General features: G+C 61.6%; 60 protein-coding genes (2 of these 60 running past the window's edge). 27 read left to right on the top strand and 33 right to left on the bottom strand.

The features are described from left to right. The 3 genes from QEO92_RS26305 to QEO92_RS26295 form a co-directional block, all read left to right on the top strand. Positions 1-175 carry the 3' portion of a spike base protein, RCAP_Rcc01079 family gene (locus QEO92_RS26305; protein WP_037159459.1) on the top strand. 89 nt of this gene lie to the left of the window's left edge, so 175 of the gene's 264 nt are visible here — the last part of the coding sequence; the start codon falls outside the window, past its left edge; it ends in the stop codon at positions 173-175. Between the two features lie 96 nt (positions 176-271). Further along, the gene (locus tag QEO92_RS26300; RefSeq protein ID WP_227704986.1) at positions 272-502 is read left to right on the top strand and encodes a hypothetical protein; all 231 of its coding nucleotides are present in this window, start codon (positions 272-274) and stop codon (positions 500-502) included. Beyond that, positions 499-867, top strand: a complete 369-nt coding sequence (locus QEO92_RS26295; protein ID WP_227704985.1) for a GtrA family protein — start codon at positions 499-501, stop codon at positions 865-867. The genes QEO92_RS26300 and QEO92_RS26295 overlap by 4 nt, the downstream gene beginning before the upstream one ends. A gap of 6 nt (positions 868-873) precedes the next feature. Here the strand turns inward: QEO92_RS26295 and QEO92_RS26290 are convergent, their stop codons facing one another. Next, positions 874-1860 (bottom strand): Gfo/Idh/MocA family protein, encoded by a 987-nt coding sequence (locus tag QEO92_RS26290; protein WP_227704984.1) that lies wholly within the window; start codon positions 1858-1860, stop codon positions 874-876. Positions 1861-2048: 188 nt separating this feature from the next. Between QEO92_RS26290 and QEO92_RS26285 the strand changes: the two genes are divergently transcribed. Together QEO92_RS26285 and QEO92_RS26280 are read left to right on the top strand one after the other, a co-directional pair. After that, positions 2049-2999 carry an aldo/keto reductase gene (locus tag QEO92_RS26285; protein WP_227704983.1) on the top strand — a complete coding sequence of 317 codons (951 nt, stop codon included), beginning with the start codon at positions 2049-2051 and terminating at the stop codon, positions 2997-2999. Positions 3000-3058: 59 nt separating this feature from the next. Then, positions 3059-4054, top strand: a complete 996-nt coding sequence (locus tag QEO92_RS26280) for an aldo/keto reductase (protein WP_227704982.1) — start codon at positions 3059-3061, stop codon at positions 4052-4054. A 252-nt stretch (positions 4055-4306) separates the two neighbouring features. Here QEO92_RS26280 and QEO92_RS26275 read toward each other — a convergent pair whose 3' ends face one another. The 6 genes from QEO92_RS26275 to infC form a co-directional block, all read right to left on the bottom strand. Next, positions 4307-4924 (bottom strand): hypothetical protein, encoded by a 618-nt coding sequence (locus QEO92_RS26275; RefSeq protein ID WP_227704981.1) that lies wholly within the window; start codon positions 4922-4924, stop codon positions 4307-4309. A 74-nt stretch (positions 4925-4998) separates the two neighbouring features. Next, positions 4999-7422 (bottom strand): phenylalanine--tRNA ligase subunit beta, encoded by a 2424-nt coding sequence (gene pheT / locus QEO92_RS26270; protein ID WP_227704980.1) that lies wholly within the window; start codon positions 7420-7422, stop codon positions 4999-5001. A gap of 15 nt (positions 7423-7437) precedes the next feature. Next, positions 7438-8520, bottom strand: a complete 1083-nt coding sequence (pheS, locus tag QEO92_RS26265) for a phenylalanine--tRNA ligase subunit alpha (protein WP_227704979.1) — start codon at positions 8518-8520, stop codon at positions 7438-7440. A gap of 192 nt (positions 8521-8712) precedes the next feature. Further along, positions 8713-9117, bottom strand: coding sequence for a 50S ribosomal protein L20 (gene rplT / locus QEO92_RS26260; RefSeq protein ID WP_037159486.1), 405 nt, complete (start codon positions 9115-9117; stop codon positions 8713-8715). Positions 9118-9154: 37 nt separating this feature from the next. Next, positions 9155-9358: a 50S ribosomal protein L35 gene (gene rpmI, locus QEO92_RS26255; protein WP_037159489.1), complete on the bottom strand. Its 204-nt coding sequence runs from the start codon at positions 9356-9358 to the stop codon at positions 9155-9157. A 195-nt stretch (positions 9359-9553) separates the two neighbouring features. Next, positions 9554-10090 (bottom strand): translation initiation factor IF-3, encoded by a 537-nt coding sequence (gene infC / locus QEO92_RS26250; protein WP_081953048.1) that lies wholly within the window; start codon positions 10088-10090, stop codon positions 9554-9556. A gap of 183 nt (positions 10091-10273) precedes the next feature. Between infC and QEO92_RS26245 the strand changes: the two genes are divergently transcribed. Both QEO92_RS26245 and QEO92_RS26240 read left to right on the top strand, forming a co-directional pair. Then, entirely contained in the window at positions 10274-11077 is an 804-nt protein-coding gene (locus QEO92_RS26245; RefSeq protein WP_037160100.1) for an alpha/beta hydrolase, read from the top strand. Between the two features lie 131 nt (positions 11078-11208). Then, positions 11209-11820: a transglutaminase-like cysteine peptidase gene (locus tag QEO92_RS26240; protein ID WP_037159493.1), complete on the top strand. Its 612-nt coding sequence runs from the start codon at positions 11209-11211 to the stop codon at positions 11818-11820. Between the two features lie 382 nt (positions 11821-12202). Here the strand turns inward: QEO92_RS26240 and mbfA are convergent, their stop codons facing one another. Next, positions 12203-13186, bottom strand: a complete 984-nt coding sequence (gene mbfA / locus QEO92_RS26235) for an iron exporter MbfA (RefSeq protein WP_037159496.1) — start codon at positions 13184-13186, stop codon at positions 12203-12205. Positions 13187-13426: 240 nt separating this feature from the next. On the opposite strand from mbfA, the gene QEO92_RS26230 reads away from it, so the two are divergent. From QEO92_RS26230 to QEO92_RS26205, 6 genes are all read left to right on the top strand, one after another. After that, positions 13427-14545: a TRAP transporter substrate-binding protein gene (locus QEO92_RS26230; RefSeq protein WP_227704978.1), complete on the top strand. Its 1119-nt coding sequence runs from the start codon at positions 13427-13429 to the stop codon at positions 14543-14545. 135 nt (positions 14546-14680) lie between these two features. Next, entirely contained in the window at positions 14681-15799 is a 1119-nt protein-coding gene (locus tag QEO92_RS26225; protein ID WP_227704977.1) for a TRAP transporter substrate-binding protein, read from the top strand. Between the two features lie 353 nt (positions 15800-16152). Beyond that, the gene (locus tag QEO92_RS26220; RefSeq protein WP_037159504.1) at positions 16153-16362 is read left to right on the top strand and encodes a cold-shock protein; all 210 of its coding nucleotides are present in this window, start codon (positions 16153-16155) and stop codon (positions 16360-16362) included. A 128-nt stretch (positions 16363-16490) separates the two neighbouring features. Beyond that, entirely contained in the window at positions 16491-16778 is a 288-nt protein-coding gene (locus QEO92_RS26215; protein WP_037160103.1) for a hypothetical protein, read from the top strand. Between the two features lie 52 nt (positions 16779-16830). After that, positions 16831-17067 (top strand): 30S ribosomal protein S21, encoded by a 237-nt coding sequence (rpsU, locus tag QEO92_RS26210; protein ID WP_037159507.1) that lies wholly within the window; start codon positions 16831-16833, stop codon positions 17065-17067. Positions 17068-17131: 64 nt separating this feature from the next. Continuing rightward, entirely contained in the window at positions 17132-17347 is a 216-nt protein-coding gene (locus QEO92_RS26205) for a hypothetical protein (RefSeq protein WP_037159510.1), read from the top strand. Positions 17348-17408: 61 nt separating this feature from the next. Here the strand turns inward: QEO92_RS26205 and QEO92_RS26200 are convergent, their stop codons facing one another. Then, complete coding sequence (locus tag QEO92_RS26200) at positions 17409-18626, bottom strand: MFS transporter (protein WP_227704976.1); 1218 nt, start codon at positions 18624-18626, stop codon at positions 17409-17411. Between the two features lie 194 nt (positions 18627-18820). After that, positions 18821-18988 (bottom strand): hypothetical protein, encoded by a 168-nt coding sequence (locus tag QEO92_RS26195; protein WP_200884026.1) that lies wholly within the window; start codon positions 18986-18988, stop codon positions 18821-18823. Between the two features lie 147 nt (positions 18989-19135). Here QEO92_RS26195 and QEO92_RS26190 point away from each other — a divergent pair, with 147 nt between their 5' ends. The 3 genes from QEO92_RS26190 to QEO92_RS26180 all read left to right on the top strand — a co-directional run bounded on the left by QEO92_RS26190 (position 19136) and on the right by QEO92_RS26180 (position 22209). Next, positions 19136-19753: a TetR/AcrR family transcriptional regulator gene (locus tag QEO92_RS26190; RefSeq protein ID WP_227704975.1), complete on the top strand. Its 618-nt coding sequence runs from the start codon at positions 19136-19138 to the stop codon at positions 19751-19753. Between the two features lie 57 nt (positions 19754-19810). Continuing rightward, the gene (locus QEO92_RS26185; protein ID WP_227705267.1) at positions 19811-21016 is read left to right on the top strand and encodes an MFS transporter; all 1206 of its coding nucleotides are present in this window, start codon (positions 19811-19813) and stop codon (positions 21014-21016) included. 125 nt (positions 21017-21141) lie between these two features. Next, on the top strand, positions 21142-22209 hold the full coding sequence (locus tag QEO92_RS26180; RefSeq protein WP_227704974.1) for an alpha/beta hydrolase family protein: 1068 nt from the start codon (positions 21142-21144) through the stop codon (positions 22207-22209). Positions 22210-22245: 36 nt separating this feature from the next. Here QEO92_RS26180 and QEO92_RS26175 read toward each other — a convergent pair whose 3' ends face one another. Beyond that, on the bottom strand, positions 22246-22749 hold the full coding sequence (locus tag QEO92_RS26175) for a hypothetical protein (protein WP_227704973.1): 504 nt from the start codon (positions 22747-22749) through the stop codon (positions 22246-22248). Between the two features lie 84 nt (positions 22750-22833). Here QEO92_RS26175 and QEO92_RS26170 point away from each other — a divergent pair, with 84 nt between their 5' ends. Beyond that, complete coding sequence (locus QEO92_RS26170; protein WP_227704972.1) at positions 22834-23448, top strand: HAD family hydrolase; 615 nt, start codon at positions 22834-22836, stop codon at positions 23446-23448. Here QEO92_RS26170 and QEO92_RS26165 read toward each other — a convergent pair. Both QEO92_RS26165 and QEO92_RS26160 read right to left on the bottom strand, forming a co-directional pair. After that, a complete protein-coding gene (locus tag QEO92_RS26165) occupies positions 23430-23951 on the bottom strand; it encodes a GNAT family N-acetyltransferase (protein ID WP_227704971.1) in 522 nt (173 codons plus the stop codon). The genes QEO92_RS26170 and QEO92_RS26165 overlap by 19 nt on opposite strands. Positions 23952-23973: 22 nt before the next feature. Beyond that, the gene (locus QEO92_RS26160; protein ID WP_227704970.1) at positions 23974-24549 is read right to left on the bottom strand and encodes a helix-turn-helix domain-containing protein; all 576 of its coding nucleotides are present in this window, start codon (positions 24547-24549) and stop codon (positions 23974-23976) included. A gap of 179 nt (positions 24550-24728) precedes the next feature. Here QEO92_RS26160 and QEO92_RS26155 point away from each other — a divergent pair, with 179 nt between their 5' ends. Next, positions 24729-25979 carry an MFS transporter gene (locus tag QEO92_RS26155; protein WP_227704969.1) on the top strand — a complete coding sequence of 417 codons (1251 nt, stop codon included), beginning with the start codon at positions 24729-24731 and terminating at the stop codon, positions 25977-25979. A gap of 83 nt (positions 25980-26062) precedes the next feature. Continuing rightward, the gene (gene lepA, locus QEO92_RS26150) at positions 26063-27889 is read left to right on the top strand and encodes a translation elongation factor 4 (RefSeq protein ID WP_227704968.1); all 1827 of its coding nucleotides are present in this window, start codon (positions 26063-26065) and stop codon (positions 27887-27889) included. A 145-nt stretch (positions 27890-28034) separates the two neighbouring features. Here the strand turns inward: lepA and QEO92_RS26145 are convergent, their stop codons facing one another. Continuing rightward, on the bottom strand, positions 28035-29105 hold the full coding sequence (locus QEO92_RS26145; RefSeq protein WP_227704967.1) for a class I SAM-dependent methyltransferase: 1071 nt from the start codon (positions 29103-29105) through the stop codon (positions 28035-28037). A gap of 293 nt (positions 29106-29398) precedes the next feature. On the opposite strand from QEO92_RS26145, the gene QEO92_RS26140 reads away from it, so the two are divergent. Together QEO92_RS26140 and QEO92_RS26135 are read left to right on the top strand one after the other, a co-directional pair. Continuing rightward, complete coding sequence (locus QEO92_RS26140) at positions 29399-29626, top strand: type II toxin-antitoxin system CcdA family antitoxin (protein WP_227704966.1); 228 nt, start codon at positions 29399-29401, stop codon at positions 29624-29626. Further along, positions 29626-29919 carry a CcdB family protein gene (locus QEO92_RS26135; RefSeq protein ID WP_227704965.1) on the top strand — a complete coding sequence of 98 codons (294 nt, stop codon included), beginning with the start codon at positions 29626-29628 and terminating at the stop codon, positions 29917-29919. The genes QEO92_RS26140 and QEO92_RS26135 overlap by 1 nt, the downstream gene beginning before the upstream one ends. A 59-nt stretch (positions 29920-29978) precedes the next feature. On the opposite strand, the gene QEO92_RS26130 is transcribed toward QEO92_RS26135, so the two are convergent. The 10 genes from QEO92_RS26130 to QEO92_RS26085 all read right to left on the bottom strand — a co-directional run bounded on the left by QEO92_RS26130 (position 29979) and on the right by QEO92_RS26085 (position 41337). Further along, a complete protein-coding gene (locus QEO92_RS26130; RefSeq protein ID WP_227704964.1) occupies positions 29979-30377 on the bottom strand; it encodes a RidA family protein in 399 nt (132 codons plus the stop codon). Positions 30378-31344: 967 nt separating this feature from the next. Beyond that, positions 31345-32136 (bottom strand): crotonase/enoyl-CoA hydratase family protein, encoded by a 792-nt coding sequence (locus QEO92_RS26125; protein WP_227704963.1) that lies wholly within the window; start codon positions 32134-32136, stop codon positions 31345-31347. Beyond that, positions 32136-32993 carry a hydroxymethylglutaryl-CoA lyase gene (locus tag QEO92_RS26120; RefSeq protein ID WP_227704962.1) on the bottom strand — a complete coding sequence of 286 codons (858 nt, stop codon included), beginning with the start codon at positions 32991-32993 and terminating at the stop codon, positions 32136-32138. Before QEO92_RS26120 ends, QEO92_RS26125 begins: the two co-directional genes overlap by 1 nt. Next, positions 32986-34980, bottom strand: coding sequence for an acetyl-CoA carboxylase biotin carboxylase subunit (locus tag QEO92_RS26115; RefSeq protein WP_227704961.1), 1995 nt, complete (start codon positions 34978-34980; stop codon positions 32986-32988). The genes QEO92_RS26120 and QEO92_RS26115 overlap by 8 nt, the downstream gene beginning before the upstream one ends. A gap of 327 nt (positions 34981-35307) precedes the next feature. Continuing rightward, positions 35308-36915: a carboxyl transferase domain-containing protein gene (locus tag QEO92_RS26110; RefSeq protein WP_227704960.1), complete on the bottom strand. Its 1608-nt coding sequence runs from the start codon at positions 36913-36915 to the stop codon at positions 35308-35310. After that, positions 36915-38063 (bottom strand): isovaleryl-CoA dehydrogenase, encoded by a 1149-nt coding sequence (locus tag QEO92_RS26105; RefSeq protein WP_227704959.1) that lies wholly within the window; start codon positions 38061-38063, stop codon positions 36915-36917. Before QEO92_RS26105 ends, QEO92_RS26110 begins: the two co-directional genes overlap by 1 nt. Positions 38064-38207: 144 nt before the next feature. Continuing rightward, positions 38208-38576, bottom strand: coding sequence for a hypothetical protein (locus tag QEO92_RS26100; protein ID WP_227704958.1), 369 nt, complete (start codon positions 38574-38576; stop codon positions 38208-38210). Positions 38577-38675: 99 nt separating this feature from the next. Next, on the bottom strand, positions 38676-39527 hold the full coding sequence (locus QEO92_RS26095) for a C40 family peptidase (RefSeq protein ID WP_227704957.1): 852 nt from the start codon (positions 39525-39527) through the stop codon (positions 38676-38678). A gap of 3 nt (positions 39528-39530) precedes the next feature. Continuing rightward, positions 39531-39881 carry a MarR family transcriptional regulator gene (locus tag QEO92_RS26090; RefSeq protein WP_037159557.1) on the bottom strand — a complete coding sequence of 117 codons (351 nt, stop codon included), beginning with the start codon at positions 39879-39881 and terminating at the stop codon, positions 39531-39533. A gap of 61 nt (positions 39882-39942) precedes the next feature. Further along, entirely contained in the window at positions 39943-41337 is a 1395-nt protein-coding gene (locus QEO92_RS26085) for a leucyl aminopeptidase family protein (RefSeq protein WP_227704956.1), read from the bottom strand. 150 nt (positions 41338-41487) lie between these two features. Between QEO92_RS26085 and QEO92_RS26080 the strand changes: the two genes are divergently transcribed. Together QEO92_RS26080 and QEO92_RS26075 are read left to right on the top strand one after the other, a co-directional pair. Further along, positions 41488-42318, top strand: a complete 831-nt coding sequence (locus QEO92_RS26080; protein WP_227705266.1) for a tetratricopeptide repeat protein — start codon at positions 41488-41490, stop codon at positions 42316-42318. A 21-nt stretch (positions 42319-42339) separates the two neighbouring features. Then, complete coding sequence (locus QEO92_RS26075; protein WP_320443045.1) at positions 42340-42942, top strand: dual specificity protein phosphatase family protein; 603 nt, start codon at positions 42340-42342, stop codon at positions 42940-42942. 369 nt (positions 42943-43311) lie between these two features. Here the strand turns inward: QEO92_RS26075 and QEO92_RS26070 are convergent, their stop codons facing one another. The 9 genes from QEO92_RS26070 to QEO92_RS26030 form a co-directional block, all read right to left on the bottom strand. Then, positions 43312-44289, bottom strand: coding sequence for a type II secretion system F family protein (locus tag QEO92_RS26070; RefSeq protein ID WP_227704955.1), 978 nt, complete (start codon positions 44287-44289; stop codon positions 43312-43314). A 9-nt stretch (positions 44290-44298) separates the two neighbouring features. Next, positions 44299-45312 (bottom strand): type II secretion system F family protein, encoded by a 1014-nt coding sequence (locus tag QEO92_RS26065; RefSeq protein WP_227704954.1) that lies wholly within the window; start codon positions 45310-45312, stop codon positions 44299-44301. A 19-nt stretch (positions 45313-45331) separates the two neighbouring features. Continuing rightward, a complete protein-coding gene (locus tag QEO92_RS26060) occupies positions 45332-46831 on the bottom strand; it encodes a TadA family conjugal transfer-associated ATPase (RefSeq protein WP_227704953.1) in 1500 nt (499 codons plus the stop codon). 3 nt (positions 46832-46834) lie between these two features. Further along, positions 46835-48130 (bottom strand): CpaE/TadZ family protein, encoded by a 1296-nt coding sequence (locus QEO92_RS26055; RefSeq protein WP_227704952.1) that lies wholly within the window; start codon positions 48128-48130, stop codon positions 46835-46837. 21 nt (positions 48131-48151) lie between these two features. Beyond that, the gene (locus QEO92_RS26050) at positions 48152-48877 is read right to left on the bottom strand and encodes a CpaD family pilus assembly protein (RefSeq protein WP_081953034.1); all 726 of its coding nucleotides are present in this window, start codon (positions 48875-48877) and stop codon (positions 48152-48154) included. 6 nt (positions 48878-48883) lie between these two features. Further along, positions 48884-50392, bottom strand: coding sequence for a type II and III secretion system protein family protein (locus QEO92_RS26045; protein WP_265105900.1), 1509 nt, complete (start codon positions 50390-50392; stop codon positions 48884-48886). 58 nt (positions 50393-50450) lie between these two features. After that, positions 50451-51266: a Flp pilus assembly protein CpaB gene (gene cpaB / locus QEO92_RS26040; RefSeq protein ID WP_227704951.1), complete on the bottom strand. Its 816-nt coding sequence runs from the start codon at positions 51264-51266 to the stop codon at positions 50451-50453. A gap of 114 nt (positions 51267-51380) precedes the next feature. After that, the gene (locus QEO92_RS26035; RefSeq protein WP_227704950.1) at positions 51381-51905 is read right to left on the bottom strand and encodes an A24 family peptidase; all 525 of its coding nucleotides are present in this window, start codon (positions 51903-51905) and stop codon (positions 51381-51383) included. Positions 51906-52028: 123 nt separating this feature from the next. Then, complete coding sequence (locus QEO92_RS26030; protein ID WP_227704949.1) at positions 52029-52211, bottom strand: Flp family type IVb pilin; 183 nt, start codon at positions 52209-52211, stop codon at positions 52029-52031. A 401-nt stretch (positions 52212-52612) separates the two neighbouring features. On the opposite strand from QEO92_RS26030, the gene QEO92_RS26025 reads away from it, so the two are divergent. The 4 genes from QEO92_RS26025 to QEO92_RS26010 all read left to right on the top strand — a co-directional run. Continuing rightward, complete coding sequence (locus QEO92_RS26025; RefSeq protein ID WP_081953035.1) at positions 52613-53047, top strand: pilus assembly protein N-terminal domain-containing protein; 435 nt, start codon at positions 52613-52615, stop codon at positions 53045-53047. Between the two features lie 99 nt (positions 53048-53146). Then, complete coding sequence (locus QEO92_RS26020) at positions 53147-53758, top strand: TadE/TadG family type IV pilus assembly protein (protein ID WP_227704948.1); 612 nt, start codon at positions 53147-53149, stop codon at positions 53756-53758. Next, entirely contained in the window at positions 53758-54354 is a 597-nt protein-coding gene (locus QEO92_RS26015) for a TadE/TadG family type IV pilus assembly protein (RefSeq protein WP_227704947.1), read from the top strand. Before QEO92_RS26020 ends, QEO92_RS26015 begins: the two co-directional genes overlap by 1 nt. Before the next feature lie 108 nt (positions 54355-54462). Continuing rightward, positions 54463-54763 carry the beginning of a phosphopentomutase gene (locus tag QEO92_RS26010; RefSeq protein ID WP_227704946.1) on the top strand. The gene runs 920 nt beyond the window's last position, so only the first 301 of its 1221 coding nucleotides appear in the window; its start codon is at positions 54463-54465; its stop codon lies beyond the right edge, outside the window.

Genomic DNA, 54763 nt, shown 5'->3' with positions numbered 1-54763 from the left:
GCCAGAGGCCACGCGGGCGCTCTATGTGGGGACCGGAGGCAATCTGACGGTGCGGATGCTTTCCGGCGAAACGCTGACGCTCTCGAATGTCTCGTCCGGCAGTCTTCTGCCGCTGAGGATAACCCGTGTCCTTGCGACCGGAACGACGGCAGCGGCGATTGCCGGGCTCGTCTGATGAAAGTGCCTAGGATTTCTGAATAGGAATCCGGCAAGCATTTGTTAGCACGCGGCGAATATGCTTGCTTCACCCGGAACGGAAAGGAGATGTCGAGTGCTTTTTTTGACCGCTGCATCGATAGGCGTTTGTGCCGGCATGATGCGGTCTGCCTTTTCGGTGGCGTTCATCGCGTTTCTGATCGTCGCCACGTTTGCGCTCGCCACCCTCACCTCGCCCGGGCCGGCATCCTATCTCAATCTCCTGATCGCCATTCTCGGCTACAATGCCGGCCTGATCAATTTTCTCGCCGGTCTTCTCCTCATCCGTCGCCTTCGCGCGGCATGAAGCGGCTCTTCCGGTTGCTGATTGCGGGGGGCGGCGGCTTTCTCATCGATGCCGGGCTCACGCATATCCTCATCGAAGCCGGCAGATTTGGCCCGTTCCTCGCCCGCATCCCGGCGATCATGGCCGCCATGGCTTTCGCCTGGCTCGTCAACCGCACCTTCGGCCGATCCCCCCGTTCTCCCGCTGCCGAAGGCTTTCGCTACCGGGCGATCGGCATCACCGCAGCCTTGCTCAACTACGCCGTCTATTCGGCGCTCATGTACCGGGCGTCGTTCCTGCAGCCGGTCGTCGCGGTCACCTTCGCGTCGCTGGCGGCCATGGTCTACAGTTTCTTCGGCTATTCGCGCTTCGTCTTCCGGCACTGAGCCACATCAGACCGCTTCCCAGCCGTCGTGACCCCCGGCGCGATAGATGGCGTCGATGAACTTCTGGTTCAGAAGCGAATTTTCGAGCGTCACCACCTCGGCCTTCTCCCCCTTCGCAGCGCGCGCGAAGGTTTCGACCTGTCGTTTGTACTGGCGGCTGTCGGGGAAGCGGAAAATCTGCGAGGTCGCATGGTTCTGGTTGGCGACCTCGATCTCCTCGGCGCCCCAGCGGTTGGCGTTGAAGGGCGATTTCACCTCGATGTAGCCCTCGGTGCCGTGGAAGACCATGACCTGGCGGGCGGCCATCTGGGTGGCAATATAGAAGGTCAGTTCGAACGAACCGAAATCCGCCTTGATGCTGGAATAGATGTCCGTGCCGAAGCCCGGATCACGCTCCACCTTCGCCTGCACCTTGAACGGCTCCTTCTCTGTGACGAAGCGCGTGGTGATCGTCGGGTAGACGCCGATATCCGGCAGCGCCCCGCCGCCAAGTTCGGGAATGTTGCGCATGTTCGAGGGATCGCGATTGAAATAGGTGAAAGCGCCCTGCACATGCTTCAGTTCGCCGATCGCCTTTTCCCTCAGAAGTTCGCGCACCTTCAGCCAGACCGGCGCGTAAGTCACCATGAAGGCTTCCGAAATCAGCACCTTGTTACGGTCCCGCGCGTCGATCAGCGCCTCGATCTCGCTGGCATTCAGCGCGATCGGCTTTTCACAGAGCACGTGCTTGCCGGCTTCCGCGGCTTTTATCGACCATTCCACGTGCTGGCTGGTCGGCAGGGGGATATAGATCGCGTCGATCACGTCCGAGGCGAGCATCTCCTCGTAGGAGCCGAAGGCATGTGGCGCGCCAAACCGGTCTGCCAGCGCCCGGGCCTTGGCGAGATCGCGGCTCGCGAAGGCCGTCACCACACAGTTTTCCGCATCCTGAATGGCCGGCACCACCAGTTCGCGGCCGATCTTGGCAGTCGACAGGATTCCGAAACGCAGCATGGCAACCTCCATTTAAACACTGGCGCCGCACTTTATTGGGCAGGCCGGACCGGCGCAACGGATGCTGGATGCCCCGCTTGAAAAAGTGAATGTCCGCGCAAAATAAGGACTGGCCGTCGGCGGAACATCGGCTAATCTCAGGGTCCTTTCTCAAGCTATCCACTCACTTTAAAAATTTGGAGGAAACCATGGAGCTGCGCGCACTCGGCCGGACCGGCCTTTCCATTTCGCCTGTCGTTTTCGGCGGCAACGTCTTCGGCTGGACCGCCGACGAAAAAACCTCCTTCGACATGCTCGATCGGTTTTTCGCTGCCGGCTTCAACACGATCGACACGGCAGACTCCTATAACCGCTGGGTGCCGGGCCATGTGGGCGGCGAGTCCGAGACCATCATCGGCAACTGGCTGAAGCGTGGCGGGATTTCCCGCGACAAGGCCATCATCGTCACCAAGGTCGGCTCCGATATGGGCCAGGGCAAGAAAGACCTTTCCGCCAAATGGATCCTTGAGGAGGTCGACAATTCTCTCCGCCGCCTTCAGACCGACTATATCGACCTCTACCTCGCCCATTGGCCGGACGAGACCACGCCCTATGAAGAGACGCTTGGCGCCTTCGCGAAACTCAAGGAAGCCGGCAAGATCCGTGCGATCGGCTGTTCCAACCTCGACGCCAGGATGCTGCAGGATTCCTTCGACGCCGCGGAAAGGGCCGGCCTGCCGCGTTACGACGTGCTGCAGCCCCAGTACAATCTCTACGACCGCGGCAGTTTTGAAGGACCGCTCGCCGAGCTCTGCATCAGGGAAGAGATCGGCGTCATCAATTATTACGGCCTCGCTTCGGGCTTCCTGACGGGGAAGTATCGCGACACGGCCGACACGGAAGGCAAGGCGCGCGGCGCACGGGCGCTGACCTATCTCAACGACAAAGGTCTTCGCATCCTCGCCGCCCTCGATGAAGTGGCCGTGGAAACCAACACGGAACCCGCCTCGATCGCGCTTGCCTGGCTCATCCAGCGGCCGGGCGTCACCGCGCCGATCGCCAGCGCCACCAGTGTCGAACAGCTGGAAGCGATCATCGCCGCCGGCAACCTGACGCTTTCCGACGATCAGATGAAAATGCTGAACGAGGCCGGCGCCTGATATTTTCCGCGGGCATGGCAACACGCCCGACATCCCGTTCGATCCTGAAGGAGGGTCCCATGAAAATGAGGAAGCTCGGAAGAGAACTGACCGTCTCCGCAATCGGTCTTGGCTGCATGGGCATGAGCCATGCCTATGGCGGCCAGGACGAGCAGGAGGCAATCAGGACACTGCATCGCGCCGTCGAACTCGGCGTCAACTTCTTCGATACGGCGGAGGTCTACGGACCGTTCAGGAACGAAGAACTGGTCGGCAAGGGCCTGAAGCCGTTCCGCGACAAGGTGGTGATCGCCACCAAGTTCGGCTTCAAGATCGACGCGAATGCATCGGATTCCCGTGCCATGTCCGGGCTCGACAGCCGTCCGGAACATGTCCGCGAAGTCGCCGAGGCCTCGCTGAAACGACTTGGCATTGACGTGATCGATCTTCTCTACCAGCACCGGGTCGATCCCGACGTGCCGATCGAAGACACGGTCGGCGCCATGGCCGAACTCGTGAAGGAAGGTAAGGTCAGGGCGCTCGGGCTTTCCGAAGCGGGTGCAGAAGTCATCCGGCGGGCCTATGCGGTGCATCCGATCACCGCACTCCAGAGCGAATATTCGCTCTGGACCCGCGATCCGGAAGGGGAAATCCTCGATACCTGCCGGGAGCTCGACATCGGCTTCGTGCCGTTCAGCCCGCTCGGCCGTGGTTTTTTGACCGGCAAGGTTCAGAAGCCGGAAGATTTCGGAGCCGACGATTTCCGCCGTACGCTGCCACGTTTCAGCGCAGAAAACATGGCGGCCAACGCCTCCCTGGTGAAATTGCTGGAGGACATGGCAGCGGAAAAGGGCGTCACCGCCGCGCAGCTCGCACTCGCCTGGGTGCTCCACCAGGGAGATTTCATCGTGCCGATCCCCGGCGCCAGAAAAATCCCGCATCTGGAGCAGAATGTCGCCGCAACCGAGATCACGCTCTCGACCGATGAGCTCAAGACCCTCGGCGACATGCTGGCTCCGGAAAAATTCTCCGGCGCACGCTATGGGCAACGGGCAGCAGCCTGGACGAACCGGTGAATTGAATTTTTGTCCTGCATGTCATGCGTTGGGTGCTGCGTGTGACATGCAGGACAAATCCATGGCCACCCGCAGCATCCGCGTCGATGATGATATCAAAGCCCGCTGGGCTAAACTCTCAGCCGATTTCGGCTTATCTGTCAGATCAAGATGGAAGGCGGCGAATACATTCTGATTATCCGAGTTGCTTACCGCGGCACGGCCTATGATGCTCGCAGTGTCACCAAGAACGACAAACGATCCGAATGGCAATTAACTTTTCAGCTCCGGAAACCCCTCGTAGAATTCGGAATGGTCGCCTTCATTGTTGGCCATGCCGATCTTCGTCAGCACGCCGCGGGGCTCGGCGAAACTCCGGATGCGACGGGCCGGCTTTTCGTGCCACTGGATGTTCATCGCCCAGAGCTTCGGGAAGACCATGATCGACGCATAAGGCAGATGATCGTGGATCCACCATGCCATCCTTTGCCAGTCCCCCTCCCGGCCGTAATTGTCGATCAGCCACGGCACGACGACGCAGGCGGTCGCACCCATGAAACCCTGCGCATCGCGCCGATCCCAGATGTGGTCGGCCGCGGTGTTGGCATTTGACGAACAGTTCAGGTTGTTCCTGTTGCCGAATTCGTTGACCTTCGGTGAACGGTAGCCGGAGCGCAGATGCAGCCGGCCGAACGTCGCCTGCAGCGGCTCCAGCAACTCCTCGCAGAGATGCTGGCCCGCCTCGATCGCGAGATCAGGGTCCTCGGGAATGTTCGGGATGCCGTAGAAATTGGCGATCTCGGAAAACAGGAAATCACGGAAGAAGAAGTTCTTCGACAGCCGCACGCGGCCGAGTTCCTCCAGCCCCTTCATCGATCCCGGCGTGCGCATCATCCCCTCCAAACGAAAAGCCTGCCCCCGTGGAGGGACAGGCTATCTCTCGGAGGTGATTCACACCACCCGATTTAGGCCCGCAGCACGCCACCCGTCGTCTTCTCGACATTGGCGACGATCTTGGCGGTCAGCGCCTCGAAATCCTCGTCGGTGAGTGTCCGCTCGACCGGCTGGATCAGAACCTCGATCGCCACCGACTTCCTGCCCTCGCCGAGCGAGGCACCCTCGAAGACGTCGAAGACGTTGACGCCGGTGATCAGCTTGCGGTCGGCGCTCGAGGCCGCCTTGACGATCGCACCGGCTTCGACATCGCTTCCCACCACGAAGGCGAAATCGCGCTTCACCGCCTGGAACGGCGAAAGCTCGAGCGGCGGCTTGGTGCGGGTCGCCTTCTTCTTTGGCTCCGGCATGGCGTCGAGGAAGACCTCGAAGCCGCAAAGCGCGCCGGACACATCGAGCGCACCAAGCGTCTTCGGATGGAATTCGCCGAAATAGCCGAGCACGACCTTCGGCCCCATCTTGATCGTGCCGGAACGGCCCGGATGATACCAGGCGGGCGCACCGGCCTCGATCTGGACATTGCTCATCGGCAGGCCACAGGCCTCGACGACAGCCAGCGCGTCCGACTTGGCGTCGAAGACGTCGACCGTCTTGCCGCCGCCCTTGGCATTGCTGGACCAGAGGCGGCCAGTCCCGTTGATCGAGGCCGTGCCACGACGGACGCCGCCCGCCACGCGACGCTGGCCTTCCGGCGTATCGGTCTCATAGGTGCCGGAGACCTCGAAGATCGCGACGTCGCCAAAACCCTTGTCGGCATTGCGCTGTGCGGCCGTCAGCAGGCCGGGCAGCAGCGAGGGCCGCATGTCGGACATGTCGGACGCGATCGGGTTTGCGAGTTTCAACTCACGCTGCCCGCCGCCGAAAAGCTTCGCCTGGTCTTCGGAAATGAAGGACCAGGTAACAGCTTCCAGCATACCGCGGGATGCAAGCGCCCGCTTGGCGGTGCGGGTGCGCACCTGCAGCGTGGTCAGAATCCTACCGTTGACGCTGGCAAGCCTGTCGATCGCCTCCGGCTTGATCTGATCGACGCCATGGATGCGCATGACCTCTTCGACGAGATCCGCTTTGCCATCGACATCCGGCCGCCAGGACGGGACAGTGACAGATACACGTCCCCCCGAGCCCTCGACCGTGAAGCCGAGGCGGGTGAGGATCTGCCGGCTCTCCTCGGTCGAGACTTCGAGACCCGTCAGGCGCTTTACTTCCGAGAACGGGAAATCGACGATCTTCGACTGATGACCTTTGTAACCAACGACTTTCGCTTCTGCAGCTGTGCCGCCGCAAAGCTCAAGCACCAGCTCGGTCGTCCGGTCGAGGCCGGGCACCATGTATTCCGGATCGACGCCACGCTCGAAACGATAGCGCGCATCGGTGATGATGCCGAGCGCGCGGCCGGATTTGGCGATATTGATCGGGTCCCAGAGCGCCGACTCGATCAGCACATCGACCGTGTTCTCGTCGCAGCCGGAATGCTCGCCGCCCATGATGCCGCCGATCGATTCCACGCCGTTTTCGTCGGCGATGACGACATTGTTCGGGGTAAGCCGATACTCACGCTGGTCGAGCGCCAGAACTGTCTCGCCTTCCAGCGCGCGGCGGACCGTCAGGCCGCCCGTCACCTTGGCCGCGTCGAAAACGTGCATCGGCCGGCCCTGGTCGAACGTCATGTAGTTTGTGATGTCGACCAGCGCGTTGATCGGACGAAGGCCGATCGCCTTCAGCCTCTGCTGCATCCAGGCGGGGCTCGGGCCGTTCTTCACGCCGCGCACGAGGCGAAGCGCGAAGCCGGGGCAGAGCCCGTCGTCATCGAGGATGATCTTGAGGCCGACCGAAGTCTCGCCTTCCGTCCTGAAGGCAGGTTTGGCATGCGGCTTCAGCGTGCCGAGGCCCGCGGCGGCGAGATCGCGCGCGATGCCGTGGATCGACGTGCAGTCCGGGCGGTTCGGCGTCAGGTTGATCTCGATGACCGGATCATCGAGCCCCGCATAGGACGCGAAAGGCGTGCCCACCGGCGCATCCGCCGGCAGGTCGATGATGCCGTCGTGATTGTCCGACATGTCGAGTTCCTTCTCGGAACACATCATGCCGTGGCTCTCGACGCCGCGGATATTGCCGACGGCAAGCGTCACATCGATACCCGGGACGTAAGTGCCGGGTTTCGCAAACGCGCCAATCAGGCCGGTGCGGGCGTTCGGCGCCCCGCAGACGACCTGCACCGGCTTGCCGTCATCGGCATCGACCATCAGCACCTTGAGTCGGTCCGCCTGCGGATGTTTTTCGGCGGAAATGACCCTTGCGATGACGAAAGGCTTGTAAGCGGCCTTGTCGTCGACATCCTCGACCTCGAGGCCGATCGCCGTCAGGCGTTCGCAGATCTCTTCCAGGGTGGCATCGGTCTCAAGATGATCCTTGAGCCAGGAAAGCGTGAATTTCATTGGTCCAATCCTCCCTTATACGCTCAAACCGCCGAACAGCGTCGGCATGTCGAGCGGGCGGAAACCGTAGTGGTTCATCCAGCGGACATCGGCATTGAAGAAGTCGCGCAGGTCCGGCATGCCGTATTTCAGCATTGCGATGCGGTCGAGACCCATGCCCCAGGCAAAACCCTGGAACTCATCGGGGTCGAGCCCGCCGGCCTTCAGCACGTTCGGATGCACCATGCCGCAGCCGAGGATTTCCATCCAGTCGTTGCCCTCGCCGAACTTCACGATCGGACCGGAGCGGTCGCACTGGATGTCCACCTCGAAACTCGGCTCGGTGAACGGGAAGAAGGACGGGCGAAAGCGCATCGTCACCGACGGTACTTCGAAGAAGGCCTTGCAGAACTCTTCCAATATCCAGCGCATGTGGCCGACATGCGACTTGCGGTCGACGACGAGACCCTCGACCTGATGGAACATCGGCGAGTGGGTTGCATCCGAATCCTGGCGATAGGTCTTGCCCGGAATGACGATGCGGATCGGCGGCTTCTCAGCCTCCATCGTGCGGATCTGCACCGGCGATGTATGCGTGCGCAGAACCTTGCGCTCGCCCTTTTCATCGGCCGAGAAGAAGAAGGTGTCGTGCATCTCGCGGGCCGGGTGGCCTTCCGGAAAGTTCAACGCCGTGAAGTTGTAATAGTCCGTCTCGATATCCGGGCCTTCGGCGATCGAAAAGCCCATGTCGGCGAAGACCGCGGTAATCTCGTCGACGATCTGGCTGATCGGATGGATACGGCCGCGCTCGGCGGGCGAGGAGCGCACCGGAAGGGTAATATCCACCGTTTCCGCCTTCAGCCGCGCCTCGATCGCCGCATCCCTCAAGACCGTCTTTCGGGTCGTGATCGCGTCAGTGATCTCGTTCTTCAGCGCGTTGATCGCGGCACCGCGGCTCTGGCGCTCCTCCGGCGACATGGCGCCCAGTGTCTTCAGGAGTTCGGAGACCGAACCCTTCTTGCCAAGCGCTGCGACGCGCACCGCCTCGATCGCGGCTTCATCGCCGGCACCGGCAATTTCCGCCAGAAGCGAAGTTTTCAGGTTTTCCAGATCGGACATGGTTTCTTCCGTGTGATGGTCGGAGAGATCTATTCAGACGTCATAACGGGCAGTTTACGGGCATTTCAGTCGTTGCAGCGTCCTTTGCACGTTGCGGCCGACATGCGGCGCTGCAATGAAAAACCCGCGCCGGCCCAAACCAGCGCGGGTTTCCCAAAATCAGTGAAGCTAATGAAGCCTGGGAAGCGCTGGTTAACGAACCGCGCTTTCAAACTCGTTGGCCGTACCGGCTTCCTTGAGATATTCGAGAGCCTTCTTGGAGGCTTCGACGAGCGCGCCGAAGGCGGCCGGCTCATGGATCGCCATGTCGGACAGAACCTTGCGGTCGACTTCGATGCCAGCCTTGTTGAGGCCGTCGATGAAACGGCCGTAGGTCAGGCCGAACTCACGGACGGCAGCGTTGATGCGCTGAATCCAGAGAGCGCGGAAATTCCGCTTCTTCACGCGACGATCGCGTGTCGCCATCTGCCGGGAGCGATCGACGGCAGCCTTGGCTGCGCGGATCGTGTTCTTGCGGCGGCCGTAGAAACCCTTGGCTGCCTTCAAAGTCTTGGTGTGCTTGGCGCGGGAAGTTACGCCCCGTTTTACGCGTGCCATGTCATGATCTCCTTAATGATCCAAAGCGACGAGGGTCTCAGAGACCGTTCGGCAGGTAGCTCTTGATAACCTTCTTGCCATCGGGTTCGGCAAGGATCATCGTTCCGCGCGCATCGCGGATGAACTTGTTGGACCGCTTGATCATGCCGTGGCGCTTGCCAGCGGCGGCTGCGACGACTTTGCCGGTTGCGGTGATCTTGAACCGCTTCTTGGCAGCCGATTTCGTCTTCATCTTGGGCATTTTGCTACTCCGTTTTGTATCGAACCGACGGACGAGGCCGGTTTCAAGCATTTGGAACGGCCACGGCATGCCCTGCCGGACCGTTCGGACGCGCGCTTATAACCGCAGTCGGTCAAAAGCGCAATGGGAAAGAAAGCGTGTCGGGAAACCGGCAGGAATGCCGGCGAAACCGCGGAATGCAGGAAGGTGCGGCGCTTATTTCGGCGCCAGCACCATCATCATCTGGCGGCCTTCGAGCTTCGGCTCGGCTTCGACCTTGGCGATCTCCTGGGTGTCGTCCTTCACCTGGAGCAGGAGCTTCATCCCGAGTTCCTGGTGGGCCATTTCACGGCCACGGAACTTCAAGGTCACCTTCACCTTGTCGCCCTCCTCGAAGAAGCGATTGATCGCCTTCATCTTCACCTCATAATCATGGGTGTCGATGTTGGGGCGCATCTTGATCTCTTTGACTTCGACGATCTTCTGCTTCTTGCGGGCTTCGGCCGCCTTCTTCTGGTTCGCATATTTCAGCTTGCCGAGGTCGAGAATCTTGCACACCGGCGGATCGTTGTTCGGCGAGATCTCGACAAGATCAAGACCGGCTTCCTCTGCCATCCTGAGGGCTTGGTCGGTGGGAACCACACCGAGGTTCTGGCCTTCGGCATCGATAAGCTGGACCTTGGGAATGCGAATTTCCCTGTTGGCGCGCGGCCCCTCCTTGACGGGGGCATCGGCTTTGAATGGTCTGCGAATGGTCGTATTCTCCTGATTGTTTCGAAACGCAAGCAACGACTTTCACCTGACCCCGCCTGCGGCCGGGGGCAATGTCGTGATCGCTCGCGCGAAGTCAATAGCACGTTGTCATGAAAAAATCACCTGCTGTCGCATGCTGCGAATTTGTTTTATATGCGCGGCAAAACGTGCAAGGAACCCGCCATGACAGAGGCCGCAGCCCACATCACCGAAAAGAGGATCACCGTAGGCGAAGGGCCGGCCGGCCGCGAGATTGCGATCCTCCACCGGGCTGCGCAGAAGAAGACCGGCCTCGCTTTCGTCTGGCTCGGCGGCTACCGGTCCGACATGTCCGGCACCAAGGCAGTGGAACTCGACGCCTTGGCGGGTGAACTCGGGATCGCGGCCATCCGGTTCGACTATTCCGGCCACGGCATTTCCGGTGGGGCTTTCCGGGACGGCACCATTTCCCGCTGGCTCGAAGAGGCGCTGGCCGTCCTCGATGACATCAAGCCGAAGCGCGTCATCCTTGTCGGCTCCTCCATGGGCGGCTGGATCGCGCTGCGGCTGGTACAGGAACTGAAGAAACGGAAAAAGGCGCCGCAGATCGACGGCATCGTGCTGATCGCGCCGGCGCCGGACTTCACCGCGGAGCTTATCGAGCCGAACCTGACGGATGCGGAGCGTCGGTCGCTTGCCGAACGCGGCTATTTCGAAGAACCTTCGGAATACAGTTCCGAGCCCAACATCTATACCCGCGACCTGATCGAGGACGGCCGCAGGAACCGCGTGCTGACCGGGATTATCGAAACCGGCTGTCCGGTCACCATCCTGCAGGGCATGAAGGATCGCGACGTGCCTTACCAGCACGCCCTGAAGCTCGTCGAATTCCTGCCGGCCGACGACGTCGTGCTGACCCTGGTCCGCGATGGCGACCACCGGCTTTCAAGGCCGCAGGACATCGAAAAATTGAGGGCTGCGGCCTCAGCCCTAATTATGCATGATTAAATTTTGGCCTGAGACAAAAAAACAGCAGCCTTAACCATAATATCACGAGCCAAACATTAACAAATCTTCACCGATTGACTCTTGCGCCCGTCCAATCTTAACTTTTCGTTAGGAATTTAAGGGACGGGTCCATGATGAGAGCCTTGCAGGCACGGCTTGCCGTGATCCTAGTCAGCGTACTTGTACCAGTGAGCGCAGCAGTGCCGGCTCCAAGGTCGTTGAATTCCATGGTTACAGGCGCAGTCACGTCCCAGCCGATCGGTCATTACGAATTCTGCCAGAAATATCAGTCTGAATGTTCGATCAGGGGCCGTTCGGCTCCGGCTCCCAAGATCAGCGCCAAGGGCTGGGCTCTGGTTCGCCAGGTCAACCGATCCGTCAACGGCCGCTTCTTCGCCAAGACCGACAAGGAAATCTACGGTCGGGAAGAAGTTTGGGCCTATCCCACCAATTTCGCCGACTGCGAGGATTACGCGCTCGAGAAGCGTAAGGAATTGGCAGCTCGGGGCTTTGCCCTTTCCGATCTTCTCATGACTGTCGTCCGCAAACCCGACGGCGAGGGACATGCAGTCCTGACGCTTCGCACCTCCGACGGCGACTTCATTCTCGACAACCTCGATAATGAGGTGAAGCCTTGGCATCAGACGCCTTACACGTTCCTGAAGCGCCAGGCATCCTTCAACACAGGCCGCTGGGTAACGATCGAAAACGGCCGCGACGTTCTTGTCGGCGCATTGCGCTGATCAACGGGTCAGCACGGGGGACCCAGGCCGCCTGCGATCATCTGATCGCAGGCGGTTTTGTTTAACGACCTGAAAGAGAAAAGTTTGCCGCAGCGGCGATCTGCCCTTCGCTTTGGGCCCAGGGCGTTCGGTGCTCAAAACGCCCTACCGGAGCATTTTGCCGGCTGCGCCTTCGGGATCGACTATGCCGCACCGACGACCGGCCCTTCGCTTTGGGCCCAGGGCGTTCGGTGCTCAAAACGCCCTACCGGAGCATTTTGCCGGCTGCGCCTTCGGGATCGACTATGCCGCACCGACGACCGGCCCTTCGCTCCAGGCTCAGGGCGTTCGTCACTGCAATCGATTCACTGGATCGATTGCTCGGGCTTCGCCCGACCGTTCCTCACCCATTGCCGATCAATATACCGGCCGCCAGCACCAGCGAACCGCCAAAGACCACCTGGAAGACGGCGCGCAGGAATGGCGTTTCCATGTAGCGGTTCTGGATGAAGGCAATCGCCCAGAGCTCGAAGAAAACGACAATCGCGGCCACGGTGGTGGCTGTCCAGAAATGCGGAATGAGATAGGGCAAGGCATGGCCGAGGCCGCCGATCGCCGTCATGATGCCGGAAGCAAGCCCGCGTTTGACCGGCGAACCGCGGCCGGAAATCTTCCCGTCGTCATGGGCCGCTTCCGTAAAGCCCATCGAGATGCCTGCCCCGACCGAAGCGGAGAGTCCGATCAGGAAGGTCGACCACGTATCTCCCGTGGCGAAGGCCGCCGCGAAGATCGGAGCAAGCGTCGAGACCGAGCCGTCCATCAGGCCCGCCAGACCCGGCTGGACATAGGTAAGGATGAACTGGCGCCGCGCGGTTTGATCCTCTTCCGACTTCACGTCTTCCGGCACATGCTTCTCGCTCAGCAGGCGGGCGATATCCTCATGCCCCTCCTCTGCAAGCGCGAGATCGCCCAGCAGTTTGCGGGTCGAGGCGTCGGAAACGCGCTTGGTCGCCTCCCTGTAGAATCGCGCGGCCTGCTGCTCCATGGCCTCGGTCTCGGCCCGCACTGTCTCAAGCGGCAGGTTCTTCCTGAGCCAGTCGGGCTTGCGCTCGTAGAAGCCGCGCACATGCTCCCGGCGGATCAGCGGGATGCGTTCGCCGAAGCGGGAGCGGAACATCTCGATCAGCATGTTCCTATGGGTCTGCTCGACCTCCGCCATATCCTCGAAGACCTTCGCGGAGGATGGATACTGCTCCCGCAAACTGTCGGCATAAGCCAAGTAGATGCGGGAGTCTTCCTCTTCCGAGGTGATGGCGAGAGCGAGAATTTCCTCCTCGCTCAGAGAATCAAACGATCGCTTGGATGCGGGCAAAAGACGGCCTAACATGAAAACCTCTTATTAGAATAATTCTAAACTAAGCCGTAAACGGGAAACTTCAAGAGACTTTTTTGCCGCGCGGGAATTTGGCGCCCGTCTTAATTTGGAAAAGCAATTTTTGAAAAGGATTGCCGCGCCGCGGCGTAATCTTCCGGATTTTTTGCTTGCCGTTCCCGAAACGAAAGGATTAAGAGCGGCCCGCACGGGCGAAAATCCGGCACCTCCCAAAGTCAAGAAGGCCTTATTCCCATGAACCGCAGACATTTCTTCCGGCAGGCAGCGACCGCCGGCGTGGGCGCCGCTGCCGCGACCGCGCTTACCGCTCCCCTGGCCGCACCGGCCATCGCCCAGGAAAATCCGAAGCTCTCCTGGAGGATGACCTCCTCCTTCACCAAGAACACCGATATCCTTTTCACCGCCTCGACCGAGATTGCGGAAAGCGTGAAGGAAGCCTCCGACGGCAACTTCACCATCGAAACCTATGCTGCGGGTGAGATCGTCCCCGGTCTTCAGGCGGCCGACGCGGTTGCGGCCGGAACCGTCGAGATGGCGCATAGCTGCTGCTACTATTACATCGGCAAGGACCCGACTTTCGCGCTCGGCACGGCCGTGCCCTTCGGTCTCAACGCGCGGCAGACCAATGCCTGGTTCTCCGTCGGCGGCGGCAACGAGCTGATCAACGACTTCCTCGCCGGCTACAATCTCTATGCATTGCCGGCCGGCAATACCGGCGCGCAGATGGGCGGCTGGTTCCGCAAGGAGATCAACACGATCGATGACCTGAAGGGCCTCAAGATGCGTATCGCCGGGCTTGCCGGCCAGGTCATGCAGAAGGTCGGCGTCACGCCGCAGCAGATCGCCGGCGGCGACGTCTACGCCGCTCTCGAAAAGGGCACGATCGACGCCACCGAATTCGTCGGCCCTTATGACGACCGGAAACTCGGCTTCGTGAAGGTCGCGAAATATTACTATTATCCGGCCTGGTGGGAAGGCGGCCCGGCCGTGCATGCCTTCTTCAACCTGGAAAAGTTCAAGGCGCTGCCGAAGAGCTACCAGCGCATGCTGAAGGATGCCTGCGCCAATGCCAATACCAACATGCTCGCCCGCTACGACGCGCATAACGCCAAGGCGCTCAAGCAGCTCGTTGCAGAAGGCGCGGTCCTGAAGCCCTTCAGCCAGGAAATCCTCGACGCGAGCTATCAGGCGGCGCAGGAAGTCTATGCGGAAATCACCGCAAAGAACCAGACTTTCAAGAAGATCTACGACAGCCAGCAAGAGTTCAAGAAGGACGGCTACCTGTGGAACCAGATCGCCGAATATACCTACGACACCTACATGATGGTCCAGCAGCGCAAGGGCACGCTCTGATCATCGCGTTCATGTGAAAGAGCGAAATCCCGGAGCGATCCTCCGGGATTTTGCTTGCCGTTCCCGAAATGAAAGGATTATGAGCGGTATCATACCCTTTCAGCGCGTATCTTTCCGAAGTCGAGGAGAACTTCCATGAACCGCAGACATTTCTTGCGACAGGCCGCGACAACAGGCGCCGGGGCCGCCGCCGCGACGGCGCTTGCCGCCCCTCTGGCCGCACCGGCCATCGCCCAGGAAAACCCGAGCATCACCTGGCGGCTGACCTCCTCCTTCCCGAAGAGCCTCGACATCATCTTCGGCGCCGCCAACGAGATCGCCGAAAGCGTCAAGAACGCCACGGACGGCAAATTCACGATCCAGATCTTCGCCGCCGGCGAGATCGTGCCCGGCCTTCAGGCAGCGGACGCCGTCGCCAACGGCACGGTCGAAATGGCGCATACCTGTTCCTACTACTATATCGGACAGGACCCGGCCTTCGCGCTCGGCACCGCCATTCCTTTCGGCCTCAACGCCCGCATGACGAACGCCTGGTTCACGGCGGGCGGCGGTAACGACCTGATCAACGAATTCCTGGCACCGCGCAATCTCTATGCCCTGCCGGCCGGCAACAGCGGCACGCAGATGGGCGGCTGGTTCCGCAAGGAGATCAACACGATCGATGATCTGAAGGGCCTGAAGATGCGCATCGCCGGGCTCGCCGGCCAGGTCATGCAGAAGGTCGGCGTCACGCCCCAGCAGATCGCTGCGGGCGACGTCTATACGGCGCTTGAAAAGGGCACGATCGACGCTACCGAATTCGTCGGCCCCTATGACGATCAGAAGCTCGGCTTCGCGAAGGTTGCGAAATATTATTACTATCCGGCCTGGTGGGAAGGCGGCCCTGCCATGCACGCCTTCTTCAACCTGGAAAAGTTCAACGCCCTGCCGAAGAGCTACCAGCAGATCCTGGCGAATGCCTGCTCGTCGGCCAACATGAGCATGCTCGCCAATTACGACGCGCACAATGCCAGGGCGCTCAAGCAGCTCGTCGCAGAAGGTGCGATCCTGAAGCCCTTCAGCCGCGAGATCATGGATGTCTGTTTCAAGGCAGCAATGGAAACCTATGCCGAGCTCTCGGCCAGGAGCCCGGCGTTCAAGAAGCTCTACGACAGCCAGCAGGCTTTCAAGAAGGACGCCTATCTCTGGGCCCAGGTCGCGGAATATTCCTACGACACCTTCATGATGACACAGCAGCGCAACGGCACACTCTGACCGCCATCCCTCGCTTAGGAAGCCCGGAGAATTCCGGGCTTCCTGACCCGACGCCGATCCGTCCGGCCGTCTTCGAAAGCCTCTTCGTCTCTGCGGAGAGAGAATTTGTCTTTCAATAATACGTTTCAAAATCAAACCCTTGGGTGAGGAATTCCCGCTTTCGTCCCGGTGCTGGGAAAATTAAATCGACCATTGAGCATTGATTATCCGGGGATAAGGCATATATTGCCGACATCGAAAATTGCTTGCGACCTTTGTCAACGAGCTTTGCGCTCTGTCAGATTTCCTCTCAAATATCGATCAAAGCGGACGAAATACTGTCCGATAACTCTAGCGATTGAAAGGAAATCGTTATGAACACTGGCACCGTAAAGTGGTTCAACAGCACCAAAGGTTTTGGCTTCATTCAGCCTGATGACGGCGCGACGGACGTTTTTGTCCATGTTTCCGCTGTCGAACGCGCTGGCATGTCCTCGCTGGCAGAAGGTCAGAAGATCTCTTACGAGATCGTTCGCGACCGCAAGTCCGGCAAGAGCTCGGCCGACAATCTGCGGGCTGCATAAGGATGTCATTCGCCTCGGCTGACCACGGATGTACTGGCAGCTAGCGCTTGAATGACGGGAAGAGGTCGGGGTAACGCCCGGCCTTTTTGTTTTTGTCCGGCTTCCCGGCCGGGCTCAAGGAGAAAAAGATGAGCCCGAACATCTATGCCGTCAACGATCTCGTCGTCTTGAAGGCGGGATTGACGCGGACGGCCACGGGCGACCGCACATGCCGGATCGTTGGACTTTTACCGGCGGCTGATCGCGGGGAGCATCAATATCGCGTGCGCTTCGACAACGAGAACTTCGAACGGCGTATCGTTGCGAGTGATATCGACACATCGGCGACCGCAACGTCAGCTACAAAAGGCGAGACCGCGCCGACAGGATCCGGCGAGCCGTGGCTCAAGCCATCGCGCATCCGCATCGGAAAGTAAGTTTCAACCCCTTGATTGAAGACGGGTTTACCCGCAATGGAAAGGATATAGTTTGCAGGTTCTTGTTAGAGACAACAACGTCGATCAGGCACTTCGGGTGCTCAAGAAGAAGATGCAGCGCGAAGGCGTCTTCCGCGAAATGAAGGCGCGCAGCGCTTACGAGAAACCTTCCGAAAAGCGTGCCCGTGAAAAGGCCGAGGCCATCCGGCGTTACCGCAAGCTCGCCCGCAAGAAGGCTCAGCGCGAAGGTCTGCTGCCGGCGCCAAAGAAGGTCGTGCGTACGCGTTGATATCTGTCGGACCGCCCGGACTTTCTCCACAGGCCCAGACTTTCTCTACAGGAAGGAGGATCTCATGACCGCAACCAAAGACGAATTCTTCAATCCCACCAAGCTTTCCGCGCGTGACAAGGCCGCAGCCACCGATCATACGGCTCGCGCCATCATTGCCGCGGAAACATCGCAACGGGAAAAGAAAACCGAAAAGCTCAAGCAGCTTCGACTTCAGCGCGAAGCCGACCAACCGCCGCAAGCGCCCCCGAAGAGCCGCAAGAGACCGGCTGGTCATTGAGATCCGCAAAAGCCCGGGACTCCCGGGCTTTTCCTATTTCGCGATAGGGCGCCGCAGCGGCTCATGCCGGCTGGAGCTTCTCCTCTTGCCGGCCCGGCAGTGGCGGGAAGGCGAGTGCGATCAGGACCGCGCCGAGACCGACCAGCGCCGAACCGAAGAACAGCCAGTTGTAATTGTTGAACTGGTCGAAGGCCCAGCCGCCGGCCAGCGGACCGAAGGCCATGCCGATACTTGACAGCATGGTTGCGCCGCCAAGAACGGTACCCAGGATCCGAGGCGCGAAATATTCGCCCGCCAGAACCGCATAGAGCGGCATGACGCCGCCATAGGTTCCGCCGAAGATCACCGCGAGCATGTAGAATTGGGTGAGGTCGGCGGCCATCGTATAGGCGGCGATCACCGCAGCCTGGATCATCAGCCCGCCGATCAGCACCGGCTTGACGCCGAATTTATCCGCCAGCACCCCGAACAGCACGCGGCCGCCAAGCCCTGCCGCCCCCTCGACGCTGTAGATTGTCACCGCCGCCATCGGCGCGACGCCGCAGAACATGGCATAGCTCACCATGTGGAAAATCGGGCCGGAATGGGCCGCGCAGCAGGCAAAGAAAGTGAAGGCCAGCACCAGGAACTGCGGTGAACGCAGGATTTTTGAAAGCGGGATGCCCGATCCTTCCGCTCCGGTTTGCGGATGTGCGCCGGGCACGGCCGCGACCGCCGGCGGATTGCGCACCAGCAGTGCCGCCGGCAGAAGCAGCACCCATGCCCCGACGCCGATCAGGAACATGGCCATCCGCCAGTCGTCATAATAGGTGATCAGCCAGCGGGCGAAGGGCGAAATCGTCATCGGCGCGACACCCATCCCGGCGGATACGAGCGAGACGGCAAGGCTGCGATGCTTGTCGAACCAGGACATGGTGAGCGCGATCATCGGCGCAAAGAAGGCGCTCGCGGACAGGCCCACGAGGCAGCCGTAGATGACCTGGAAAAGGAAAAGATTCTGCACCTGGCTTGTCAGCACAAGCGCCAGCCCGAGCAAGGCCGCACCGATCAGCACGACGATACGTGCGCCGTAGCGGTCGCTCGCCGTACCCCAAAGAAAGCCGCCAAGCCCCATCACGATGAAATTCAGTGTCATCGCACTGGAAATGCCGGCATGCGACCATCCGGTATCGGTCGCGATCGGCTGCAGAAAGATGGCGAGCGAAAACATCGTGCCGACGGCGACGCAGCCCATAAGCGCCCCCGCAGCGACAATCACCCAGCGATAATTGGTCATCATGCCCTACTCCCATTTGCCATAGGTTCCGAGATCCGGATGCGCGGCGCACCCTCCGCAGCGCCATCCCGAACCAAGGACGCATGGCATCGCCCTTTCCCGACAGGCTTCTCGATTTTTTTCGAAACCGGATTTGCCGACGATACAACAAAAGCCCCGCACGCAGCGGGGCTTGAAATTTCTTCTTTGCCGTGACGTCAGGCGCCCGTATTCGGGCGGGCCTTGCCGACATTGTGATTGGTCGAAGCGGTCTTGCCGTCCGGCTGCTGGCCATAATAGGTGCCGCCGAGATGGCCGCCGCCGCTGGTGTTCTCCACCTGCTGCTCGGCGCGTTTCACGGCTTCCTTCACGTCGCTCTTGCTCATGTCTGTCCTCCAGCTTTTTACGTTGGTGACAGAGGCTGAACCCTTCCGCAGCGGATATGTTCCGCTTTCATCCGGCCCGGTCCTCTTGACGAAACTCAATTCGACATCTATTTGGGAACGATCATTTCCAAATTAAGCCGACATATCATGGATAATCCCATTTCCGACGTCGCCGTACGCTTACCCGGCCGCCCGCGCGAATTCGAGATCGACGAAGCCCTGGACAAGGCAATCATCGTCTTTTCGGAGCGCGGCTATCATGCTGCTTCGATTTCCGAACTCAAGGAAGCCATGGGCCTTGCCGCCGGCAGCCTCTATAAGGCGTTCAAGGACAAGAAGGCGATCTTCCTGGCTGCCTTCGACCGCTACAAACAGGTGCGCAATGCGCTTCTGGATGAGGAACTTGCCGACGGTGAAAGCGGCCGTGACGGGGTTTTCCGACTGCTGCGCTTTTATGCCGAAGCCTCGCATGGCGAAAGCGGCCGGCGTGGTTGTCTTGTCGTCGGCACGGCCATCGAGCTTGCCGTCTACGACAAGGAAGCCGCCGAGCGGGTCGACCGGTCGATGCAACGCAGCGAAGCTCTTCTCAATGCCCTGATCCGCGAAGGGCATGCGGATGGCTCGATCCCGCAGACGGTCGATCCGGATACGACGGCACGCCTCCTGCTTTCCGTCACCCAGGGCCTGCGGGTCCTCGGCAAAACCGGCCCCGATCGCGACCGCGCTTTTTCCGTGATCGAGGCGGCCATGAAACTTCTCGATTGATTTTCTAACCCGATCCTTTCTCCCAAGGAGCTTTTCGTGACAAGCAATTCCGCCGCCATGGCCGCACCGGCCAGTTCACACGCGATGTCCGCCGGCATGACCTTCGTCATGGCTGCGGCCTGCGGCCTGATCGCCGCCAATCTTTATTACGGCCAGCCGCTCGCCGGTCCGATCGCGGCCTCGATCGGGCTTCCTGCGCATGCGACGGGCCTTATCGTGACGCTCACCCAGATCGGCTATGGTCTCGGCCTGCTGCTGATCGTGCCGCTCGGCGACCTTCTCGAAAACCGCCGGCTGATCGTGACGATGGTCGGCGCCGCGGCGATCGCGCTTCTCGCGGCAGGGTTCTCCACCGCAGTCCTCCCCTTCCTCGCCGCCTCGCTGGCGATCGGGCTTGCCTCCACCGCGGTGCAGATGATCGTGCCCTTCGCGGCCAATCTGGCGCCGGACGCCCATCGCGGCCGAGTCGTCGGAAACGTCATGAGCGGGCTGATGGTCGGCATCATGATGGCCCGGCCGGTTTCGAGCTTCATCGCCCGGTTTTCCTCCTGGCACCTCGTCTTCTTCCTGTCGGCCGCCGTCATGATCGTTCTGGGCTTCATACTCGCGACGCGCCTGCCGACGCGCATGCCGCAGACGAAGCTTTCCTATCTCAGCCTGCTTGCATCGATGGGGCGCCTCTATGCGACCCAGCCGGTCCTGCGCCGCCGCGCCTTCTATCAGGCCTGTCAGTTCGCCGCCTTCAGCCTGTTCTGGACGGTGACGCCGCTGGTTCTGGCCGGTCCCGCCTTCCAGCTCACCCAGGCCGGCATCGCCCTCTTCGCGCTTGCCGGTGTCGCCGGCGCCATCGCCTCGCCGATCGCGGGGCGCCTGGCAGACCGCGACCTCGGAAAGCCTGCCACGCTCTTCGGCATCCTCGCCGTGGCAGCAGCCTTCGCGATGACCCATATCGCTCCGGAAGGCTCCATCATCGCGCTGGCGCTCCTGACACTCGCGGCGATCCTGCTCGACTTCGGCGTCACCATGACGCTCGTCATCGGCCAGCGGGCGATCTACGGGCTTGGGGCCGATCTCCGCAGCCGCCTGAACGGCCTCTTCATGGCAACCTTCTTCTGCGGCGGCGCGATCGGTTCAGCGGTTGGCGCCTGGGCCTTCGCCGAAGGCGGCTGGATGCTCGCCTCCATGATCGGCCTTGCGCTTCCCGTCATCGCCTCGCTCTATTTCCTGACGGAAAGGCGGCCTCAGCCGGTGCCGGCGGAATAGGGGCCGGCACGCAGGAATAACGAGCCTGATCACGTTCGAGGACGTCCTCGAACGTGATCGAGGTCGAGAAAACCTCGCGTCCCATCGAAGGTCAGTCATCGCTTTTCCAACCACAAGAGGTTCCCATGCGACTGACCAGACTTCTTCTTGCCTTTTGCCTTTGCACCAGCGCCACGCCGCTTCTTGCCGCCGATCCTGTCGGCGTCCGCAAGATCAGCGTCGTCTCGCAGGACAATCCCCGCCCGCTGGCCGTGACGGTCTGGTATCCGGCCGCGGCCGCGGGAGCGCAGAGTGCAACCGCTCAGGACCGCATTTTCGAGATTCCATCCGCTTCCAAAGATGCGGAAATCCGCGAGGGCCGCTTCCCGCTCGTCCTCCTTTCCCATGGTTCCGGCTCAAGGGTCGAAGGCATGGGCTGGATAGCAGCCGAGCTCGCCGAAGCAGGTTTCATCGTCGCCGGTCCCAACCATCCCGGCACCACGAGCGGCGATTCCACCCCAGCGGCGACGCCCAAAATCTGGGAGCGCACAGGGGATATTTCCGCCGTCATCACCGCACTCTCTGCCGATCCGCAGTGGAAAGCCTCGATAGACCCGGCTCGCATCGGCGTGCTCGGCTTCTCGCTCGGCGGCACCACGGTGCTGGAACTCGCCGGGGCACGCGCCGATCTTTCCGGCTATATCCGCTACTGCGCGGAGCATCCTGACATGATGGACTGCCGATGGTTTGCCGGCGGCCGCGGCTATGCCGGCGGAGAGCAGGTCGCCGTCGAGCCCCTGGATCTCAGGACCATCGACAAGACCCGCTTCGAACAGTCGAACCGCGACTCCCGCATCGCTTCCGTGGTTGCGGTCGATCCGGGCCTCGCGACGGTCTTCACGCCGGAGAGCCTGAAGAACATCGATATACCGCTCACCGTCATCAACCTCGGCAGCATCGACAAAATTCCCGTCGCGGTGCTTGCGGACAAGCTGGCGAAACAGGTCCCCAATGCTTCCTATGCACAGGTGGACAATTCCGACCATTTCAGCTTCCTGCCCGTCTGCAAACAGGGTGCCGCAGAGTTCCTGAAATCGGTCGGAGAGCTGGACCCGATCTGCGATGATGCCGGACGACCGCGCATCGACATTCATGAGGAACTCGTCGGCCTCGTCACGAGCGCCTTCGAACGCACCCTCAAAGCCAGCCACTAGTTTGCCGAATGCATCATAGGGGCCGGCCATCGGCCCCTATTTCGCCGGTTCGGGAATGCCTGAAAGCACCGAGCCGTCGCTCGCACGGCTCGTCAGATGCCTGAATTCTCCGTTCCTGAACTCGAAGAAATGTGCGCCCTTGGGGCTTTCCTCGTTCAGCACCCCGGAAAAGACGATCAAACGGCTGTCCTTCCTGAAATAGAAGGGTTCCCCCTCGCCCCAGCAGCAGACGGAATAGGGAAGCCAGGCGACAGTGCCCGTGCGCGCATCGATGACTGCTCCGCCCAGGCATTCCGCACCGCAGCCCCATGTGGCGAGGATATGGTGACCGGCGAAATTGACCGGGCGTTTCGCGCCCTCCTGAAGCCGGGTCGCGAATTCCCGGTCGTCCTGCGTCGCAAGCCTCAGCGGCGCGCTCGGTCCCGCATAGACTTTTTCCGCAAACTGCGTGAATTTCGGCACGTCCTGAGCGCAGGTGTGGGCGGCAAGGCCGAGCCAGGCGAAGGCAATTCTTCCAAGCCAATGAAAACTGCGCGTCATGTTGCCGATACCTCTTGGCCATAAGCCGCATGTTTCGTGCTACAGCAATTCCCTATCAGTTCCCAGAACCGGATCGTTTGCGCAATGAAAGTCTTGATGGTCGATGTCGACGGCGTGCTTGTGAACGGCAGACCTGCCGATGGCCTTCCGTTTGCGACCGATCTCGAGCGCGACCTTGGACTTCCGCTCGCGCCCCTCCAGCGGGAATTCTTCAAACCCTACTGGCCGGACATCGTCACCGGCCGCGAGCCGATCGAGCCGCGCCTGACAGCCGTGCTGGCGAATATCGCGCCGCATATCGAAACGGAAACCCTGCTTGGCTACTGGTTCGCGAACGATTCCAGACTGGACAAACGCCTGCTGGAAGATCTCGCCGGACTTCGAAAGGGCGGAGTGGCGCTCTACCTCGCCACCAACCAGGAACACCGCCGCGCGGCATGGCTGATGAGCGAACTCGGTCTTGCCACGCATTTCGACGACATCTTCTATTCTGCCAAGCTCGGCCACAGGAAGCCGGACCAGGATTTCTTCCGGCTGGCAACCGCCAAGGCAGGCGTTGAGCCTCACGAGATCATGTTCATCGATGATGCGGCAGAGAATATCGAAGGCGCCCGCCAGTTCGGCTGGAATGCCGCGCGCTGGACGCCCGGCATGATGCTTGAAAACGCACTCAGCGTGCTTCACCCCACCCGCTTATAAAACAGCGTCGTGCCGCAGAAGCCGCCCTCGGGCCACATAGCATAATCGGGGATGACGCCGACTTGGCTCCAGCCGAAGCGCGGATAGATCTTTTCCGCATCGCTGCCGGTTGCCGTATCGAGCACCAGAAGCGTGCGGCCCCGGCGGGCGGCCTCCGCTTCCACGACCTCCATCAGTCTGCGCGACAGGCCAAGGCCGCGCGCCGAGCGATGCACCAGAAGCTTCATCAGATCGCCGCGATGCGGCTGGTTGGGTTTCGACGCCAGCCCCACCTGCACCGTTCCGACGATTTTCCCGTCAACTTCAGCCACAGCAAGGATGATGCCGCCCTTTTCGACCGCATCGGCGATCTCGTTCCAGTAACCGACGGCGTCCTCCGGCTCGTAGGGAAGCATGAAGCCCACCGACGCGCCGCCGTTGACGCAGTCGGAAAGGACTTCGCAGAGATCAACGATGGCGGCGCGGGCTTCTTCGGCGGTGACGATACGGATGGTGGCGGGCATCTTGGCTCTTTCGGTTGGGAGGTTACCGGCCGCGGTCGAGGATCACCGCGTAGCGGGCCGGCTTGTCGGACGGGTTATGAAAGTCGAAGGCGTCGCCGAGGTCCATGTAGAGGCAGTCGCCCGGATAAAGCGTATGAACGGTCTCGCCGATGATCATTTCCAGCACGCCCTCGAACAGCCAGACGTGCTGGGTCATCACCCGGCTTTCCTCGCGCGGCGGAAAACTGACGCGTGCATGGGCTGGAAAGTCCACCTCGACGATATCCACCCGGCCCGGTGTTCCTTGCGGCGAGACGGAACGGCGCAGATAGCCCGTATGCGGGTCGCGCCAGAGCTTCTGGTCGTCGTAGCGGCTGAGCGGCGAGGTCGCCGGTTCGTCATCGGCGAAGAAGGCCGACAGCGTGAGGCCCAATGCCTCCGAGAGCCTGGCGAGCAATGCCGCCGTGGGACTTGCCTCACCGCGCTCGATGCGGGAGATCATCGCCCGGCTCACTCCCGAGCGTTGTGCAAGTTCGTCCAGCGTCAAACCAGCCTTGGCCCTGAGGCTCCTCAGGCGTTCGCTGATCGCCGTATCTATGTCGTCGATCGTCTCTTCCATGATCTGAGAATTGCATTCTCTTATGATGGAATCAAGCGGCATCATGGTGGATGCGCGAAATTTGTGAAGGAATGGCGTTTCCGCGATAGCTCCCGTCATCGTCAATCGGCTATGGAGCAGCACAGGGTCATTGAGTCGGCTGCACCGCAACCGGTGCCCTGCTCCGCCGGAGAAACGAGATGCACGGCCAGACGTTGATGGTCGCTTCGCCCTTTTCGATTGCCAGCATCGTCGTCTCCATGACGATCGCGGCGGTCGGCAGTGGCGTGATGTTTGCCTACGTCCCCTTCATGCTGACCCATTCGGCCACGCCCTGGGCGGCGGGGGCGGCGGTCACCGCAGTCGCCTTCGGCGGGCTTGTCGGCTGCGTCGTCGGCGGTCCGCTCATCAAGCGTGTCGGCCATGCGCGCCTCTTCGCCTGCTCGATGGCCATGGTGGTCATCGCCGCGGTGCTGATCGCCGCGGATCTCCCCGCCTATGTCTGGATCCTTGCCCGCGGCCTTTACGGCGCGGCCGCCAACGTCAATTTCATCATCGCCCAGAGCTGGCTGAACCATGCCGCCTCCAATGCATGGCGCGGCAAGGCCATGTCCTTCTTCTACATGGCCTATGTGCTCGGCCTCGGCTGCGGCGCCTGGCTTTTCGGCCGCATCCCGACCGACGGCAACATGGCGCCGCTTGCCGTCATCTTCTTCACCGCGCTCGCCATCCTGCCGATCGGGCTCACCCGCTTGCCGAACCCGCCGCCGCCGGCAAGCGTCAGCGTCAACATTCCGATGGCCTGGCGCATCTCACCCGTCGGTCTCGTCGGCGTGCTGGCGTCGGGCGGGCTTTCCATGGTGGTGCAGGGTTTCACGCCGATCTATGCCGCCACCAGCCAGGTCTCTCAAGGTGATGTGGCGCTCTTGATGTTCGTGATGCAGACGGGGCTTCTCTTCGTGCAATATCCGCTCGGCGTGCTTTCCGATCGCATCGACCGCCGCTTTGTGCTTCTCATCACCTGCGGGCTCATCGTCGCGGCCGGCTTTGCGGCGCTCTTCGTCTCGTTTGCAACGATCGTCGTGCTGATGATCGTCTTCCTTGTCTTCGGCGGCTCGGTCGAGACGGTTTATTCGGTCGCCAATGCGCATGCCAACGATCGCGCCGATCCCGGCGATTTCGTGCCTCTCTCCTCGACGCTGCTCGTCGCCTGGTCGACGGCCGCCACGATCGTGCCGCTCGGCGTCACGCTTCTGACGCCGGTCTTCGGCCAGCATACCTTCATCTATGCGGTCATGCTGGTGGCGGTCGCCTACGCGATCTACATCCTGTGGCGGCTCACGGAGCGCAAGGCGGTGCCGACCGATGAGCGCGAGAACATCGGCATCCGCAGCGCCCAGGTGCCGAATGCAACCGTTCTCACCGATCCGGACACCGGCAAGCCCCAATAGGCCCGCAAAACCGGGCCTTATCCTCAACGAATGGTTATCTTTCCGCTTTGCGGCAGGGATTCGCACTGCTATATGCGCGAGCCATGAGCACCAATTCGTCCCGCACGCCCCTAGACCACATCCGCAACTTCTCGATCGTGGCGCATATCGACCATGGCAAGTCGACACTCGCCGACCGGCTGATCCAGTCGACCGGGGGCCTCGCCGAACGCGAGATGTCGGAACAGGTGCTGGACTCGATGGATATCGAGCGCGAGCGCGGCATCACCATCAAGGCCCAGACCGTGCGCCTGCACTACAAGGCTGAGAACGGCGAGACCTATATCCTGAACCTCATCGACACGCCCGGCCACGTGGACTTCGCCTACGAAGTCTCGCGCTCGCTGTCGGCCTGCGAAGGTTCGCTGCTCGTGGTCGATGCCAGCCAGGGCGTCGAAGCCCAGACGCTCGCCAACGTCTACCAGGCGATCGACAATAACCACGAGATCGTCACCGTCCTCAACAAGATCGACCTGCCGGCCGCCGAGCCGGAGCGCATCAAGGAGCAGATCGAGGAAGTGATCGGCATCGATGCTTCCGACGCCGTGCTGATCTCCGCCAAGACGGGCCTCGGCATTCCCGACGTGCTCGAGGCGATCGTCCACAAGCTGCCGCCGCCCAAGAGCCCGGAAGGCGAAAAGGGTCCGCTGAAGGCGTTGCTCGTCGACAGCTGGTACGACACCTATCTCGGCGTCATGGTTCTGGTGCGCATCATCGACGGCGTGCTGACCAAGGGCCAGCAGATCCGCATGATGGGTACCGACGCCAAGTATACCGTGGAACGCGTCGGCGTGCTCACCCCGAAAATGGTCAATGTCGACAGCCTCGGCCCCGGCGAGATCGGCTTCATCACGGCCTCGATCAAGGAAGTGGCCGATACCCGCGTCGGCGACACCATCACCGAAGACAAGCGCCCGACCGCGCATGCGCTTCCCGGCTTCAAACCGGCCCAGCCGGTGGTCTTTTGCGGCCTCTTCCCGGTCGATGCAGCCGACTTCGAGGATCTGCGCGCCGCCATGGGCAAGCTGCGTCTCAACGACGCCTCCTTCTCCTTCGAGATGGAAAGCTCGGCCGCCCTCGGCTTCGGCTTCCGTTGCGGCTTTTTGGGCCTGCTCCATCTCGAAATCATCCAGGAGCGGCTGGAGCGCGAGTTCAACCTCGACCTCGTCGCGACCGCACCCTCCGTCGTCTACCAGATGACACTGACCGACGGCACCGAGAAGGAACTGCACAACCCGGCCGACATGCCGGACGTGGTCAAGATCGACGAGATCCGCGAGCCGTGGATCAAGGCGACCATCATGACGCCGGACGAATATCTGGGCTCCATCCTGAAGCTCTGCCAGGATCGCCGCGGCATCCAGACCGAGCTCACCTATGTGGGCAGCCGCGCGATGATCACCTACGAACTGCCGCTCAACGAAGTGGTGTTCGATTTCTACGACCGGCTGAAGTCGATCTCGAAAGGCTACGCCTCCTTCGACTATACGATCATGGATTATCGTGCGGGCGACCTCGTGAAGATGTCGATCCTGGTCAACGGCGATCCGGTCGATGCGCTGTCCATGCTTGTCCACCGCACCGCCGCCGACCGGCGCGGCCGCGGCATGGTGGAGAAGCTGAAGGAGCTCATCCCGCCGCATATGTTCCAGATCCCGATCCAGGCGGCGATCGGCGGCAAGGTGATCGCCCGCGAGACGGTGCGCGCGCTGCGCAAGGACGTGACGGCCAAGTGCTACGGCGGCGACGCCACCCGCAAGCGCAAGCTTCTGGAAAAGCAGAAGGAAGGCAAAAAGCGCATGCGCCAGTTCGGCAAGGTCGAAATCCCGCAGGAAGCGTTCATCGCTGCGCTGAAGATGGGCGATGAGTGAATAAAGGGTGAAGGCAGCTTGAATCGCAGCCTGCCTCCGCCCTGCACTGGCCAGTCACTCTAAAACAGGCCCCGATCGTGGGCTGGATCTCATAGATCGACAAGGCACCGCATCGAAGACCATCTCGACGGGTTTCGTCCAACAATCAATGTGTTTGTGTTCGCACCTCGAACACCATGTTGAACGGCGTTTCCGCCGCACGGCGGAAATGCGTAAACCCGGCGTCCAGCGCAACTTTCCGCAGTTTCATTTCGCCTGCCTGGGCGCCCAGTCCAAGCCCAACCTCCTGCGAAAGCGATGCCGGCGTGCAGATCATCGTCGATGCGCCATAATATACCCGGCCGACCGGATTGAGGTTGTCTTTCAGGCGATCATGGGCGAAGGGCTCGACAATCATCCATGTTCCATCTCGCGCGAGGGTATCCTTGACATGCCGCCCGGCACCGACCGGATCACCCATGTCGTGTAGACAATCGAACATGGCCACCAGATCGTAATCGTGCCCGGGATATTCTCCCGCCGCACTCTGGCGGAAGGTGACCCGATTGGCGACGCCCGCGTCCTTTGCCGCGGCGGTTGCTCTTTCGACCGACGGTCGATGATAATCGAAACCGGTGAACCGGGACGCAGGGAAGGCCTGTGCCATCAGGATGGTCGATGCCCCGTGGCCGCATCCAACATCGGCGACATTGGCGCCCTTCTTCAGCTTTTCCTCGACGCCATCAAGAGACGGTATCCATTCGTTTACGAGATGAGCGTTGTAACCTGACCGGAAGAAGCGCTCCGTTCCCCGAAAGAGGCAGGTGCTGTGTTCATGCCAGCCGACGCCCTTGCCGGTGCGGAAGGCTTCCGCAATCCTCGGTTCATCCATCCACACGGATTGAACGACCTCGAATGCACCCACGAAAAATGCCGGGCTGTTCTCCTCGGCAAAGATCATCGCCTGCTCCGGCGTCAGGCTGAACTGATCCGTCTCCTCGTGAAAGGTGACATAGCCCGCGGCAGCTTGCGCGCTGAGCCATTCTTGCATGTAGCGCTCTCTCACCTTTGTCTTCGCAGCGAGATCCGCAACGCTTCTCGGCGTGCCGTCGGCCATCGCCTTGAAGATCCCGATTTGATCGCCGAGAACCACAAGAGCACCCGACATCGATGCACCGATATCATTGACCAGGCGACCCACCAGCTCATCGAGCTTCTGCATATCCGGCTCACGCATGGGCACCTCCCAGGGCTCATGATGGGGGCATGAACGATAAGTCATCTCCTCCTATCGTTTCAATTCCACCATCCGACGTATTATGGGCTCTGGATATCCGTCCAAAGGCGTAGCGTATCCTCCTTTTTCTCTAGCTTGAGGACAGTTTAACTGCTGCGCCCATGGACCTCTCCTGTGGCGCTTCGGCAGTGCCATACTCCGGTCATTCCTGATCTTGTCACCGGGAAGGCGCCGGCGACGCTTGCGATTTTCTGCGACCAAGGCATAATTCGCCTGAGCCATTGGAGGCACGCATGTCCACCGCCCGCAAAGCTGCCAGTCTTTCGCTTGATGCCTCGCTTCTGTCGGAAGCACGGGAGCTGAAGCTCGACGTCAGCCGGGCGGCCGAGGAGGGCCTTGCTCGCGCCGTCAAAGCCGAAAAGGAACGGCTTTGGAGGATCGAGAATGCGGAAGCGCTAAAAGCCGCCAATGATTATGTCGAAAAGCACGGTCTGCCTCTGGCAAAATACCGGCAATTTTGATGGCCCGCTTCCACGTCTATCAATTCGGAAATGAGATAGCGCTGGATATACAGGCCAACCTTCTGGATGCGCTTCACACCCGCGTGGTGGTGCCGTTGGTTCCCGAAAGCGAAATGAAGTGCATTGCCGTTCGCCTCAACCCTCGCTTCGAGATCAACGGCGTAGACTATGTCATGATGACGGAATTCCTTGCCGCGGTTCCTGCCACCGAGCTCGGTGCCAGGATCGCCGATCTCTCCGCCCGAGCCGACGAGATTGTCGCCGCGACCGACTTCCTCTTTCAGGGCTTTTGATGCAAGAAACAGCAAGGCGGCGGCCAGCCTGATCTCTACCGGCCACCGCCCTGCCTCCGTCACTCGCCCTGCGGAATACGTGCAATCACCTTGATCTCGAAATCGAAGCCGGCCAGCCAGTTGACGCCCACGGCGGTCCAGTTCGGGTAAGGTTTTTCGGTAAACGTGGCGTCCTTCACGGCAAGAACCGCTTCGAACTGCTTTTCCGGATCGGTGTGGAAAGTGGTCACATCGACAATGTCGTCGAACGTGCAACCCGCAGCCTTCAGCACAGCGCGGAGGTTTTCGAAGGCAAGCTCGACCTGCTTCTTGAAATCCGGCTCGGGCGAGCCGTCCTCGCGGCTGCCGACCTGGCCCGAGACGAAGAGCAGATCGCCCGAACGGATCGCTGCCGAATATTTGTGGATCTCGTAGAGCGCCTGCCGGCCGGCGAGGAAGACTGCATCACGCTTGGTCATTTCATTCTCCTGTTGAACAGTGCGGGCCGGATCGCGATCCCGATCCGCTTTGTCGGGCATCCAATCGCATACGTCCCGTATGTCAATCGATATAAGTCATACATCGCGTATGTCAATTCACATACGCGATGTATGTTTCCTTCTGCGGCCAGATAGGCAAGACCAGATGCCGCAAACGGCGGGAGCAGAACCGGCGCACCGATCCGATCCTCCCCTTGAGGGGGAGATGCCCGGCAGGGCAGAAAGGGGGTGTGGCGAGGCAAATCAAGGCCTTGGAAAAAATCGGCAGGAAAAATCGCCTCCATTCATCCCCGCCCTCACGCCTCATGCCTACAATCTTGCCGTCCCGCATCGGATACGCTGGCAGGCGTGCCAGTGAGGCGGGGCCGGCGCCGGGTGTGAGGAAACGACGTAAGTCCTTGCATTCGGGGTCCGCGGAAAATGGTCTCCCTCCGGCGACGTGGGGGCGGGTGAGACGCTGTCGGGCCGACGTCTCGTTTCGCTTCCTTGCATTATGCGCCGGGCGTGCCTGTGAGGCATTGGAGGGTGACGGGACAGCGCCATGCGGCGTCCGGGGTTTTCCTTGAAAGCCCGGCTGCGCGGCGCAGGTGGAAGACGGTGCCCCCCGACGGCTCGCGAATGAGCAATCGGGACCGGCGGTCATGGCCGTAGCACCGTAAGTCTAAAGAGCGTGCATGACACTCTCCCGCTCAGGAGGGGCGCGCCACCGTTCCCACAAACCCCGTCATCGCAGAGGGACCGGAGTCGCGGGCATAAACCGCCGAACGGGGCGCTGAGAGGTGCTACCCAAAACTAAAACTTAAGAGGCAGCTTTCAGCGCCCCGTCCGATCCTCGGATCTCTCCTCGGGTTCAACCCGAGGATCGTTCGCCCGAGGATGACGAAAGAAACCGACCATCACCAAGGGACGAGTCTGCCCGATGATATCGACCGGCAGCAATCGAGTCTCACTTCGGTGCCCAAGGCATCGGCCGGCGGTTCAGGAAGGCATCGATGCCGGCGCGGCCTTCATCGCTTTCCCAGCGGTCAGCGAGCAGGCCGATGCTGCAGGCAAGCGGATCGCCGGCGGTTCCCCTGGCAAGGCTCCGCACGAGGCTCTTGGCGCTGGAAACCGCGCCGGGCGCACAATCCAGAAAGGCCGCGGCCTCCTCCTCGACCGCCGCATCGAGTTCACCCGTGGGGCGGACAGCCGAGACGAGGCCGATCTCGCGGGCTATGACCGCTTCAAAACGGCGGGCGTTGAGGAAGAGCCGGCGCGCATGGCCCTCGCCGATGCGGCGCACGACATAGGGGCCGATCGTCGCCGGGATCAGTCCGAGCCGCGTTTCGGTGAGCGCGAACTCGGCACCTTCCACAGTGATCACGATGTCGCAGACCGCCATCAGGCCGATGCCGCCGCCGAAAGCGTTGCCCTGCACCCGGCCGATCAACGGCTTCGGCAGCTCGTCCAGCGCCTTCAGCATCAGTGCCAGCGCCGTCGCGCCCTCGATCTTGCCCTGCCGGTCCTTCCGCGCCTGATCGCGCATCCATTGCAGATCTCCGCCGGCGCAGAAGGTCGGGCCGGAGGACGCCAGCACCACGACCCGCACCGCCTCGTCCGTCGCAAGCCTTGTCGCCGCATCGGCAAGTTCCGCGATCATCGCGGCGTTCATCGCATTGTGCTTGTCCGGGCGGTTCAGCGTCAGCATTGCTACGCCGCGCGCATCCGTCTCCAGCATCAGCGTGTCGTAGCCGCTCATCAGCGCGCTCCCCTCAAGCTGCGGGCAAAGGCTTCCGCCTCCGCCAGCCGGTCGCGATCGATCCCCGTCTCGAAGCCGAGAGCCACCAGATGATCGACCGTCTTGCCTGTCGCGACATTGCCTTCGGCGCCCGGCGCATACGGGCAGCCGCCGAGCCCGCCCGCCGCCGCATCGAAGACCCTGAGCCCCTTTTCGAGCGCGACCGTGATGTTGTCGATGGCGCGGCCGTTGGTGTCGTGGAAATGCCCTGCCAATTCCAGCGCCGGCAGCCGCTCCAGCACGGCGTCGAGCATGGCGGCGACACGTTCCGGCGTGCCCGTGCCGATCGTATCGCCGAGCGAGATTTCGCAGCAGCCGAGACGCCGCAACCGCTCGGCCACCTCCGCGACCTGCGCCGGCGGCGTCGGGCCGTCATAGGGGCAGTCGACGACGCAGGAGACGTAGCCGCGCACCGGAACGCCATCCGCCCCTGCCCTCCAGATCAGCGGCGCGAAACGCTCGAAGCTCTCGGCGATGCTGCAATTGATGTTCTTCCGGCTGAAGCCTTCCGAAGCGGAGGCGAAGACCGCGACTTCGTCCGCCCTCGCGGCAAGTGCTGCCTCGTAGCCGCGCAGGTTAGGCGTCAGCACGGTGTAGCGCGTGCCGGGCCGGCGGGTAATGCCGGCCATGACGTCCGCGCCGTCCGCCATCTGCGGCACCCGATCGGCGCGCACGAAGCTCGTCACCTCGATCCTCTCGAAACGGCAGGCGGACAGCATGTCGACCAGCCGGATCTTGTCGGTAGCGGAGATGATCCGCTTTTCGTTCTGCAACCCGTCGCGCGGTCCGACTTCGTGGATGCGGACGAACTCAGCCATGGTCTGTCTCCGGGGGTGGCTCCAGCACCAGCAGGACCGCTGCTTCCAGCACCTGCTCGCCTTCCGCGACCAGCACTTCGGCAATCCTGCCGTCGCGGGGGGCGGAAAGCGCCAGTTCCATTTTCATCGCCTCCATCACCGCCAGCGTCTCTCCCCTGGAGACATCGGCTCCCACCGCCGCCCGCAGGAGCTTCACAAGTCCCGGCATGGGCGCGACGATCCGGTCGCCTGCCCCCGCCTCCTCCTGATCGCCGGCAAGCGGATCGACAAGACTGAAATGCCAGCTCTCGCCACCCTTGAAAACGGTGACGTCACGGTCGCCCCGGATCGCATGCAGCCGATGTTTTCGACCATCGGTTTCGGTGAGATACGCGTCGCCCGAACGGCCGAGATGCAGGTCGATGTCCCTGCCATCGACGGTCGCGGCATAGGCGCCCTCGCCTCTCCTGCTGAACGAGACCGCAACGTGATGCCCGCGATGGTCGAGCGTCACGAAATCGGCCGCTTCGGACCACAGGCGGAAACCTGGCAGTCTTGCCCAGGGATCATTGGGAGCGGCCGGCTCCAGGGCACCCGAAAGGCTGAGCGCGGCCAATGCGACGACCTCGGAAAGGGCAGGATGCGCCATCGTCAGTTCGGCCAGATGACGCTCGATCAGGCCGGTATCGGGATTGCCTTCCGCGAAATCCGGCTCGTTCGCCAGCCGGCGGAGAAAGGATGCATTGGTCGCGACACCGGTGGCGCGGACTTCGGCCAGGGCCGTCGAAAGCCGGGACAAGGCTGTGGCGCGATCCGGTCCGTGCGTGATCACCTTGGCGATCATCGGATCGTAAAAGGGCGAAATACGGTCGCCGGCGCGCACGCCGCTGTCGATGCGAGCCAGATCCTCCGGCAGATCGAGATGGGCCAGCATGCCGATGGCGGGCAAAAAGCCGCGTTCGGCATCCTCGGCATAGAGCCGCGCCTCGAAGGCCCAGCCATCGATCGAGAGCTCGTCCTGCCGCTTCGGCAACGGCTCGCCGGATGTCACGCGCAATTGCCACTCGACCAGATCGACCCCGGTGATCGCCTCCGTCACCGGATGCTCCACCTGAAGCCGCGTGTTCATCTCCATGAACCAGAAGCGGTCGGGTTTCAGCCCCTCGGAACTGTCCGCGATGAACTCGACCGTGCCGGCGCCGGAATAGCCGATCGCCTCGGCCGCCTTGACCGCCGCCTCGCCCATGACGCGACGCATATCCTCCGGCATGCCGGGGGCCGGCGCTTCCTCGATGACCTTCTGGTGGCGACGCTGGAGCGAGCAGTCGCGCTCGAAGAGGTGCACGACGTTACCGTGGTCGTCGCCGAACACCTGAATCTCGATATGGCGCGGATGAGTAATGTATTTTTCAATGAGGCAGGAGGCATCCCCAAAGGCGGCCAGCGCCTCGCGCCGGGCAGACGCCAGGGCATCCCGGAAGGCCACCGCGCTCTCGACCCGTCGCATGCCCTTGCCGCCGCCGCCGGCGCGCGCCTTGATGAGGACGGGGAAGCCTATACGCTCGGCCTCGCTCAACAGGAAATCCGGGTTCTGATCGGTCCCGTGATACCCCGGCACCACCGGCACGCCCGCCTGTTCCATCAGCACCTTGGCGGCATCCTTCAGGCCCATGGCGCGGATGGCCGCGCCGGAAGGACCGATGAAGCGAAGGCCGGCAGCCGTGACCGCTTCGGCGAAGTCCGGGTTCTCCGAGAGAAACCCGTAGCCGGGATGGATGGCATCGGCGCCGGCGCAAAAGGCCGCTTCGATGATCCTGTCGCCGCTCAGGTAACTTTCCGACGCAGGCGACGGGCCGATATGCACCGCCTCGCCGGCAAGCGCGACATGCAGCGCATCGCGATCGGCATCCGAATAGACGGCAACCGTCGCAACACCCAAACGATGGCAGGTGCGGATGATCCGACAGGCGATCTCGCCGCGATTGGCTATGAGGACCTTTTTCAGCATGGAGTGGTCCTCACGTATCGTCGCTGGATATCCTTTCCCTCAGCCTTTCTCCGCCGGAGCACCGCACTTGCATATGGGATATGGACGTTGCCGCGGTCTCCCTGCGATCTCCCCCCTTGAGGGGGAGATGTCACCGAAGGTGACAGAGGGGGGTAGCGGCGTTGCGGCGGAGCCAGATCTCGGTGAGTATGCCAAAATACCCCCCTCTGCCTTGCCGGGCATCTCCCCCTCAAGGGGGGAGATCGGTATGCCGCCACGGTTTCACTCCCCTCGTGAGGTCGACGGCGGCCAGGCCCGAAGAAGTTTGTGTAATCCGTCATCCGCACCTCACATGCGGAACACGCCGAAGCGTGTGTCCTCGATCGGCGCGTTAAGCGCGGCGGAGAGGCTGAGAGCCAGGACTTGTCGCGTCTTCGCCGGATGGATGATGCCGTCGTCCCAAAGCCTTGCGGAGGCATAGAGCGGGTGGCTCTGCTCCTCGAACCGGTCGAGCACCGGCTGTTTGAACGCCGCCTCCTCTTCGGCACTCCACGACTTGCCGCCGCGTTCGATCGCCTCGCGCCTGACCGTCGCCAGCACGCCGGCCGCCTGCGGGCCGCCCATGACCGAGATGCGACTGTTCGGCCAAGTCCAGAGGAAACGCGGCGAATAGGCACGTCCCGCCATGCCGTAATTGCCGGCGCCGAAAGAGCCGCCGACTAGGATCGTCACCTTCGGGACCGATGTGGTGGCGACCGCGGTCACCAATTTGGCGCCGTGCTTGGCAATGCCTTCCGCCTCGTAACGACGCCCGACCATGAAGCCGGTGATGTTCTGCAGGAAGACGAGCGGGATTTTCCGCTGCGAGCAGAGTTCGATGAAATGCGCGCCCTTCTGCGCGCTTTCGGAGAAGAGCACGCCGTTGTTGGCCACGATGCCGACGGGAATGCCGAAGACATGCGCAAAACCGCAGACCAGCGTCGTGCCGTACCGCGCCTTGAATTCATCGAAACGGGAGCCATCGACGATCCGGGCGATCACCTCACGGATGTCATAAGGCGTCGAAAGAGAGGCCGGTACGATCGCGGCGATCTCTTCCGGATCGTAGAGAGGCTCCTCCGGCTTTTCCAGCACGACGGTTTCCGGCTTGCGGATATTGAGGCCGGCGATCGCGCGGCGGACCAGCGCCAGCGCATGGGCGTCATCGCGGGCAAGATGGTCCGCAACGCCGGAAAGCCTTGTGTGGACATCACCGCCGCCGAGATCTTCGGCGCTCACCTCCTCGCCCGTCGCCGCCTTCACCAGCGGCGGGCCGGCCAGGAAAATCGTGCCCTGGTCCCTGACGATGATCGCCTCGTCGGACATGGCAGGCACATAGGCTCCGCCCGCCGTACAGGAACCCATGACCGCGGCGATCTGGGCAATGCCCCTGGCCGACATGCGCGCCTGATTGTAGAAGATGCGGCCGAAATGATCCCGGTCCGGAAAGACCTCGTCCTGGTTCGGCAGGTTGGCGCCGCCGGAATCGACCAGATAGACGCAAGGCAGGCGATTTTCCTCGGCGATCTCCTGGGCGCGCAGATGCTTCTTCACTGTCATCGGATAGTAGGTGCCGCCCTTAACCGTCGCATCGTTGGCGACGATCATCACCTCGCGGCCCCCGACCCGGCCAATGCCGGTGACGATGCCGGCCGAAGGGCTGGCGCCGCCATAAAGCCCGTGCGCCGCGGTGGCGCCCACTTCGAGGAACGGCGAGCCGTGATCCAGAAGCCTTGCGATGCGCTCGCGCGGCAAAAGCTTGCCGCGTTTGACATGCCGCGCCCGCGCTTCCTCGCCGCCACCAGCCTCGGCCAGCGCCACGGCGGCCTCGATCTCCACGAGTTTCGCATGCATGGCGGCGCGATTGGCTTCGGCCAGCTCGCTCTTCAAATTGACCTGCGAGCGGATGACGGCCATCAGGCGGTTTCCCTGAAGAGTTCGCGGCCGATCAGCATGCGTCGGATTTCGGACGTGCCGGCACCGATCTCCATCAGCTTGGCGTCGCGCAGCAGCCGACCGGTCGGATTGTCGTTGATATAACCGTTGCCGCCGAGCACTTGGATTGCCTGCAGAGCCTGTTGCGTCGCCTGTTCCGAGGCATAAAGGCAGCAGGCGGCGGCATCCTGCCTCGTTACCTCGCCGCGATCGCAGGCGCCGGCGACCGCATAGACATAGGCGCGGGCGGAATTCATCGCCGTATACATGTCGGCGACCTTGGCCTGGATGAGCTGGAACTCGCCGATCGGCTGGCCGAACTGCTTTCGCTCGTGGACATAGGGCATGACCACATCGAGGCAGGCATGCATGATGCCAACACCGATGCCGGCCAGCACGACCCGCTCGTAATCGAGGCCGGACATCAGGACCCGCACGCCGCCGCCTTCCATGCCCATGACGTTTTCGGCCGGCACCTCGCAATCCTGGAATACCAGTTCGCAGGTATTGGAGCCTCGCATGCCGAGCTTGTCGAGTTTCTGCGCGGTCGAGAACCCCTTGAAGCCTTTCTCGATGAGGAAAGCGGTAATCCCCTTTGGTCCCGCAGCCGGGTCGGTCTTGGCATAGACCACCAGCACATCCGCGTCCGGGCCGTTGGTGATCCACATCTTGCTGCCGTTCAGCACGTAACGGTCACCGCGCTTTTCCGCCCTGAGCTTCATGGACACGACGTCCGAGCCGGCGCCGGGCTCCGACATGGCGAGCGCGCCGACATGTTCGCCCGAGCAGAGTTTCGGCAGGTAGCGCGCCTTCTGCTCGGCATTGCCGTTGCGGTTGACCTGATTGACGCAGAGGTTGGAATGGGCGCCATAGCTGAGCGAAGTCGAGGCGGAAGCACGGGCGAGTTCCTCGACGGCCACGACATGGGCAAGATAGCCGAGGCCCGAGCCGCCGAAATCCGGATCGGCAGTGATGCCGAGCAGGCCGAGGCTCCCAAGTTGCGGCCAGAGATCGCGGGCGAATTCGTTGCTGCGATCGATCTCTTCGGCGCGCGGCGCCAGTTTCTCCTGCGCAAAACGATGAACCGTCTCGCGCACGGCCTCGACCTCCTCACCAAGGGCGAATTTCATGCTTGCGTGGAACACCTCGTCTCCTCCCGGTGCACCAAATTTACTATCAGAAGGTTGTGGGGCAGCCGCGAGACATCGTCAATGACCTCGCGAGAGATCGCAATATCCGGTCTTTTCCGAAGCGGGGTTTGAAAAAAGATTGCCCTATTCGGGCAGATGGCGCGGGTTCAGGCCCGGAACCCATTGGGTATTCGGCAGATCGGTTCCGGAAAAGGTCGCGCCGCCTTCCGTCCTGCAACGATAGATGCGGGTCGGTGCAACGTCGCCATAGAGGATGTCGTATCTGCCGCGCGGCCGATAGACATATTCGATATCGCTGGAGCAGGTGTAGGAATCACGCCTTACGCGCTCTTCTTCCGGCACCACGCCCGGAAGGTTCCTGAAATAGGTCGGCTGGCTCCTGCGGAACTCGTCGCGATCCGCGGCAAAGACATCCATGGGGAAAAGCGCGGCAACAAGCAGTGCCACGAACATCACGGCCGGCAATATCCACGCACCCTTGAGCATCGTCATCTCACTCCTCATCCGCGAAACCCACGGATGAATCCAAGATATGGACGGCAAGGTTTTCATTCCATGGGACTGTTCCCACGTTTGCGTGATCATCGCCGGTTATCCCAAACGGCGATAGCCTGTCGGCTGTTCGTACAGCCACCCGATACGCTTCACCGCCTCTTCGAAGCCTTCGCGGGCGACGCTCACCGTATGGCCGTTGGCATGAAGAAGCGTTTGCTCGTTCTCCATGATGCCCACATGACCCTTCCAGAAAACCAGGTCGCCGCGGCGAAGTTCCTCGCGGGTGATGGCCGAGCCGATCGAAACCTGCATGTCGGAATCGCGCGGTGCGGATTTTCCGACCATCATCAGGGATAGTTGCACCAGGGCCGAGCAATCAAGGCCGAAACCGGAACGGCCACCCCACAGATAGGGGGTCTCGATGAATTTTTCCGCCACCGCGACGTAATCGTCCCCCATGGTCTCGGCGACAGGCAGGCAATGACGTGCAATCACCGCCCCGCCGGTCGAAAGCACGAAGTAGCGGGTGCCACGGGTCTCCACATCGCCGACCACCGTGATGCGACTGCCCATGGAGAGTGTTGCGGTCGGTGGCTTTCGCAATTCCGGCCCGGGATAAAGGAACGTTCGCTGGACGGCGATGCGATGTGTCGGCTCCTCCGGGGTGCCGAGCATCGTTTCCGGCAGGTAACCGACATAGCGGTCCTGATCCGCCTGAACCCAGGCAAAACCGCCAGCGCGGTCGAAAACCCGCACAGTTTCACCGAACAGAAGTTCGGTATCGATGCCGCGAGCAAGATCAGGTCCGGGACGCAGTTGCGCCACCGGCGCTGCGATGCGGGCCGGCTCGCCACGAACGAAATTCGCGGCCTCGACACTTCCTTTCAACGTCTCGTCGGCGAGATCGGGGCGGAAGGCATGCAGGCGTCTGTCGAGTATTTCCATCATTCTTCAAGCTCCAGGCTTGCGGCCTTCCCGGATGATCAGGTCACCCAGTTTTTCAAGAAACAGTGCACCAGCCACCGTGCGCTTGATGACGACGTTGCGGCGGTCGCGCTCGTCGCGTTCGCGGTCCACCAGGCCCATCTCGCCCATCGTATCCAGCGCGCGGGTGACGACTGGCTTGGTGACGCCCAGCGTGGCGGCGAGCCCGCGCACCGTATGCGGCGGCGGCACGAGGTAAATATGCAGCAGGATCGACATCTGGCGCAATGTCAGATCGCGCCCGTCATGCCGCACCTGCTCCAGCGAGACCCGGCGCCAGAGGCCCAAAGCTTCCGTCGCCGTCAGTTCAACCGGCATCTCAATCCTCGGCTCAAAATCCCGTGGATTTTAGGCAAAAGGTCTTACCGTTTTGTTTCGATCATTTCGCCGCCAGATCGCGAATGACGCGATAGAGTGCGCGGATGGCAAAGGCTTCGCCGCCGACCGGCGCATGCGGCTTATCGGCCAGAACCCAAGCGTAGATATCGAAATGCGCCCAGCTTTTCGTCGCCGTGACGAACCGCTTCAGGAAAAGTGCCGCGGTAATGGCGCCGGCCATGCCGCCGGAAGGGGAGTTGGTAATATCGGCGGCGCGGGAGCGGATATCCTTGTCGTAGCCCATCCAGAGAGGCAGGCGCCACATGGGATCGGCTTCCTCCTTCGACGCCTCCATGAGTTTCGCCGAGAGCGCTTCGTCATCCGTGAAATAGGGCGCAAGCTCCGTGCCGAGCGCGACGCGGGCAGCCCCCGTCAGCGTAGACATGTCGATCATCAGGTCCGGCGGGTTCTCGTCCGCATAGGCGAGCGCATCGGCGAGGATGAGCCGGCCTTCGGCATCGGTATTGTCGATCTGCACGGTGACGCCCTTGCGGCTCCTGTAGATATCGCCGGGACGGAAGGCACTGCCGGAAATGGAGTTCTCGACCGCCGGCACCAGCACCTGCAGGTCGACCTTCAGGCCGGCATCCATGATCATCAGGGCAAGGCCCATGACATTCGCCGCGCCGCCCATGTCTTTCTTCATCAGGGCCATGTTCGCGGCGCCCTTGATGTCGAGGCCGCCGGTATCGAAGCAGACGCCCTTGCCGACCAGCGTCACACGCGGATGGCCCTTTTCGCCCCAGCGCAGTTCGAGCAGCCGCGGCGGCGAGGCGCTGGCGCGACCGACCGTATGGACCAGCGGAAAATTCTGCTTCAAGAGGTCTTCGCCGACGATCGAGGTGACGGTTGCACCATAGTGCTCGCCAAGCGCCCGGAAAGCCGCTTCCAGCTCGGCCGGGCCCATTTCGTTCGTCGGGATGTTGACGAGGTCGCGGGCCAGGAAGACGCCCGCGAGCTGACGCTCGATATCGGCGGAATCGGCCGCTTCCGATACGGAAAACCGGACATCCTTCTGCTTGTCGGACTTGTAGCGGTTGAAGCCATAGGTGCCGAGACCATAGCCGAGAGCGAGATGATCCGCGGCCAGCGCCGTCGTCTCGACATGCCAGTCTCCGGGCGGAAGGAGTTTTGAAAGCTTCCCGGTCATGAAGGGCGCTTCCGACGGATCACTGCCGAGGCCAAAGAAGGCACTGGCGACCTCCCCATCACCACCCGGCACGAGAAGAAGCGCGCCGGCCTCCGCCTTGAAACCCGCCGCTTTCGCCCAGGCAAGCGCTGTGGGATTAAATTTCCCCGCTTCCAGATCTGCGGGCGTGACGGCATGAACTGGCTTTGTCACCGCGCCTTTCGCGCTGAAGGGAGAAGGACGTTCGATATACTGATAGGGGGTCATGGGGCGAGCCTTCGGAAGCGTCTGGAATCGTTGGGTTTAACGGTCTGTTAGGGTTAACAGTTTATTGCTGAAGTGGAAATGCGCCATATGCCCGCCGCCGGATCGAAAAACGAAAAAGCGTCGGCACCGGACCACGACGAGACCCGCACGATGACCGCTCCTGCCGCCCCGACATTCCGCAAGACCTGCTTCGCCCGGACGGCCGCAATGGCACTTCTGGCGCTTTCGGTTGCAGGTTGCGCCACAAAGCCGGACGCGCGGACGACCGGCTCGATCCCGCGGATTTCCGCCGCATCGCTGGAAGGGATGAATGCAACGCAGCTTTCGAACACGGAGAAATCGATCGGCGCCGCCTATGTCCGTGATCCGAAAAACAAGGAGATCGGCCTGAGATACGCAACCGTGCTCGGCATGACGGGCAAGACCTCGCAGGCGCTTGCCGTGATGCAGCAGGTGGCGATCGCCCATCCGGCCGACCGCGACGTGCTTGCCGCCTACGGCAAGGCGCAGGCCGCCGCCGGCCAGCTCGAACAGGCACTCGCGACGATCAACCGGGCCCAGACGCCGGATCATCCCGACTGGAGACTCTATTCGGCGGAAGGCGCCGTGCTCGACCAGCTCGGCCGCTCGGAAGAGGCGCGCCAGAAATATCGTCTGGCGCTCGATGCGCAGCCGAACGAGCCGAGCGTGATCTCCAATCTCGGCATGTCCTACGTGCTCTCCGGCGACCTCAGGACGGCCGAAACCTATATGCGCAACGCCGCCGGCCAACCAGCCGCCGACAGCCGGGTGCGCCAGAACCTTGCGCTCGTCGTCGGCCTGCAGGGCCGTTTTGCGGAAGCCGAAGAGATCGCCCGCCGGGAGCTCTCGCAGCAGCAGGCGGATGCCAACGTCACCTACCTGCGCGCAATGCTTTCGCAGCGGAGTTCCTGGGCCAAGCTCGCCGACAAGGACAGCAAGGCAAAAACCGCCACAAATTAATATTCAAGAACCATTCTAAAATTGCCGCAATCCATTACGATGGTCGTCGCCAAAGGGACGGTGGCCATGTGGAAATTCTTCAAGCGATCTGCAATGCTGTCTGCAGCAATCCTGCTGTCGACCGGCGCTTATCTCGGCATTCTCCAACTGACCGGCAACTTCCATGAAGTTCTGCCCGGGCAGCTCTATCGCTCGGCACAGCCCACGGCGAGCGCCCTCACCGACTATATCAAGCGGTACGGCATCAAGACCGTCCTCAATCTGCGGGGCTCCAGCCAAAGGGAATGGTACAAGGACGAGGTTGCCGCTACCGACCGTCTCGGCGTCCAGCATATCGATTTCCGCATGTCGGCCATGCGGCAGCTCTCTCCCGAGGAGAGCGAAAAGCTCATCGCCCTGCTGCACGATGCACCGAAGCCGATCCTGATCCATTGCCAGGGCGGCGCCGATCGCACCGGCCTCGCTTCCGTGATCTACCTGCAGCAGGTCGCCAATATCGATGAAGAAACAGCGGAATGGCAGCTCTCGCTTCTCTATGGCCATGTGGGCCTGCCCTTCCTCGGAGCCTATGCGATGGACGAGACTTGGGAAGGGCTTGAAAAGATCTTCGGCCTGCCGAGCTAGGATCAATATACCATACGGACAGGCAGCGAGACCCTGGCGATGCTCAGGCCGAGTCCCGCAGGCCATCATATTGGCAGGTCCTGCCGATCTCTTCTGCCAACTCTCACGTGGCGCCGCCGTCAGAGAAGACGCGAGACTACGGTGACAATGCCGCCGATCAGGACGAGGTTTATGCAAAGCCTTGTCAGCATGAGTGATTCCTCCGAATTCGATGTCGCGTTCAACGGCTCTGGCCGATGGGACCGGGATTGCCGCGACCTTTGAGGACACTAGCAAAACGCTCCTGAATGCGTTGTGAAACCGGAATTCAGCTCATGTTCAGGCGAGCAGGCAACCGGCATGCAGGGGCATAGCGGCCATCTGAAAGGGTCAGAACTTGTCGGCAACCTGGATGCCGGCAGGACCGAGAATGACAGCGATCAGCACCGGCAGGAAGAACAGGATCATCGGCACGGTGAGCTTCGGCGGCAGGGCGGCCGCCTTCTTCTCCGCCTCGTTCATGCGCTCGTCGCGGCCCTCCTGGGCGAGCACACGCAGCGCCTGGGCGATCGGCGTACCGTAGCGTTCCGCCTGAATGAGTGCCTGGGTGACAGACTTGACGATATCGAGCTGGGTACGCAGCCCAAGATTTTCCAAAGCGATACGACGATCCTGCAGGAAGGAGAGTTCGGCCATCGTCAGCACCATTTCCTCGGCAAGCGGCGGCGACTGCTGCGCCATTTCCTCTGCGACCCGGCGCATGGCCGCTTCCATGGAAATCCCCGATTCGACGCAGATCAGCATCAGGTCGAGCGCATCCGGCCAGGCGCGCTTGATGGAGTGCTGGCGTTTGTTCATGAGGTTGGTGACGTAGATGTTCGGTGCGTAGAAGCCGACATAGGCAAAACCGATCGCCGCCAGCATGCGAATCGGGAACGGGCGTGAGGCAAGATTGCCAAGCACGAAGATCCAGATCACCGCTGCCGTCAGAAAGACGAAGGGCAGCAGGAAGCGCGCCACCAGGAAGATGTTGAGGGCATTCTGCGACCGGAGACCCGCGGCGCGCAGCTTGTTGACCGTGTTGTCATCGACCAGCGCCTTGCGCAGGTTGAAACGCTCGACGATCTGGCGGACGGATTGGTTGTTCTGTGCACGCAGCGACGTTTTCGACTGTTCGGCATTCATCCGGGCCCGCTCCCGGGCACGGATCTGCTCACGCTCGGTGGAAACGGCCTTCATGCGCTTTTCGAGATTTCCCTTTTCAAGGAACGGGCTCGCCAGCGTGTAGAGCGTCGCGAAAACCGCAACCGCCACGAGGACGGCCAGAAGCAGGGTCGGATCGGTCAGCGTGGTCGCAAGTCCCTTCATGGCCCCTCCTCAGATGTCGAAATTGATCATGTTGCGCATGACGAAAATGCCGATCGACATCCAGACACCGGAAAACAAGAGGATCAGGTGGCCGCGCGGATCCGTGAAGAGGATCGCGATATAGTCGGGCGACGTGAGATAGACGAGCAGCGCCACGATGAAGGGCAGCGCGCCGATGATGACCGCCGAGGCTTTCGCTTCCATGGAAAGGGCGCTGACCTTGGCCTTCATCTTCTTGCGGTCGCGCAGCACCCTCGAAAGATTGCCAAGCGCTTCGGACAAGTTGCCGCCTGCCTGGCTCTGGATGGTGATGACGATGGAAAAGAAATTCACCTCCGGCAGCGGCATGGTCAACATCATGCGCGTGCAGGCTTCGGGAATGCTCAAACTCACCTGCTGGGATTCCACCACCCGGCGGAATTCCGCCTTCACCGGCTCCTGGCCGTCAGATGCAATCAGGCGCAGCGCATCGTTGAGCGGCAGGCCGGATTTGATCGAGCGCACCATGACATCCAGCGCATTCGGGAATTCGTCGAGGAATTTCCGCTGGCGACGCTTGACCAGGTAGCCGATCACCCAGCGCGGCAGACCGACGGTCGAGACGAAAGCCGCGCCGATCGCCGCCAGCATGGGCAGGCCCGCTATCAGGGTCACCAGAAAGACGAAAACGCCGAAAAGGGCGCTGAACACATAGAAGCGCCCCACGGTCAGCGGCAGACCTGTCTGGGCGAGCCTGGATTTCAAGCTGCCATCGCCCAGCTTCCTGTTCTTCTCTTCCTGCTTCTTCTCGAGATCCTTCAGCGAATCCTGCACGGATTTGCGGCGCTTGGAGAGTTCCTGAACGCGATCGCGGGCGGCATTGGCCTTGGCAAAATCTGTCTCGGCGGCCTTGACCCGGCTCAGCCGCGTATCGGCCTTCTTTTCCACTTCCATGCGGGAGAACAGGAGGCCGTAACAGACCGCAGCCGCAGCGATTGCCACGAGGGCGATGATCGCTACGACAGTGATATCCAGCCCGAACATGGCGTGTTCTCCTCTGCCTTCAGTCCTTGGACCGTTCCATCGCGTCGAGCGCCGCGGCCAGGCGCTTTTCCTCATTGAAATAGCGGGCGCGATCCCAGAAATGCGGCTTGGCGATGCCCGTCGACACATGCTGGCCGATCAGCCGGCCATTTGCATCCTCACCCTCGATCTCGTAGCGCATCAGATCCTGGGTCACGATCACGTCGCCTTCCATGCCGATCACCTCGGTAATCTGGGTGATGCGGCGCGAACCGTCGCGGAGGCGGGCGGCCTGGATGATAACGTCGATCGAGCCGGTGATGATCTCGCGCACGGTCTTGGCCGGCAGCGAATAGCCGCCCATGGCGATCATCGATTCCATGCGGCTCAGACATTCGCGCGGCGTGTTGGCGTGGATCGTGCCCATCGAACCGTCGTGGCCGGTGTTCATCGCCTGCAGCAAATCAAAGACTTCCGGTCCACGCACTTCGCCGACGATGATGCGTTCGGGACGCATGCGCAGGCAATTCTTCACGAGGTCGCGCATGGTGATCTCGCCCTCGCCTTCGATGTTCGGCGGACGGGTTTCCAGGCGCACCACATGCGGCTGCTGCAGCTGAAGTTCGGCCGTATCCTCGCAGGTGATGACCCGCTCTTCCTTGTCGATGTAGTTGGTGAGGCAGTTCAGAAGCGTCGTCTTGCCCGAGCCCGTGCCGCCGGAGATGACGATGTTGCAGCGAACCCGCCCGATGATCTGCAGCAGGACCGCGCCTTCCGGCGTGATCGCCCCGAACTTGACGAGTTGGTCGAGGTTCAGCTTGTCCTTCTTGAACTTGCGGATGGTGAGCGCCGGGCCGTCGATCGCAAGCGGCGGCGCGATGACGTTTACGCGCGAACCGTCCGGCAGGCGCGCGTCGCAGATCGGCGAGGATTCGTCGACACGACGGCCCACCTGGCTGACGATGCGCTGGCAGATCGACAGAAGCTGGGCGTTGTCGCGGAAGCGGATATCGGATTCGATCGTCTTGCCGCCGACTTCGATGAAGGTCTGGCCGGCACCGTTCACCATGATGTCGGCGATGTCGTCACGGGCGAGCAACGGCTCCAGCGGACCGTAGCCCAAAACGTCGTTGCAGATGTCCTCGAGCAGTTCCTCCTGCTCGGAAATCGACATCGCGAAATTCTTGATCGTGATGATGTCGTTGACGATGTCGCGGATTTCCTCGCGCGCACTCTCGGCATCCAGCTTGGCAAGCTGGGAAAGGTCGATCGTATCGATCAGCGCCGAAAAAACCTGGCTCTTCGTATCGTAATAGAGCTCGGTGCGAACCGGCTTCCTGCGGGCCGGAGCCTGGGGAGCGAGCGTCGGCGGTGAAACCGGCTGGCGCTGGACGGCCGGGTCCCGCATGGGTTCGGCGAGGACTTCCGGGGCCAGAGGCCTTGCCATTGCGGGCGTGGCCGGAGTGGACGTGGCAGCCGGCGGCGGCGCAAGCCCGGCCGCGCTTTTCCCAAACCCCTCGTTTCCGCGTTTTCCGAACATGCCTTATGCCTTCTTGCGGGACAGCATCCCGAGAATATTGCCGAGGCCGCCCTTTTTCGCCTTCTTCATCGCGACGCGCCCGGTGACGATATGAGCGATCTGCGAGAAGGTTTCGGCGGCTGGCGATTTCGCATCGATCTCGGAAATCATCCGGCCGCTATTGGCGGCGTTGCCGAAAAGCTGCACATCGAAAGGCAGGATGGCGATCGGCTCGATCTCCAACGGCTCGATGAAGTCGACGGGCGCAATTTCCGGGCGCTTCGGCATGCCGACCTGATTGAGGATGAGGTGCGGCGGGCGATCATTCGGCCGGAGCTTCTTCAGCGCGTCGATCATGTTCTTGGTATTGCGCAGGTTGGCGAGATCGGGAACGGCGCAGATCACCACTTCGTCCACTTCGGACAGGACGGCGCGCGTCCATTCCGTCCAGCCATGCGGGAGATCGAGCACCGCGACCGGCGCGCTGCGCTGCAGCAGCTCGATGATCGGCGTGAAGGCGCCTCGCTCGAAATCGTAGGCGCGATCAAGCAGCGAAGGCGCGGCCAACAGAGACAGATGCTCGGAGCATTTGGTGAGCAGACGGTCGAGGAAGACCTCGTCGAGGCGTTCGGGCGCAAAAACGGCTTCCGCAATACCCTGGGCCGGGTCCTGGTCAAAATCGATATTGGCCGTGCCGAAAGGCAGGTCGAGGTCGGCGAGAATGGTCTCGGTCGAGAAGAGGTTCGAAATACCGAAGGCGCAGTTATGGGCAATGGTCGAGGACCCCACGCCACCCTTTGCGCCGATGAAGGCGATCGACCTGCCGAGCGGCTCGGCTTCCGGATCGACGAAAATCGCAGAGATCGACGCCAGCATGTCCTGCATCTGCACCGGCCCGACGAGATATTCGGAGATGCCGTTGCGGATAAGCTCGCGGTACAGAGCGATATCGTTATAGCGGCCGACGATGATGACCCGTGTCGAGGGATCGCAGACCTCGGCAAGCGGCGTCAGTTCATCGAGCAGGTTTTTTGGATCGGTCTCCGTTTCGAGGATGATCAGGTTCGGCGTCGGGGTGGACGCGAACATGTTGGCCGCGGCGTCGGTGCCGCCGATCGTCACGCGCAGATTGACCTTGGCCATACGGCGATCGCGCGCCATGCGGTCCATCATCCGCTGCATGGCCTCGCTTTCGCAGAATGCATGGATCGATATGCGCGGAAGCGGACGCAGCGTGTCCAGATCTCCCAGGCGCTCGGCTTCCTCGGCAAACCGTTCGTCTTCACCGGGAGTTCGGATCTCGTAGTTGATCGGACTCATCTTCTTCTCCGGTCTCCTGGCCTACGGTGTCGTGCTGCTGGTCGATTCGCCGCGATAATCGCTGATGACCTTTGCCCGCTGCGTCGCATCGATCGGGGTCATGCCGCGCGGCGCGATAAGGTCTGTGGGATTGGCGACCTGGGCGGCGAGGTTATTCTGGCTGGCGCAGCCGAAATTGTACCAGTTCTTGTTGCCGAACGTGCTGTCCGACAGATCCGCCGGCCACTCGCCGCACTGGTTCGTCATCGGCTTGGTCGTCACATAGGCGAGCCGGATGGGCGCGGCGTCGCCATTCGGAGAGGCCGCATAGCTGCTCATCAGGATCTTGTGAGGCTGGACGCCTGCCGCTGTCAGCGTGCGACGGATTTCAGCCGCCAGATGCTGGGCCGCTCCTGCATTGTAGGAGCCGTGTGGCACCTGGATCTGCATTATGCCGGCCGGCGAGGACGCAAAACTCTGCGCAAACCCCCGCACCGTGTCCTTCATGCCCGTCGAAAGCCGGGCATCGCCGGAAGCCACGGGGATATCGAGGGTATATTCGCCTTCCGCGAGCACGATCGGATGACGGGTGCGATAATCATCGGGGATCGAGCCTGTGGTGAGCTGGCTGTTGCCACAAGCCGAGAGGAGTATTGCAGATGCCGCAAGCACGGCGGCGGCGGCAATCCTGCTACGATGGGACCTCACCGTGCCCTGGGTCATGACATCCTGTCCTTCGGCGGAGATTTTCTTCGTTTCAATAGCCATGACCGCTCACTTGTAGATGAAGCCGACCGCCCCGTGGTACTGGCCCGCCGCGACGGGTTCCTTGCGGCCGTAGATCTTGTTCACGCGATTGAGGAAATACATTGCCGCATCGTTTTCCGGGTTGAAGTTGTCATCCGGCCGGGCGATTTCGCTGCGGGCAACGGGACGGACGAGATAGGGCGTCGCGATGATGACGAGTTCCGTCTCGTTGCGGACGAAATCCTTGCTGCGGAACAGGGTGCCGAAGACCGGAATCTTGGAGATGCCCGGAAGGCCGGACATGGCCTGGCGGATATTGTCCTGCACCAGACCGGCGATCACAATCGAGCCGCCGGACGGCAATTCGACGGTGGTCGAAGCCTCGCGCTTGCGGATCGACATATAGGTGTTGCCCTGAACGCTAAGCGAGCTGCCATTGCCGGTGACGGCCGAGCCTTCATAGGTCGGCTCGGAGACATTGGTCTCGATCACCAGGCTAATGCGGCCCGGAGACAGCACAACCGGCTTGAAATTGAGTTCGATGCCGTAATCGACCGAGTTGGTCGTGCGGGTCACGGTCAGCGCGCCGGTGTCCTCGTCGCGGCCGACCTCCTGTTCGGCAGGCAGGCGGAATTCGCCGCCGACATAAAATTTCGCCTGCTGGCCGGAGATGGCCGTCAGGCTCGGCTCGGCAAGCGTGCGCATGACACCCGCCTGCTCCATGGCGTTCATATAGGTGGCAAGGCTGGTGTTGCCGATCGTGCCAGCGAGGGAGGCCATCCCGAAGGTGTTGATCGCATTGCCGAGGTTGGAAGGATTGGAGAAGGCGATCGAGCCGTCAGGCCCCGATACCGACCCGTTGAAACCGAGCTGTTTCAGCACCTGGCGGCTGACTTCGGCGACGGTGACCTTCAGCGTGACCTGATCCTCGCCTTCGATCGTCAGGAGATTGACGATCTGCGAGACCTGCCGGTCTTCGGCGAAGATGTCCGCATCACCATAGTTACCCTGGGCGGTGATGTTTCTGGTGGTCGCCTCGCCGCCCCTCAGGAAGGCGGAGGCAAGCTTTTCCGCCTGGGCCGAATCCTGCGGCGTCCGGACCGTGCCGGAGAGCACGATGTTGTCGGAGATGATTTCGACCTTGATATCGGAATCCGGCAGGAAGCGGCGAAGGTTCTGCTGAAGGCCGGAGATGTCGCGCTCGATTTCCACGTCCAGGCTGACGATCTCCTCGCCATGCGACCCGAAAACGAAGATATTGGTCTGCCCCACTGCCTTGCCGAAAAGATAGATGCGCCGCGAGGTGCGCGTCACTGCATCGGCCATGGAGGGGTCGGCGACGAGAATGTCATGAGCGTCCGACGGCAGATCCACCACCAGCGCCTTGTTGAGGCCGAGTTGCAGTCGCTTGCGGGTTCCGGGTCCGCCATCGGTTATGCGAACAATGCTGGCATCTGCCGCAAGAGCCCGAGCCGGTGCGAGGCTGACCGGCGCGACATCGGCCGGAACGCCGGAAAAGGCAAGGCAGAAAGCCATGCCCGCCGCTGCCGAGCTGCGAATCCTGCGTTTCAGATTTCCCACGTGACCGCTCCGTTCATTTCGCCTGCGCCGCCGCCGTCGCCGTGTTCCCGACGATCGCGCCCGATTTGATGACCTGGATATCCGCCTTGCCATCGCCGCCATGCAGCAGATAGTCTGCCGCCGCCGTATCGGCTTCCTGCGAATCCGCCACGGAGCGCAGGGCAAGCGTCAGCCGCGACGCCATCTGCTGGGCAACGGCGATGACCTTGGCCTGATCCGGCGTGAGCTCAAGCGTCGCAGTCGTGCCGACAACCGCCTTCTTGCCGTCCTCGCTCTCCTGGATCTGCTGGTCGATCGCCAGCACACGGATATTGTTCAGGATGTTTTCGGTGATGTAGCCGCCACCTTCCCTGCCCTCGCGCACCATGATGATGTCGACGCGGTCATTCGGCAGGACGAAGCCGCCGGCGCCCGTGGCGACCGAAATTTCGGTGGCGACGGCACGCTTCCCGGAGGGCAGAAGCGAAGACATGATGCGGCTCGATGAATCGGCGATCTTTTCGGCGCGGACGGGCTCGCCCTTGAACAGCGGCATGCGCACGACCACGCCCTGCAGTTCCGTGATGGCATCCGGCCGCTTGTCGTCGGTGATGAAGCCTTCGACAATGCCGTTCTTCGGCCAGGAAAGCCAATGGACCGCCTTCTCGGTCAAACGGCTGCCGACCGGCAGGTTCTCGGCGGAAACCAGAACCCTGACCGTCGGCTCCTTCTGGATCACGGTTTCCACCAGCTCGGAGCCTTTTTTGCCGGCAAGGCGCACGGCCAGCAGGCCGGCGAGGCCCGCCGCCACCACGGCGACCGCGAGAATGATGATACGGGTTGGCTTCATGGCCATTCCTTGGGGGAACATTAATTCCTCCGGAGAATGGCCTCCAATGGTGTAATTATGGTTAATGAGAAGCTTACAATTCTGGTTAACGCGATCTTTCCATCGCACTAACCTTTACTGGAAAGCATTCATGGCCAGCGAATAAATGGGCGCCTGTTCAAAAGTCAGGAAGCCGGCAATCGCAATAGCAATGCCATAAGGGATTTTCTTCGCCGTCACCAGCGAGGCCGGCAGCGGAATTCCCATCGCCATGACCGAATTCGCCCGCACGCGCAGCAGAAGGAAGATCAACGTGACGGCGCCGCCGACATAACCGACGGTCACCAGGAAGGCCAGAAGCGAATGATTGAAGCCGTACCAGACGGCCGAGGCAGTCAGGAGCTTGGCATCCCCCCCGCCCATGACATTCAGCGCGAAAAGCGCGAAACAGCCGCCGAAGACGGCAAGACCAGCGACAAGGCTCATGCCGATGTCCGGCCAGGCAAGGCCCGAGAGCGGCGCAAGAATAAGGAAGCTTGCCAGAAGCACGACGGATACCCGGTTCGGGATTGTCATCGTGAAGAGGTCGCTGACTGCGGCGAGCGCCAGACTCAGGGGGAAGATGGTGAGAACCAAGGCTGCAATAGTCAGAGCTGCCATATTTGTGTCGTCCCGCGATGCTCGGCCGGAGTGACCTCACCCGTCCTTATCGGCGGAAGTGAGAAAGCCGCCCAAAGGCGGCTTTAGAAGAATCCGTAGTGACGCCAGAAAGGCACACCTAGATTACATATTATCATTAGCCGTCTTCATCTCATCCTTGATGGCGTTGAAGGTTGTATCAAGTTGATCCCCCAGCGAGGTAGCACCGGCGATCAGAGCAACGGAGATGAGAGCAGCGATCAGACCATATTCGATGGCAGTCGCGCCAGACTCATCTTTCAAAAAACGAGCGAAAATCTTGGACATGGAACTCTCCTATACTCGACGATTGTTGTTCAGCACTTCCCGACAACTGTTTCCGTTGTTCGGATGGGCACAATCTAGACAGCGACGATTTCCAACGGCTTAAGGAACAGTGTTACCATCCGGTTAACGGCGGATTTGCCCTTCGCGTGGTAAATGAAGGAAGAAGAAAAAAGGCGGCATTCGAGCGGTGGGAATTGACTATCGTCACTTCTAATATCAGTTGTTTTACAGCGACTTAACGAACTTTTTTCGACCGGGAACCGGCACAACTTACCCCGGCCAAATGGCCATTCGGAAAGTTAAGAAGATGTCAAAGTCGCCCAATTGTGCCGTTTAACTCTTCATTCACCAATCGCATCCATTCTTTGCGAACCATAAACTGCATCCAAAGGCCGCCTTCCATGCTGTTCCGTAGCGTCATGCTTCGACTTGCCGTCCTTGGCGGCCTGGTCTCTGCCGTTGCGGGACAAGCCGCTGCACAAGAAGAGCAGGAAAGCGGCCTGCTGCGCGTCTTCATGAATCACGCGCGCGTGCTGAAGCTCGACCGGCCGGTCAGCAAGGTCATCGTCGGCAATTCGAACGTCGCCGACGCCACGGTTGCGGATCCCACCACGATCGTGCTCACGGGCCGCAGCTTCGGGACGACGAACCTCGTGCTGCTCGATACGGAAGGCAATGCGATTGCCGACGAGCGCATCCTCGTTTCGATCGACGAGGGAAACACCGTGCGCGTCTACCGGCAGACAGCCCGTTCCGTCCTGTCCTGCACGCCCAATTGCGAACAGCACGCGGAGTTCAAGAACGACACCAGCAGCAACAGCAGCGCCTCGCCCTGATCGGGGACAGGTCGTTAAACTCCCAGCCATCGCGGCAACGGAATCTCAACAATCCCCACGTACGATCCAGACGCTCAAAAGGGCTGTCGGGCGGAAAGCATGTGCCAGGATCATGACGAGACCAGAGGGGGTGCGCCTGTGCCGGCGAGGAGCAGGCGCAAGGGAGCGTGGCGGCGAATCCTCCGCTCGCGGGACGGTGCGGCGGCGATCGAATTCGCCCTGCTCGCCATCCCCTACTTCATCATCATTTTCGCGATCATCGAGACCTTCATCGCCTATACCGGCGAGCAGCTCGTCGGGAACGCCGTCGACACGATGGCGCGCAGGATCAGAACCGGCATCATCACTGCCGGCAACACCAACAGCACCGAATTCCGGCGCGCTTTCTGCGACGAAGTGTCGATCATGATCAAGTGCAGCGAGGCAGAGATCGGCACTCCGAACAAGCTATGGCTCGATGTCCGCAGTTTCACGGACTTCTTGGATGTGCCGGACTCTGTCCCTCTCACGCCGGACGGTGACCTGGATACATCCGCGTTCGCCTATTCGCCGGGTGCGCAGAAGACCATCAACATGGTGCGCGCCTACTATCGCTGGGACGTCATCACAGACCTGATCCGGCCCCTGATAACCAATGTCCAGCCCGCCAGCGGCGACAACTATTTCCTGATCGTGCAGACATCCACCGTCCGAAACGAGGACTATCCGTGATGGAAGGGCAAAAACCGCAATCGCAGAAGCGGCCACAGGGCTTCCTCATCGCGCTCAGGCAGTTCATTGCCGACCGGCGCGGCGTCGGAGCCGTCGAATTCGCGCTTATCGCGCCGCTTCTCTTGAGCCTCTACATCACCTCCTTCGAGCTGACGATCGGATTCAGCGTCTCGAAGAGAGTGACGCACAGTGCCGACACCATTGCCGACCTCGTGGCCCGCGAGGCGAGCGTGAACACGGCCTTTCTCGCGACGATGCCGCATCTGGCTGCAAGCATTTTCGTGCCCTACACACCGAACAATTTGAGCATCAAGATTACCGGCGTCACAATCGATGCCGACGGCAACCCGATCGTCGCATGGTCCTGGCAGAACGGCGAGGGCGCACCCTATGCCGTCGGCTCGCCCGTCGATGTCCCCGAGAAGATGCGCCTTGCCAGCTCCTTCCTGATACGATCCGAGGTTCTGGTGAAACACGACCTCCTGATGTTCATGTCCGGCCTCGTGCCGACAAACCTGCAGGAAATCCCGATCGGCCAGGAATTTTTCTATCGCCAGCGTTTCGGAGACAGCATTTCCTGTACCGATTGCGGGTGACCGGGAAACACCATCCCCTTTGCCAAGCCACGTCTGCGGTTATATGAGTCCCAGTTCATGCCGGTTGAGAAATGCCGGCCGAATTGCATCTCAGTACCCGGGTGACCAATGGCACGTGCCTTCCTGTTCGTTCTCGACTCCTTCGGCGTGGGCGGCGCCCGCGATGCGGAAGACTACGGCGATCTGGGTTCCAACACACTCGGGCATATCGCGGAATTCTGTGCCGCTGGCGCCGGCAACCGGGCCGGCCTTCGGGAAGGTCCGCTGCACCTGCCGAACATGTCTTCGCTCGGACTTCTCGAAATCGCCAAGCTTGCCAGCGGCAACTATCCGGACGGCATGCCGATGCCCGAGCGCGTTTTCGGCCTCTATGGCGCGGCAAACGAGGTTTCCCGCGGCAAGGATACGC

This window comes from Neorhizobium petrolearium, assembly GCF_029854435.1.
Taxonomy (GTDB): domain Bacteria; phylum Pseudomonadota; class Alphaproteobacteria; order Rhizobiales; family Rhizobiaceae; genus Neorhizobium; species Neorhizobium petrolearium.
This window is presented reverse-complemented; position numbering and strand designations above follow the sequence as displayed.

What these genes read in the sequence shown, in the direction of transcription:
- QEO92_RS26295 (WP_227704985.1), top strand. Translation starts at nt 499, where the DNA reads ATGAAGCGGCTCTTCCGGTTGCTGATTGCGGGGGGCGGCGGCTTTCTC.
- QEO92_RS26290 (WP_227704984.1), bottom strand. Translation starts at nt 1,860, where the DNA reads ATGCTGCGTTTCGGAATCCTGTCGACTGCCAAGATCGGCCGCGAACTG.
- QEO92_RS26285 (WP_227704983.1), top strand. Translation starts at nt 2,049, where the DNA reads ATGGAGCTGCGCGCACTCGGCCGGACCGGCCTTTCCATTTCGCCTGTC.
- QEO92_RS26280 (WP_227704982.1), top strand. Translation starts at nt 3,059, where the DNA reads ATGAAAATGAGGAAGCTCGGAAGAGAACTGACCGTCTCCGCAATCGGT.
- QEO92_RS26275 (WP_227704981.1), bottom strand. Translation starts at nt 4,924, where the DNA reads ATGCGCACGCCGGGATCGATGAAGGGGCTGGAGGAACTCGGCCGCGTG.
- pheT (WP_227704980.1), bottom strand. Translation starts at nt 7,422, where the DNA reads ATGAAATTCACGCTTTCCTGGCTCAAGGATCATCTTGAGACCGATGCC.
- pheS (WP_227704979.1), bottom strand. Translation starts at nt 8,520, where the DNA reads ATGTCCGATCTGGAAAACCTGAAAACTTCGCTTCTGGCGGAAATTGCC.
- rplT (WP_037159486.1), bottom strand. Translation starts at nt 9,117, where the DNA reads ATGGCACGCGTAAAACGGGGCGTAACTTCCCGCGCCAAGCACACCAAG.
- rpmI (WP_037159489.1), bottom strand. Translation starts at nt 9,358, where the DNA reads ATGCCCAAGATGAAGACGAAATCGGCTGCCAAGAAGCGGTTCAAGATC.
- QEO92_RS26245 (WP_037160100.1), top strand. Translation starts at nt 10,274, where the DNA reads ATGACAGAGGCCGCAGCCCACATCACCGAAAAGAGGATCACCGTAGGC.
- QEO92_RS26240 (WP_037159493.1), top strand. Translation starts at nt 11,209, where the DNA reads ATGATGAGAGCCTTGCAGGCACGGCTTGCCGTGATCCTAGTCAGCGTA.
- mbfA (WP_037159496.1), bottom strand. Translation starts at nt 13,186, where the DNA reads ATGTTAGGCCGTCTTTTGCCCGCATCCAAGCGATCGTTTGATTCTCTG.
- QEO92_RS26230 (WP_227704978.1), top strand. Translation starts at nt 13,427, where the DNA reads ATGAACCGCAGACATTTCTTCCGGCAGGCAGCGACCGCCGGCGTGGGC.
- QEO92_RS26225 (WP_227704977.1), top strand. Translation starts at nt 14,681, where the DNA reads ATGAACCGCAGACATTTCTTGCGACAGGCCGCGACAACAGGCGCCGGG.
- QEO92_RS26220 (WP_037159504.1), top strand. Translation starts at nt 16,153, where the DNA reads ATGAACACTGGCACCGTAAAGTGGTTCAACAGCACCAAAGGTTTTGGC.
- QEO92_RS26215 (WP_037160103.1), top strand. Translation starts at nt 16,491, where the DNA reads ATGAGCCCGAACATCTATGCCGTCAACGATCTCGTCGTCTTGAAGGCG.
- QEO92_RS26205 (WP_037159510.1), top strand. Translation starts at nt 17,132, where the DNA reads ATGACCGCAACCAAAGACGAATTCTTCAATCCCACCAAGCTTTCCGCG.
- QEO92_RS26200 (WP_227704976.1), bottom strand. Translation starts at nt 18,626, where the DNA reads ATGATGACCAATTATCGCTGGGTGATTGTCGCTGCGGGGGCGCTTATG.
- QEO92_RS26195 (WP_200884026.1), bottom strand. Translation starts at nt 18,988, where the DNA reads ATGAGCAAGAGCGACGTGAAGGAAGCCGTGAAACGCGCCGAGCAGCAG.
- QEO92_RS26190 (WP_227704975.1), top strand. Translation starts at nt 19,136, where the DNA reads ATGGATAATCCCATTTCCGACGTCGCCGTACGCTTACCCGGCCGCCCG.
- QEO92_RS26185 (WP_227705267.1), top strand. Translation starts at nt 19,811, where the DNA reads ATGGCCGCACCGGCCAGTTCACACGCGATGTCCGCCGGCATGACCTTC.
- QEO92_RS26180 (WP_227704974.1), top strand. Translation starts at nt 21,142, where the DNA reads ATGCGACTGACCAGACTTCTTCTTGCCTTTTGCCTTTGCACCAGCGCC.
- QEO92_RS26175 (WP_227704973.1), bottom strand. Translation starts at nt 22,749, where the DNA reads ATGACGCGCAGTTTTCATTGGCTTGGAAGAATTGCCTTCGCCTGGCTC.
- QEO92_RS26170 (WP_227704972.1), top strand. Translation starts at nt 22,834, where the DNA reads ATGAAAGTCTTGATGGTCGATGTCGACGGCGTGCTTGTGAACGGCAGA.
- QEO92_RS26165 (WP_227704971.1), bottom strand. Translation starts at nt 23,951, where the DNA reads ATGCCCGCCACCATCCGTATCGTCACCGCCGAAGAAGCCCGCGCCGCC.
- QEO92_RS26160 (WP_227704970.1), bottom strand. Translation starts at nt 24,549, where the DNA reads ATGGAAGAGACGATCGACGACATAGATACGGCGATCAGCGAACGCCTG.
- QEO92_RS26155 (WP_227704969.1), top strand. Translation starts at nt 24,729, where the DNA reads ATGCACGGCCAGACGTTGATGGTCGCTTCGCCCTTTTCGATTGCCAGC.
- lepA (WP_227704968.1), top strand. Translation starts at nt 26,063, where the DNA reads ATGAGCACCAATTCGTCCCGCACGCCCCTAGACCACATCCGCAACTTC.
- QEO92_RS26145 (WP_227704967.1), bottom strand. Translation starts at nt 29,105, where the DNA reads ATGCGTGAGCCGGATATGCAGAAGCTCGATGAGCTGGTGGGTCGCCTG.
- QEO92_RS26140 (WP_227704966.1), top strand. Translation starts at nt 29,399, where the DNA reads ATGTCCACCGCCCGCAAAGCTGCCAGTCTTTCGCTTGATGCCTCGCTT.
- QEO92_RS26135 (WP_227704965.1), top strand. Translation starts at nt 29,626, where the DNA reads ATGGCCCGCTTCCACGTCTATCAATTCGGAAATGAGATAGCGCTGGAT.
- QEO92_RS26130 (WP_227704964.1), bottom strand. Translation starts at nt 30,377, where the DNA reads ATGACCAAGCGTGATGCAGTCTTCCTCGCCGGCCGGCAGGCGCTCTAC.
- QEO92_RS26125 (WP_227704963.1), bottom strand. Translation starts at nt 32,136, where the DNA reads ATGAGCGGCTACGACACGCTGATGCTGGAGACGGATGCGCGCGGCGTA.
- QEO92_RS26120 (WP_227704962.1), bottom strand. Translation starts at nt 32,993, where the DNA reads ATGGCTGAGTTCGTCCGCATCCACGAAGTCGGACCGCGCGACGGGTTG.
- QEO92_RS26115 (WP_227704961.1), bottom strand. Translation starts at nt 34,980, where the DNA reads ATGCTGAAAAAGGTCCTCATAGCCAATCGCGGCGAGATCGCCTGTCGG.
- QEO92_RS26110 (WP_227704960.1), bottom strand. Translation starts at nt 36,915, where the DNA reads ATGGCCGTCATCCGCTCGCAGGTCAATTTGAAGAGCGAGCTGGCCGAA.
- QEO92_RS26105 (WP_227704959.1), bottom strand. Translation starts at nt 38,063, where the DNA reads ATGAAATTCGCCCTTGGTGAGGAGGTCGAGGCCGTGCGCGAGACGGTT.
- QEO92_RS26100 (WP_227704958.1), bottom strand. Translation starts at nt 38,576, where the DNA reads ATGACGATGCTCAAGGGTGCGTGGATATTGCCGGCCGTGATGTTCGTG.
- QEO92_RS26095 (WP_227704957.1), bottom strand. Translation starts at nt 39,527, where the DNA reads ATGATGGAAATACTCGACAGACGCCTGCATGCCTTCCGCCCCGATCTC.
- QEO92_RS26090 (WP_037159557.1), bottom strand. Translation starts at nt 39,881, where the DNA reads ATGCCGGTTGAACTGACGGCGACGGAAGCTTTGGGCCTCTGGCGCCGG.
- QEO92_RS26085 (WP_227704956.1), bottom strand. Translation starts at nt 41,337, where the DNA reads ATGACCCCCTATCAGTATATCGAACGTCCTTCTCCCTTCAGCGCGAAA.
- QEO92_RS26080 (WP_227705266.1), top strand. Translation starts at nt 41,488, where the DNA reads ATGACCGCTCCTGCCGCCCCGACATTCCGCAAGACCTGCTTCGCCCGG.
- QEO92_RS26070 (WP_227704955.1), bottom strand. Translation starts at nt 44,289, where the DNA reads ATGAAGGGACTTGCGACCACGCTGACCGATCCGACCCTGCTTCTGGCC.
- QEO92_RS26065 (WP_227704954.1), bottom strand. Translation starts at nt 45,312, where the DNA reads ATGTTCGGGCTGGATATCACTGTCGTAGCGATCATCGCCCTCGTGGCA.
- QEO92_RS26060 (WP_227704953.1), bottom strand. Translation starts at nt 46,831, where the DNA reads ATGTTCGGAAAACGCGGAAACGAGGGGTTTGGGAAAAGCGCGGCCGGG.
- QEO92_RS26055 (WP_227704952.1), bottom strand. Translation starts at nt 48,130, where the DNA reads ATGAGTCCGATCAACTACGAGATCCGAACTCCCGGTGAAGACGAACGG.
- QEO92_RS26050 (WP_081953034.1), bottom strand. Translation starts at nt 48,877, where the DNA reads ATGGCTATTGAAACGAAGAAAATCTCCGCCGAAGGACAGGATGTCATG.
- QEO92_RS26045 (WP_265105900.1), bottom strand. Translation starts at nt 50,392, where the DNA reads ATGGCTTTCTGCCTTGCCTTTTCCGGCGTTCCGGCCGATGTCGCGCCG.
- cpaB (WP_227704951.1), bottom strand. Translation starts at nt 51,266, where the DNA reads ATGAAGCCAACCCGTATCATCATTCTCGCGGTCGCCGTGGTGGCGGCG.
- QEO92_RS26035 (WP_227704950.1), bottom strand. Translation starts at nt 51,905, where the DNA reads ATGGCAGCTCTGACTATTGCAGCCTTGGTTCTCACCATCTTCCCCCTG.
- QEO92_RS26030 (WP_227704949.1), bottom strand. Translation starts at nt 52,211, where the DNA reads ATGTCCAAGATTTTCGCTCGTTTTTTGAAAGATGAGTCTGGCGCGACT.
- QEO92_RS26025 (WP_081953035.1), top strand. Translation starts at nt 52,613, where the DNA reads ATGCTGTTCCGTAGCGTCATGCTTCGACTTGCCGTCCTTGGCGGCCTG.
- QEO92_RS26020 (WP_227704948.1), top strand. Translation starts at nt 53,147, where the DNA reads ATGTGCCAGGATCATGACGAGACCAGAGGGGGTGCGCCTGTGCCGGCG.
- QEO92_RS26015 (WP_227704947.1), top strand. Translation starts at nt 53,758, where the DNA reads ATGGAAGGGCAAAAACCGCAATCGCAGAAGCGGCCACAGGGCTTCCTC.